Source organism: Dickeya undicola, assembly GCF_000784735.1.
Classification (GTDB): Bacteria; Pseudomonadota; Gammaproteobacteria; order Enterobacterales; family Enterobacteriaceae; genus Dickeya; species Dickeya undicola.
Genome location: NZ_JSYG01000019.1, coordinates 115,344 through 173,014, shown reverse-complemented (window position 1 = coordinate 173,014; position 57,671 = coordinate 115,344). Strand labels below are relative to the sequence as shown.

The window sequence follows — 57,671 nt, the reverse complement described above, 5'->3', positions numbered from 1 at the left end:
CCGCAAGCCATCCCGACCGATGTCGCGGAACTCATCCCCTGAAGTTATTCTTTGAACTCATCCTCTGAACATTGCAGGAACAACAGATGCAAAACGTGGTTTTAGCCACCGGCAACGCCGGTAAAGTGCGTGAACTCGCCGGTCTGCTGGCGGATTTCGGCCTCGATGTGGTAGCGCAAACCACGCTGGGCGTCGAATCCGCCGAGGAAACCGGTTTAACCTTTATCGAAAACGCCATTCTGAAAGCGCGCCACGCCGCGCGTGAAACCGGTCTGCCTGCTATCGCCGACGATTCAGGACTGGCGGTGGATGCGCTGGGCGGCGCGCCGGGGATTTACTCCGCCCGCTACGCCGGGGAAGACGCCAGCGATCGGCAGAATCTCGACAAACTGCTGGTAGCGCTGGACAACGTGCCGGACGAACAGCGTCAGGCCAGTTTCCACTGCGTGCTGGTGTATCTGCGTCACGCCGACGACCCGACGCCGCTGGTGTGTCACGGCAGTTGGCAGGGTGTGATTACCCGCGCGCCGGTCGGCGAAGGCGGCTTCGGCTACGACCCGGTGTTTTTTGTGCCGTCAGTCGGCAAAACCGCTGCCGAACTGAGCCGCGAAGAGAAAAATGCCCTCTCTCACCGTGGTCAGGCGCTGCGTCAGTTGCTGGATGCCCTGCGACATGCTTAATCTGCCGCCGCTCAGCCTGTACATCCACATTCCCTGGTGCGTGCAGAAGTGCCCCTACTGCGACTTCAACTCCCACGCGCTGAAAGGCGAGGTGCCGCACGACGATTACGTGGCGCACCTGCTGGCGGATCTGGATGCCGACCTGCCGCTAGCTGGCGGACGCCCCCTGCACAGCATTTTTATTGGCGGCGGCACGCCGAGCCTGCTCAGCGCCGAGGCAATGCAACAGTTGCTGGATGGCGTGCGGGATCGGTTGTCGTTACCGGCCGAGGCAGAGATCACCATGGAAGCCAACCCTGGCACGGTGGAAGCCGACCGTTTCAGCGGCTACCAGCGCGCAGGCGTTAACCGGATTTCCATCGGCGTACAGAGTTTCAGCCCGGATAAACTGACACGGCTGGGACGTATCCACGGTCCAGAAGAGGCCAGGCGCGCCGCCCGGCTGGCTGCCGGTCTGGGGTTACGCAGTTTCAACCTCGACCTGATGCACGGGCTGCCGGACCAGTCGCTGGATGAAGCGCTGGACGACCTGCGCCAGGCCATTGCGCTCAACCCGCCACACTTGTCCTGGTATCAGTTAACCATCGAACCGAATACGTTGTTCGGCTCGCGCCCACCGACGCTGCCGGATGACGACGCACTGTGGGACATTTTCGAACAGGGCCACCGTTTGCTGAGCGACGCCGGTTATCAGCAGTATGAAACCTCGGCCTACGCCAAACCGGGTTACCAGTGCCAACACAACCTCAATTACTGGCGCTTCGGTGATTATCTGGGCATCGGCTGCGGGGCACACGGCAAAGTTACCTTCGCCGATGGCCGTATTGTACGCACGGTAAAAACCCGCCACCCACGCGGTTACATGCAGGGGAATTACCTGCATCAGCGCGATGAAGTGGCGATGGCCGACCGTCCGTTCGAGTTCTTCATGAACCGTTTCCGGCTGCTGGAACCGGCACCGCGAGCTGATTTCACCGCTTACACCGGGCTACCGGAAAGCACCATCAGGGCGCAGATAGATGAGGCGCTGGCGCAAGGTTACCTGACCGAAACCGCGCAACACTGGCAGGTGACCGAGCACGGCAAGCTGTTTCTCAACTCGTTGCTGGAGCTGTTTCTGGCGGAAGAATGAGCAGTAGAAGGATAAGAGAGCAGCACAAAAAGCTAGCTTAACAGATTGAGGATACGTTGAATTCCGATGTGGGATTATGACAAAGTGAAGGCGGGATTTGCCCCGCTCTAAAAGGTAAACCACCATGAAAACCCTAATCTTACTGGCCGCAACCCTATTCATGGCGAGCGCATTAAGCGGCTGTAATACCGCGCGCGGATTTGGTCAGGACGTTCAGAAACTCGGCAGCACCATTTCCCACTCCGCCAGTTGACCGGTGTCCCGCCTGCTGTACTGGCAGGCGGATCATCTTTCCAGAGCCACGATTACCCCGCCGTTCGCATCGGCACGTGGGGAATCCCATCCTCGTCGTAACCCTCGCCACACACCGCAAAACCAAATTGCTGGTAGAAATGCTGTAAATGCGCCTGTGCAGACAGATACTGCGCCCGTCCCGGCCAGTGTCGGACGCAGGCGGCCTGTGAATGCATCAACAATTGATGGCCTAACTGCTGACCGCGCGCATCAGGGGCAACCACCACCCGGCCGATGGTTACCGCGTCCTGCCCGTCATGGGGTGCCAGCAAGCGCGCGCAGGCGATCAGGCGGCCGTTTTGCCAGGCCGTGACATGGCGATTGCCGTCCACCAGATCCAAACCGTCCAGATCCTGATAGGCGCATTGCTGCTCTACCACAAACACCTGGCTGCGTAGGCGCAAAATGTCGTACAGCGCATACGGATTCAGGTCTTTCACACCCCAGTCATGCCAAATCAGACTCATCGCCGTTCCTTATTCATCATCGGCCGAATCGGTCGTTGCCGTCGGCTCAGGCCGACGCCGCCATTGGGTGAGCTGCACCCAGCCCCACAAACCAGTAATGCCCAGCGTAAACAGCACACCGAAGCCAACGCCGATCGCCAGTACCGGTACGCCGACCTTCACCGCCAGCGAATAGAGCGCCAGCATCAACAACATGGCACCGTTTTCACCCAGGTTCTGTACCGCAATGGCGTTGCCCGCCCCCACGCTCTCCCGGCCGCGTTCCTGCAACAAGGCATTAAGCGGTACGATGAAGAAGCCGCCCAGCGCCCCCAGTACCAGCAGGCAGGCGTAAGCGCTAATCAGGCTGTGTTGCAGGGTGAACACCACCACCATCACGCCGATCAATACCCCGGCAGGCAGGCAGCGGCGCACGGTTTTCAGCGTCACCAGTTTACCGGCCGCCGCCGCGCCGACCACAATCCCTACCGCCACCATGGCGTTGAGCAGCGTCGGCGTCGAGTTGTCGTTGATGCCCAGCGCCAGCGGCACCCACAGCACCAGCAGGAAACGCAGCGTCACGCCCGCGCCCCAGAACATGCCAGTGCCGACCAGCGAAAAGCGGGTTTCACCGTTACGCCACAGTACGCGGCAGGCGTCAAAGAACGAGCGGGTCATACGCGCCGGACGCCAGGACGCGCCGGGGCGCGCCGCCGCCAGTTTCGGAATCAGCAGGTTGGCGGCCAGCGCGATGCCATAAGCCAGCGCACACACCGCCAGCGCGCCGTAGATATGCCAGTCGGCCAGCACGCCACCCACCACCGACCCGGTGAGAATGGCGGCGATGGTGGAGGCCTCCATCAGACCGTTGGCTTTCACCAGCTGATCGCCGTGGGTGATTTCGCCCAGAATGCCGTACTTGGCCGGAGAATAAGCGGCCGCACCCAACCCTACCAGCGTGTAACCCAGGAACGGATTCCCCCCCAGACAGATCAACAACGCCCCCGCGAGCTTCAGGGCGTTGGCGAACATCATCACCCGCCCTTTGGCGAAACTGTCGGCGAACTGGCCGACAAAGGGTGCCAGCACGATATAAGCGGCGACAAACCCCATCTGCAGGAAAGGCTGACTCCAGTCGGGATACGCCAGCGACTTCACCAGCGCCAGCGTAGCGAACAGCAGCGCGTTATCGCCGAAGGCAGAGAAAAACTGCGCCACCATCACCGCATTCATGCCACGGGAAAACAGCGATGACGAGGGAGAAATCTGATTACTCATGCATCATGCTCCGGTTGTTCCCCGGCGTCCGCTGCGACGTCACCAGCAGGCTGTTCCGCCAGTTGGCGCAGCGTGACGAAATCCGGTTTGCCGCTGCCCAATAACGGTAATTCCTTCAGGTAACGGATGTCGCGTGGCACCGCCAGTTCTGGCGTACCGTTCGAACGGGCCTGTGCCAGCAAGCTGTCGCGAGCCAGGTTAGCATCGGTGGTAAACAGCACCAGCGCTTCTCCTTTACTGCTGTCGCTGCGGGCGCTGGCGGCGTGCTGCGCCTGCGGCGATACCTGATTCGCCAGTTGCTCCACGCTTTCCAGCGACACCATTTCCCCGGCCAGCTTGGCAAAGCGCTTAACACGACCAACGATGGTGCAGAAGCCTTGTTCATCCACATCGACGATGTCGCCGGTGTCGTACCAGTTCGCTTCACGCTGCCCCAGCTCATTTTCCGCTGCGGGCAACTCCAGCTCACCGGGGTTCTCCACCCGTAAATAACCTTTCATTACGTTCGGCCCGCGCAGTTGCAGACGGCCGCCGTGATGGATACCCGGCACCGGAATCAACCGCGACTCAATGCCCGGCAACAACCGGCCGACGGAATGCAGTTTGCACGCCATCGGTACGTTGATCGCTACCACCGGCGCGCATTCGGTCACGCCATAGCCTTCCAGAATGCGGATACCGAATTTATCCTGCCACGCGGCCCGCACCTGCTCGGACAGTTTTTCCGCCCCGGCCACCACGTAACGCAGGCGAGCAAAATCATACGGATGGGCGAAGCGTGCATAGTGCCCAAGAAAGGTGGAGGTGCCGAACAGCACCGTGCAGTTACGGTCATACACCAGTTCCGGCACAATGCGATAATGCAACGGACTCGGGTAGAGGAACACCCGTGCACCGGTCATTAGCGGTGTCAGCAGCCCCACCGTCAGCCCGAAGGCGTGGAACAGTGGCAGCGCCGACATAAAACGGTCACGCGGCGTGAAATCGGCCACGGTGCGGATCTGCTCCACGTTGGCCGTCAGGCTGTTGTGGCTATGCACCACGCCTTTCGGGTTGCCCTCCGAGCCGGAGGTAAACAGGATTACCGCCGCGTCGTCCGGCTGTTGCGGGCGCATGGCGCGTGTCGGGAACAGCAGATGGAACAGGATCCACAGTTTGTCCGACAGCGTAACGGTATCCTTCAAATCTTCCAGATAGACCCAGTTCGCCTCTTTCACCTGCTGCGGCAGGTGGGTCAACTTGCCTTTTTCCAGAAACTGCCGCGAGGTGACGATGGTTTTGATCCGCGCCGCGGTCATCGCGCTCTGAATCCCTTTCGCCCCAGCGGTGTAGTTGAGCATGGCAGGCACCCGGCTGCCGAGTGACGCCCCGAGGATTGCAGCGGCGGTGACGGTGGTGTTGGGCAGCAGCAGCCCGACATGTTCGCGCTCACCGGTAAAGCGTTGCAGAATGCGCGATACCCCGAGCGATTTTTTCAGCAGACCGTGGTAGCTGTCTTCCTTCAGGTTGATGTCTTCAATACAAGGCGAGTGGTAACCGTAACGCGCGCAGGCGGCCAGAAAGGCTTCATATAACGTATGCCGCGGGCGCACCGCCATGCGGGCGTCCATCATGATGCGATGCAACGCTTCTCCCGCCAGCTCGCGGCGTTCGCGCGCCGACGAGGCCACCGGCATCGGCAGTTGAGCCGGTGGTAAAAAATGCAGTGAAATCTGCGGAAACAGACGGCGACGCAACACACTGCCCAGACGGCCGAAATGGGTGAACTCCGGTCCTTCGATGCGCACAGGCACCACCGCCGCACCTGCGCGGGCAGCCACAAATGCCGCGCCGCTGTAAATTTTCATCAGTGAACCGGTAACGGTGATACGCCCTTCAGGGAACACCACCACCGGTCGGCCTTGCTCCACCAACCGGATCAACTGTTTAATCGCCAGCGGTTTGGTCGGGTCCAGCGGCAGAAAATCGATATAGGGTTTCAGCCAGCGCATGAACCACTGGTTGGTGATATTGGAATAGACGGCGAACACCGGTTTGCTTTGTACCGGCAGAAACAGCGCCATCAACACGCCATCAAGGAATGAAACGTGGTTTGGGGTAATCAATATCTTTGACTGCCGGAAACTGCTTTCGTCACCCGTTACCTGAATGCGGTACAGATGCTGCAGTACCCAGCGTAAAAAGGTATAAATCATCCCACCTCCCTATGTATAAACAGTAACCTTGTCCGGTTTGGACCTAGATGTCGCCGATTGTTCACGGCAGCTCGCTCCCATCGATTGTTCACTTTCGCCACCGATACAAGCACCACGCCAGGATAACGCGCGCATTGCAGCGCCGCTCCCCGTCAACGGGTTCACCATACCATAAACCTTACCAACATTAGCGATGAAAACACCGCCGAAATCAGCCGTGAAGGGGCGTCAAAAAACAGTAGAAAATCATCAAACTGCGGCGAAGAAAGATCGGGCGGGTGGCGGCCCGCCCAGCGGAAGGGTTACAGCTGTTCGCCGTTACTGGCGACCACCTGCTTGTACCAGTCAAAGCTTTTTTTCTTACAGCGCGCCAGTGTGCCGTGGCCGTCATTATCTTTATCCACGTAGATAAAGCCGTAGCGTTTTTTCATCTCGCCGGTGCCAGCGCTAACGATGTCTATCGGCCCCCACCAGGTGTACCCCATGATATCGCAACCGTCAGCAATGGCTTCCGCCATCTCCTGCAAGTGCTGACGACCATAGCTGATGCGCTCGTCGTCGTTGATGGCACCGCTCGCGTCTGGCGTATCCACCGCGCCAAAACCGTTCTCAACGATAAACAACGGTTTTTCATAGCGGTCCGCCAGTTCGTTACAAACCTGTCGCAGCCCTTTCGGGTCAATGGTCCACCCCCAGGCGCTGCTTTTCAGGTAGGGGTTATCCAACCCCACCACGCCACCAGTGTCCGCCAGCACCGGCATATCGGCCTGATAGGTGGCGCTGCGGTAGTAACTGAAACCGAGATAGTCTGATGGGTGCGCCGCCAGCAACGCCAAATCGCCCGCTTCCATCGCCAGTTCAATGCCATGTTCACGCCATATCCGCTGGCTATACGCCGGGTAGTGACCACGCATCATCACATCCGAGTAAAACAGCGATCGGCGGCGGATCTGCATGGTGGCGAACACATCGTCCGGATGACAGGTGTGAGGATATAACGTGCTGAGCGACAGCATACAGCCGATTTTGGCCTGCGGAATAATCCGGTGGCATAACTGGTTTGCCAGCGCGTTAGCGACAAACATGTGATGGCTGGCCTGATAAATCGCCTGTAACCGCTGCTCCGGCTCAGGCTGTATCGCGCCGGTGGCAAACGGAATACGGTGCATATTGTTGAGTTCATTGAACGTCATCCAATATTTCACCTTATCCCGATAGCGATAAAATACCGTCTCGCAGTAGCGGATGAAAAAATCGACCAGCCGACGATCCTGCCAACCGCCATAACGCTGATACAACGCCAGCGGCGTTTCATAATGCGACAGGGTAATCACCGGCTGGATGCCGTACTTCAATAGTTCGTCAAACAACTGGTCGTAGAAACGCAGCCCCGCTTCGTTGGGCTGCGCCTCATCCCCCTGCGGGAAAATGCGCGACCAGGCGATCGAGGTACGAAAGCATTTGAACCCCATTTCAGCGAACAGGGCGATGTCGTCCCGGTAACGGTGATAGAAATCGATCGCTTCGTGGCTGGGGTAGTAACTTGCGGGGTCGACCGCCGCATCCGGTTTGCCTGCCACGATGCCGCCGCGTACCACATCGGCAATCGACGGCCCTTTGCCGTCCTCATTCCAGGCACCTTCCGCCTGATTGGCGGCAATCGCGCCGCCCCATAAAAACCCTTGCGGGAAACGAGCCATGATCACTCCTTACTATCCGGTAAAGCCGACAGCTCACGCTATCGGCGTTTGAATCAGTCGAGGTCTGCGCCGTTGGAGGCGATAAGCTTGCGATACCAGTAGAAGCTTTTTTTACGCGAGCGCTGCTGGGTGCCGTGTCCGTCGTCGTCCTGATCGACATAGATAAAGCCGTAGCGCTTGGAGATTTGCGCAGTGCCAGCACTGACTACGTCGATCGGCCCCCACCAGGTGTAGCCGAACAGTTTGACGCCGTCCGCCAGCGCTTCCTTCATTTGCTCCACATGCTGGCGCAGGTAGTCGATGCGATAGTCATCGTCAATTGAACCGTCCGGGTTGACGCTATCCACCGCGCCCAACCCGTTTTCGGCGATGAACAGCGGTTTCTGATAGCGGTCATACAGTTGGTTGAGCGCCAGCCGCAACCCTTTCGGGTCAATCTGCCAGCCCCACTCGCTGGTGGGCAGATAGGGATTGCGGATACCGCCGGTGATCAGATTGCCGGTCACGCCTTCCAGCTTTTCCGGGTGGGCGCTGACGGTGCTGGACATGTAGTAGCTGAACGACACGTAATCCACCGGGTACTGGCGCAGGATCTCGTCGTCCCCTGGTTCCTTGTTCAGCACCACGCCTTTTTCCGCCAGCATACGGTCGGTATAGGCCGGGTAGTAGCCGCGAGCCTGTACGTCACTGAAGAACAGCGACACCCGCTGCGCGTCCTCACAAGCCTGTAGATCGTCCGGGTGACAGGTGTTGGGATAGAGGATCTGGTAGCTGATCATGCAGCCGACCTGTGAACCGGGAATGATCTGGTGGCAGGCCTTGGTCGCCAGCGCGCTGGCGATAAACTGATGGTGCACGCCCTGATACTTGTCCTGCTCCAGATGCGGATTGTCTTCCTCGATCACCCCAACGCTGACGTAGGGGTGATGTTTGACGCAGTTGATCTCGTTGAAGGTCATCCAGTATTTGACCTTGTGTCGATAGCGCTCGAATACCGTGGTGGCGAACCGCACGTAAAAATCGACCAGTTTGCGGTTAGGCCAGCCGCCGTATTCAGTGACCAGACACAGCGGCATCTCGTAGTGGGACAACGACACAATCGGCTGAATGTTGTGCGCCAGCAGGGCATCAAGCACCCGGTCGTAAAACGCCAGCCCCTCTTCATTCGGTTCGGTTTCGTCGCCGCGCGGGAAAATACGCGTCCAGGCGATCGACATACGAAAGCACTTGAACCCCATCTCGGCGAACAGCGCGATATCTTCCTTGTAGTGGTAATAAAAGCCGTTGCCCTTACGTTTTGGATAGTACTTTTTACTGTGAGGGTCCTGCGCGTCCGCCACCTGCTGGTGGGTCATAAACAGCCACTGATCCAGCCAGCGTTCTTTGGGCGTGCGGCTGTCAAAGGTATACACATCCGACACCGACAGCCCTTTACCGCCCACATTCCAGGCACCTTCCAGTTGGTTGGCGGCCGTCGCGCCGCCCCACAGAAAATCCGATGGAAATACGTTTGATACGCTCATGCATTCTCTCCCTTAGGCCGCCGCCGCGGTCAGTTTCATCAACGCGTCGCGCGAGTGAACGTCGCCATTGAGCAACGGGCTCACTTCGCCATAACATTCAGTATTGGTAACAATCATGATCACACTGGGGTCAATCCCTTCCGCCAGCAGTGCCGACAGGTCGAAGCTCACCAACGGCTCGCCGACTTCCACTATCTGCCCCGGTTGGGCGTGACGGATAAAGTGACGGCCGCCAAGCTTGACGGTATCGATGCCGATGTGGATCAGCACCTCAGCGCCGGTATCGCTTTTGAGCGTCAGCGCGTGGTGGGTGTCGAATATCGACTCGATGCGCCCATTGACCGGCGACAACAGCTCGCCGCTTTCCGGATAGATGGCGATCCCTTTGCCAAAAACCTCCCCGGCAAACACCGGATCGCTAAGGCTATCTAGCGCCACCACTCGCCCGGCTACCGGCGCGAACAGCTTTTCGTTGTGGAAAGACGTCTCTTTATTAAACAATTGATTACCAGGCTCACTCAGCACCACCGGCGCGGCAGGCATGACCACCTGCCCTTCTTGCGATGTCGCGACTTTCCCCACGTTCTCCTCAAATCCAAGCACGCAGGTCACCACCGTAGCCGTGACAAAGGAAATCGCCATGCTAGCCAGCGCGTACAGGAAGGTCGGCCCCACCAGCGCGGGTAATCCCGGCAGCCCGCTCAAGGCAAAGGCGTAGGTTTTGACCCCGAAAAACATGGCGAATGCACCACCGCAGGCACCGCCAATCAACGCAGCGGCGAACGGGCGTTTGAAACGGATATTGACGCCGTACATCGCCGGTTCGGTGATGCCCATAGTGGCGGTCAGGCTGGTGGATAACGCCAGCGACTTGGTTTTCTTGTCACGGGCGCGCAGGAACACGCCGAAGGCTGCACCGGCTTGCCCCATGTTGGCGATATAAAAGATTATCTTGAACGGATCGAACCCCATCTTGCTGATGTTATTGATCATGATGGGGATCAACACATAGTGCATACCGGTGATGATGATCATCGACAGCGTGCCGCCCAGAATCAGCCCGGCCAGAATGCCCATGTTATCCACCAGCCAGACAATGCCGGTGGAAAGCTGGTTGCCCACAATAATGCCGATCGGACCGATGACAATCAGCATCACTGGTGCGACGATCAGCAATGTCAGTAGCGGCACGAACATGGTCTTCAGCGCACCGGGCATGAAGCGGTCCACACGGCGCTCCACCCAGGACATCAGCCACACCGCCAGCAGGATCGGGATCACCGACGAAGCGTAAGACACTGGCGATACCGGCAATCCAAGAAAGGTAATCTCACCACCGCCCGCAAACAGCTTGGTCAATGTGGGATGCAACAGCGTGGCCGCCAACGCTACCGCCACATACGGATTACAGCCAAACTTGTGGGCAGCACTGAACGCCAGCACCAGTGGCATAAAGTAGAAAATGCCGTCGCTGATGGCAGACAGAATCAGGTAGGTTTGGTTGGTGTTTGATACCCAGTGCAACGCCACCAGCAGCGACAGGATCCCTTTCAGGATACCGGCACCGGCAATGGCCGGGATAATCGGCGAGAAAATGCTGGAAAAGGCTTCCAACAGTGCCGAGATGGGGTGTCTTGGTCGCCCGGCCTCCGGGGTATCGGCGGCCTGATTCGCCAGCGGAGGAAACTGCCGGATCAACGCCCGGTAAACATCTGCTACTTCGTTGCCGATGATGACCTGAAACTGTTCACCGGCGACGTTAATACCTATTACCCCGTCTAATGCTTCTAGCTGGGCGCGGTCAATACGCTGCGCTTCATGCAAATAAAAACGCAATCGGGTAATACAATGAAAAACCTGTCGGATATTTCCTTCCCCCCCGACAAGCGCCACAATATTCTTTGCTGTCTCCTGATAATTTACTGACATAACAATTCCTCTTTCCAGAAAGAAATCTTACGATTTCTACAACAACCGCACGGTATTTACCGTGGCGCCTTGTTCCTCTGGGGTTTGCCTGAGTCAGCGGATATCGCCGCTGCCAGTAACAAGCCTATTCGGAATGATTTATACCCGTCATACTTCACGTTGCCGGTGTGTGGGTGGCCCTCAACTCGAATTATTGGGGGTAAGACAATGAATCATATTATCGATATGAATGGTTAAGTAGAGTTTCTCCGAATTGGTCATGGTGTGTTGGTAGTTTTTTTTGATAAAGGTATTAATGACTTCTACACAGCCCAGCGTTTTTTGATAACGTTGCTGAACCATGGTAAATAAATCGCCGTCGTCATTATCCAGCGAAGCCCCCTCCACCACGCGCTGAGAAAAAAACTTCAGGTGGGTAATGAAGCGGTAATAATTACTATTATTTTCATCCAGCGGCACCTGAAAATAATATTTGACGATATTCTGCACCTGAGAAATCAGTTGCGTAATCTGCTTCATATTGCCGATATTATCGCCAAGCTCAGCATTGACGATATGCAACGCAATACTGCAAGCTTCATCTTCCGGTAGTGTGACGCCCAACGTTTCCTGTATCAACACCAGCGCCTGCTCCGCCACCGCGTACTCTTGCTTGTAGAAGTGCCGGACTTCCCAGTGCAGCGGGTTCTGAATCAGGGTGCCGTTGCGCTGGCACTGTAAGGCGAATGCCAGGTGATCCGCTAACGTGACATAAATGCCTTCACTCAATTTCTGCTGAAGCTGTTTTTTCACCGTTTCGACAATATCACTGGTGAGCTGCAATATTTCCAACGGGATTTCCTGCGCCAGATCCTTAAAACGCGCGGAAATAGCGTTATCCTGCAAACGGAATATTTTCTCCACCTTCGACATTTCCACATCCTGCCCGGTTCGGGAATGAAAACCCAATCCGCAGCCGGTCAAGATAAGCTCCTGCCCCTGATTGTCGATCACGCTGACTACATTATTATTCAGGACTTGAGTTATCTTCATCGCATTCTCCTGAAAACAGAAACGGGCAAAACCTAAATACAGCCCACAGCGAAGTCAGGCGACTTCATACTGTTGCTGCACTTATGTTTTGCCCGCCGAACGGTAACAAGCCTTATGCAATGAGAAAAAATTATCACCCGTTATTTTTGGCGTCAATCGCGTCACTAACAGGTCGAGGAATTTCTTTTTTATTTGTGACAAGGGTATTATTTTCTCGCCTATCAGAACGCAGGCAAAAAAAAACCTACGCATCCGCGTAGGTTGGTGCAATTTGAATGGTTCAATGTGGAGAACACATCGATTTGTCACCCATCAATACCTCTGGGACTTGTTACTCTAAAGAGAGTCATCCCGAATCACTAGCGCAGAATCGAAAGATAAACGTTCGAAGTGCAACCAACTGTAAAATTCTCGGAGGGGCTGTAATAAAGCCGTGAAAAACCAGGGGCGTCATACAATCCGAGCGATTTTTCCCATTAATATCGGCCTGAATTCAGGTGGCAGACAATCGCTGTTTAAACCGGCCGTGACCGCCAGCCGAATCCTCGCGGCAACAGTACGGCACAACCTCCACCGCCCCAAAAAGCAAACTGGCTTTCCTGTGCTTTTTTGGCGCTTGCCCTGGTTTTCTTACATATCGGCATCGTTAGCAGTGAAAGTTGCGATCCCCACCCCTTGCGGCTACGACCTAATTCCGTGACACTCAGGCAGTCACTTGATTCAGCACACCATTTTCACATCAGGAACAACAGGAAACCTCATGGCCACCATTAAGGACGTCGCCAGGCTGGCGGGCGTATCGGTTGCAACCGTGTCACGCGTCATCAACGATTCGCCGAAAGCCAGCGCACAAGCGCGCAACGCGGTACGACAGGCCATGCAGCAGTTGCAATACCACCCGAACGCCAACGCCCGCGCGCTGGCCCAGCAATCCACCGAAACGCTGGGGCTGGTGGTGTCCGACGTGTCTGATCCCTTTTTCGGCACGATGGTCAAAGCGGTGGAGCAGGAAGCCTATCGCACCGGCAACTTCCTGTTGATCGGCAATGGCTACCATGTGGCGCACAAGGAACGCCAGGCGATCGAACAGTTGATTCGTCACCGCTGCGCGGCACTGGTGGTCCACGCCAAAATGCTGCCGGATGAGGAACTCACGCAACTGATGGAACAGATTCCGGGCATGGTGCTGATCAACCGCATCCTGCCGGGGTATGAAGCACGCTGTGTGGCGCTGGATAACCGCTACGGTGCCTGGCTGGCGACCCGGCACCTGATTCTGCAAGGGCACCGTCAGATTGGTATCCTGTGCTCTAACCACGCCATCTCCGACGCCGACGACCGTCTGGCTGGCTACCGGGACGCGCTGGCTGAGCACGCCATTCCGCTGGATGAGCAGTTGATCGCCTACGGCGAGCCGGACGAAAGCGGCGGCGAAGCCGCGATGATCACGCTACTGGAACGCGGCCGCCCGCTGACTGCGCTGAGCTGCTACAACGACCCAATGGCCGCTGGCGCGCTGGCGGTGCTGAGTGATAACGGTATTGAGGTGCCGCGCGACATGTCGTTGATCGGTTTTGATGATGTGCTGCTGTCGCGCTATTTGCGCCCACGCCTTACCACGATTCGCTACCCAATTACCGCGATGGCGACGCAAGCGGCGCAGATTGCGCTGGCGCTAGCCAACGACACGCCGCTGCCCAACGCCATCAATCTGTTCCACCCGACGCTGATCCGCCGTCATTCCGTCGCCAGTTTGAATAATGGGCACTAGTGGTGCGTCAAGGCTGTTAACAAACAGCCACGTTGTCTCACTAATAATGGATTTATATCTGGTTGGTGAATGGTTTCGTGCGGGATAACCGGTGTCGTTTCCTTGTTGCTTCATCGCACGCACGACAAGGAGAGGTGCAAGCGCCACCTCTCCTTGACCACTGGCTAAGGGCTAAACCGTGCCGCTAACGCGGTGCCTTCGGCATTCGTCTTCGCTGTTCGGACCGCCCGTGACGTGGTTACTCGCCCCATCCCTGGGACTCGCCCTGCGGGCCAGCGTAAACGCTGTTCAAAAACGTTCCCAACGTTTTTGTCCAACACGGCACGGGCTTGCGCGGCTTCCCTGCCGCGCATCCGGCGAAGCCGCCTGCCTCAGCACGGTTTTTGACGCCGGAAAACCCATCATATAAGCCGTCATTGGTTAGACTTGCCAACGAAATAGATTACCTTAACGCGCGGTGATACAACCGCACCCGTTTATCGGGATAATCTGGCGCGTCGCCGAGATAGCGCCAGCCGTGGCGTTCGTAATAGCCGCTGAAATCGGCGTAGAGATAGAGATTGTCAAAGCCGCGCTCGCGGCTGCGCGCCACCACGAAGCGCTGTAGCGCAGCGCCCAGCCCACGGTCGCGGTAGTGCTCGTCCACATACAGCGCCGCCAGCCAGGGGGTTAGATCCTGTCGGCTAATCAGATCACAGCGCCATAACCCGACGGTGCCCACCAGTCGTTCACCGTCCAGCGCCACAAACGTCAGCGGCAGCGCCTGTTTATCCATGCTGTGATGCACCACGCTGGCAAAAAAGTCCCGGCTCAACCCGTCGCCGAACGCCTGCCACAACCAGTCCACTACTTGCGCTTCAAAATGCGGGTAATCCGCCAGATAGCCAATCGTTAGATAATCAATCGTTGGCTGAGATTCCATCGTCGTCATGCGTCAGACCAGTTTTCCCTGAAAAATCGGTACCGAATCGAACAAATAGCCATCGAATTCCGGCGCTTCGGCGTCGGAGATTTCCATCAGCGTGGTTTTGACATTTTCCAGATGTTGCCACATCGCCTGATAAGAGCCGCTGACGTCACGACGGCGCAGCGCCGCCAGGATTGTCTGGTGGTCCGCCAGCCATTTCAGCCGGTAGCCGTGGTTGCCGACGTGGCTGTAAAGCTGCTGCCAGATGGGGCTTTCGTCCCGGCAGGACCAGATATTGCTAACCGTTTCCAGCAACATCTGGTTTTGGGTGGCACCCGCCACCTGCAAATGAAAGATTTTGTCGAAATCACTGCGGTAATCATTAGCGGCGATGGCCGCCTGCTCTTGCTCCAGCGTATGCCGCAGGGTGTCGATATCATTACGGGTCGCCATGCGGGCAGCAAACGCCGCAATATTGCTCTCCAGCAACTGGCGTGCCTGCAACATTTCAAACGCACCGATGCGGTTTTGCGCGTTGGGAGACGACTCTTCCGCCGACGGAATACGCAGCACGTACACCCCCGACCCTTGCCGAATATCCACCGTGCCTTCCAGTTCCAGCATCAGCAGCGCTTCACGCACGATGGTACGACTGACGCCGTAGGTTTCCGCAATATTTCGTTCCGGTGGAAGACGCGCACCCACGGGGTACTCCCCCTGCTGGATTTTTTCCCTCAGGTCACCGCCGATTTCCTGATATTGCTTTCTGTCTTGTAGAACCACAACCTTCGCCACAATGCCACCCTGAACGGCCGAGAATTGAACACCGCTGCCGCCCGGCGCGGAGCCGGATACCAACGCGGACCGGGGTTTGCACCGTCGGTCCGCGTCCTACAGCAATCAGAAGCTCAGTTTACCAAACTCAGCGCCTGATCGAGTACCTTTGCACCATTCAAGGTGCCGTAGGCCACCGGGTCGATCACCGCGATCGGAATCTGGTACTCGTCGGTCAGCTTCTTGTTTTCCGCCAGCTTGAAGCGCACCTGCGGCCCCAGCAGCACCGCAATGATATCGCCGCTGTAGGTTTGCAGTTCATCCCGCAGGTTCTGTTCGGGAATGGCGTAAATCTGGTATTCCATGCCGCGCGCCGTCGCTTCTTTTTCCATCTTGGTCACCACCAGCGACGTGGACATGCCTGCTGAGCAGGCCAATACAATCCGTTTCATCGTTCCCCCTATTTATCTTCATCGTCCAGTTCGAACGCCAGCACCCCGCTGTCCCGCACCTGACGGAACCAGCCTGCCGATTTTTTCGGACGCCGCTGCCGGTCGTGCTCCAGATCGATTTCAATCAAGCCGTAACGGTTCTTGAACGCGTTCATCGGCGACACGTTGTCGGTAAACGCCCACAGCATGTAGCCCAGACAGTTGGCCCCGTCCTCGCGCGCTTTCAGTGTCCAGTAAAGGTGCTCGGCGATGAACGCGATGCGGTAATCATCCTGCACCACACCGTGGCTGTCTTTGAACTGCCCTTCGTTTTCGATCCCCATGCCATTTTCCGACACGAACCAGGGCACGTTGCCGTAGTCGTCTTTCAGGCGCATCGCCATGTCGTAAATAATGCGCGGGTTGATTTCCCAACCGCGGGACTTGTTCATGCGGCGGCCGGGCAGCTCGAAATGCTCGTAGTAACAGGCCGGGTGGAACGGGGTATTGCTGTTCCACGCCCGGCTGGGCGCTTTAACCCGGTGCGGGTAATAAAGGTTGATCCCTACCTCATCCACCGTATTGGCGCGGATGATCGCCAGCTCTTCCTCGGTGTAATCCCATTTGACCTGGTGTTTTTCCAACAGCGCCAGCAGCTCCGCCGGGTATTCGCCTTTCAGCGCCGGATCCAGAAACACCCGGTTGTAGAACAGATCATACAGGCGCGCTGCTTCCACATCGTGCGTGGCGCTGGAGCGCGGGTAGGTCACTTCCGGATTGAGGATCACCCCGATGCTGCCGCCCTGCCGGTGATAGCCTTTGTCACGAAACAGCTGCACCACTTTGGCGGTCGCCAGATTCTTGTGGTGGTTCCACTGCATCCAGACGCCGGTATCCTGTTGATAGGGATAGCGCACCGCATCCAGATAGACGCGGGTCTGAACCACGATAGGCTCGTTGAAGGTGAACCAACGTTTAACCTTACCGGCATAGCGGGCGAACACCGCGTCGGCGTACTGCACGAACCACTCCACCACCTGTTTGGACGACCAGCCCTGATACTTCTCGAACAGTACCGCGGGCAGTTCATAATGTTCCAGACACAGCATCGGTTCGATGCCCTGCCGGTGCATTTCGTCGAGCAGGTTGTCGATGTAGGCGGCATACTCTTCATCCACCACGCCGTTCTCGTAGTCCAGCATAAAGCGCGACCAGTTGATGGAAGTGCGGAAATGGGTCAGCCCGGTTTGCTTCATCAGCGCCACGTCTTCGCGGTAGCGGTTGTAGAAGTCGGTCGCCACCGCCGGGCCGTAGCCGTTGTGCCACACCTGGCGATCGCGCTTGTACCACAAGTCCAGATACGAATCCTGCCCGTCTTTCTTGCCTGACCACCCCTCGGTCTGCCAGGCGGATGAGGCCGCCCCCAAAATGAAGCCCTCGGGAAGGGTCATTGATACCTTGCTCATGCCAGTCTCCCTTTCATTTTTCGATTCGCTTCGTGTTTCGATTCGTTAGTTTTTCGCTGCACTGACCTGCCCTGCTTCCGCTTCACGCTGCGCTTGCTCAGCACGGCGGGACGCCACTTTAACGAACGGCAGGTAAATCAGGGTGGCGACGATAATGCAGACAATCTGCGTCGCCACTGCGCCCATAGAACCGGCGGTGGACAACCAGGCGTTGATGATAGGCGGCGTGGTCCAGGGCACCATCACCACCGCTTTACCGGCAAACCCCATGCTGGTGGCAAAGTAGCCAATGGTGCCGGTTACCAGCGGCGTGATAATGAACGGGATAGCCAGAATCGGGTTGAGCATGATCGGCATACCGAAGATCACCGGTTCATTGATGTTGAACACGCCCGGCCCGAAAGAAATTTTGGCGATCTCTTTCATTTCGCGGCGTTTGGAGGCGATCATCACCGCCAGCAGCAGGCCGATAGTCAGGCCAGACCCCCCGATGCTCATGTACACATCCCAGAACGGCATGGTGATGATGTTCGGCACCTCGTGGCCTTGCTCAAATGCGGTCATGTTCACCGCGATCGCGCCCAATAACAGCGGTTCGCGGATCGGCTTGATCATCTGGTTTCCATGAATACCGATCACCCAGAACAACTGCGCGACGAACATCAGGATCAACAGCCCCGGCAGGCTTTGCACCACCGACTCCAGCGGCTGCTGCACCACCTTATAGATGGCGTCATACAGGTACATACCGGTCACTTTCTGGAAGGTAAACCCAAAGGTCGCCACCAGTGTCACGGTGATGATCGCCGGGATCAACGCCGAAAACGACGCCGACACATTCGGCGGCACGCTATCCGGCATCTTGATGCGCAACCCTTCCACCGACTCCAGCTTCGAATAGATTTCTACTGACAAAATGGCGATAAACATGCCGAGGAACAGGCTCTTGGTGTCGGAAAACTGACGCGCCAGCACGTCTTTCACCGGTAAAGTCTGGCCGTTGATCACCATATCGATGGTGGTGGGGGTGATCGAGATGAAACAAATCACCGCCAGTAAGCCGGGAAACAAGCTGCGGGAACCGTTGATTTTCCCAAGCTCAATACCGATCAGGAACACGGCACCAATGGTCAGAAAGTTTAGCGTGGCATAGTTAATGCCGCTCATGATCGGCTTGAGCGGTGCCAAAAATGCGAACATGGCGAAACTCGCCAGCCCGTTCTTGGGGTCAAGCACCATATTGGAAATCAGCACGGAGAAAGCGCCCACGATGATCACCGGCATCAGCGTGATGAACGAGGCTTTGATCGCCATGATGTATCTCAGGCTGTTGAACTGGTTGGCGAACGATCCCAATGAATCGATGGCCTGATCCTTGAATGACATAACTCCACCTCTTTGATTTACCTGCATTTTCAGGGGTTGTTGTTATCAGAGGCTATCGCCCCCGTAGTGGCCGTTACGCGCGGAAGAATGGACGGCAGGTTCAGCGATCTCGCGTTTGGCATACCAAAAAATAAAACAAACGAATAATTTTTCTGTGACATTGTTCTCACAAGTCAATATTGGAATTCCAATAACATAGAAAACATCAAATTTGGCATACCAAGAGGACAGTGCGATGGAATTCGATATGGAACAGACCGTGATGGAACTACTGATCAACGCGGGTGAAGCCCGCTCCAGCGCCATGATGGCGATTCAGGCCGCCCGCGAGCAGGACTGGGCACAGGCCGATGCGCAGTTGCAAGCCTCGAAAGACGCGGCGAAGGCGGCCCACCTTATCCAGACCCGGCTGATTGGGCTGGACGAAGGCGAAGGCAAAGTACCGGTCAACCTGATCATGGTGCACGCGCAGGATCATCTGATGACCGCCATGTTATGCCACGATCTGGCCGAAGAGCTGGTGCTGCTACGCAAAGCGCTAAGTGACCGCCCATCAGCCTGACGACGCCACGTCGACAGAGAGATATCCAGCACCAGCCCCACTGACATTGCACCAGTGTGCTAGTATGTGACAAAGATCGATAACAACTCTGTGACAGACATCGGTAAAACAGGGAAGGTGCAAACCATGATGACCATGCTTGATGTGGCAAGACATGCGGGCGTATCCAAAGCAACGGTATCACGGGTGCTGAACGGTACAGGTCAGGTGAAGCAAAGCACACGCGATGCCGTATTCAAGGCAATGGAAGAACTGGGCTATCGTCCTAACTTTCTGGCGCGCTCGCTGGCACAGCGTAGTTCCAACAGCCTGGGGCTGGTGGTGTCCAATTTCGACGGCCCGTATTTCGGCCGGTTACTGCGCCGGGCGGCGGAACGTACCGAAGTCAGCGGTAAACACCTGATCGTAACAGACGGTCACGATACGCCGGAAGACGAGCAGCAGGCGGTGCAACTGCTGACCGATCGCCGCTGCGACGCTATCGTGCTTTATACCCGCCACATGTCCGACGCGGCGCTGATGGCGCTGCTGGAGCACTCCACCGTGCCGATCGTGGTGATTAACCGACATCTGCCGATGGCACCTGACCGCTGCGTCTGGTTCGAGCAGCAGCAGGCGGTGTTTCAGTTGATCGATTATCTGGTAGAGCAAGGGCACCGCGACATTGCCTGCATCACCGGGCCAATCAACACCCCGACCGCACGCGCGCGTCTGGCAGGTTACCGACAGGCGCTGGAACATCATCACATTCCCTATGACCCGTTGCGGGTCATCAACGGCGACAATCTGGTGCCCGGCGGTTATCAGGCAGTACGTGAACTGCTGGCGCATGACGCCGGTTTTTCCGCTATTTTCGCCAGCAACGATGATATGTGCATCGGCGCGATGAAAGCACTGCTCGAAGCCGGTAAACGGCTGCCGCAAGACGTATCGCTAGTGGGTTTTGACGATATCCCCAGCGCCCCGTACCTGAACCCGGCGCTATCCACAGTGTATTTGCCGATTGAAGAGATGATCAGCGCCGCGATTTCTCAGGCGCTGAAATTGTGTGAGGGCGAAGCGGTCAAACCGATCGCCCCGTTTACCGGCCAATTGAAACTGCGCGCTTCAGTGGCAAAAGGGCCGCACGCGCGCTGAGTGCGCGCAGCGCGGTTACACCCGCTCCAGTGCCAGCAGTTCATCCAGCGTCTGGCGACGGCGGATCAACCGCGGCTGACCTTGCTCGAACAGCACTTCGGCAATCAACGGGCGGCTGTTGTAGTTGGAAGACATTGATGCGCCGTAAGCCCCGGTGTCATGGAACACCAGATAATCGCCGACCTGCGCCGACGGCAGCGCCAGTGTTTCCACCCCGCCGCCCGCCTGCTGGGTAAACACATCACCTGACTCACACAGCGGACCGGCCACCACGGTGTCGCGCAGCGCAGACTGGCTCAGGTCGCGCCCGTCCCCCGGCAGCAGGGTGATGTGATGATAACTGCCGTACATCGCCGGGCGCATCAGGTCGCTGAACCCGGCATCCACCAGCACAAAGTGACGGCTGCCCATGTCTTTTACCGCGCGCACCTGCGCCACCAACACGCCAGACTCCGCTACCAGAAAACGCCCCGGTTCAATCTCCAGCGTGACCGGATGCCCAAGGTGTTCGGCGATCTGCTGCCGTGCCCGGTTCCACAAGCCATAGTAATGCTGGGTATCAATGCGCTCGCCGCCGTGGTGATAAGGAATCGACAGCCCCCCGCCAGCGGAAATAGCGTCCAGATCCTGCCCAACGGCCAGCACCTGCTGCACCATCGCGTCACACACCTGCTCCAGATGCCCGTAATCAACACCGGAGCCAATATGCATATGAATACCCACCAGCTTCAGCCGATAACGGCTCAACGCTTCCAATGCCTGCGGTAAATCGGCATACCAGATACCGTGTTTACTGTTTTCGCCGCCGGTGTTGGTCTTCTGACTGTGGCCGTGGCCGAATCCCGGATTAATACGCAGCCACACCGGGTGACCCGGCGAGCACTCGCCCAACTGATGCAGCATGTCGATAGAACCGGCGTTCACCGGAATGTTCAGCTCATGCACCCGTTGCAGCGTGGCGTCATCCAGCACATCGGCGGTAAACACGATCTCATGCGCGTCGGTGCCCGGCTCGAACCCGGCCGCCAGCGCACGTTCGATTTCACCCAACGACACGGAATCTACCTTTACGCCTTGCTGGCGCATCAGCGTCAGAATATGCAGGTTGGAGCAGGCTTTCTGCGCGAAACGGATGGTGTCGAACTGTCGCAACTGACCGATGCGCGCAATGATAGTTTCGGCATCGTAGGCCCACAGCGGGCAACCAAAGCGTTCCGGCAACGCGCGTAGGCTCTGGGCGTTCAGCGCATGAGAAAAGTCATTCAGGTCATGTGGCATGGATATCGTACCGTGATGTGATCAGATGCCGAAATTGTGCTGGCCTGCAACCTATAATACCAATATCCTTTTTCGCAGACTCTATTCATTTCTGATATGGGCTAACACACCCGAGGGGTATATGAACGCCATTTCCCTGCGCCACATCGAGATCTTCCACGCGGTCATGACCACCGGCAACCTGACAGAAGCCGCGGCGCTGCTCAATACCTCGCAGCCGACGGTCAGCCGCGAGCTGGCGCGCTTCGAACATCTGGTGCAGATGCCGCTGTTTGAGCGCCTGCGCGGGCGGTTGCACCCTACCGTGCAAGCATTACAACTGTTCGACGAAGTGCAGCACTCCTATTACGGGCTGGATCGCATCATCAGCGCCGCGCAGGATATCCGCCAGTTCCGGCAGGCACCGTTATCGGTGGCTTGTCTGCCGGTGTTCTCCCAGTCGTTGCTGCCCGAGGTCTGTCAGCCGCTGCTGGCGCGCTACCCCGAACTCAACTTGCACGTTATCCCGCAGGAATCACCGTTACTGGAAGAGTGGCTGTCGGCGCAGCGCCACGACCTGGGGCTGACGGAAAACCTGAATACGCCTGCCGGAACGGAACGACAGACGCTGATGGCGCTGAATGAAGTTTGCGTGTTGCCCATCGGCCACCCGCTGGCGCGCAAAGCGGTGCTGACGCCAGAGGATTTCCTCGACCAGCCGTTTATTAGCCTCTCCAGTACCGACAGTTACCGGCAACTGCTGGACCAGCAGTTTGAGCAGGCGAACGTGACGCGGCGGCTGGTGCTGGACACCCACAGCGCCGCTTCGGTGTGCGCGATGGTGCGCGCCGGGGTCGGGTTGTCGATAGTCAATCCGCTGACGGCGGTGGATTACGCCAGCAGCGGCGCGGTGGCAGTACGCCGTTTCAGCATCGAGGTGCCGTTTACCGTCAGCCTGATTCGCCCGCTGCACCGCCCGGCCTCATCGCTGGTGGCGCAATTCACCGAACAGCTGATCGCCTTCGCCGAGCGCTTTCCCTCCCGGTTGCAGCACTGGCTGGCGCACGACCCGGTTTAAAGCAGCCCCCTTACGCCACCTCACGCAGCGCGCTGAGATCGATCTGCACTCCGACCTGACTGCCGGTTGGGTGCAAGTCGGCCACCGAGCGGTTGAGCACATCCACCAACAGCTCCACCTCGCTGATGCGCACCCGGTAGCGCACCACGTTGCCCAACAGGCTGTGACCGACTACCTCTCCGGCCAGCCCTTGCTCCGGTGCGCACAGCAGCACCGACTCTGGGCGTAGCGCCACCTGGCTGGAAAAACGTCCGCCGGTCAGGCGCATCGCCTGTTCAGCGCTCAGCAGGTTGTAGCTGCCGATAAACCCAGCGGCGAACAGGCTGACAGGTTGGGTGTAGAGCGATTCGGCGTCGCCGTTTTGCACGATTTCGCCCTTGTTCATCAGCACGATGCGGTCGGATAACGTCAGCGCCTCTTCCTGATCGTGGGTGACGAAAATGGCGGTCAGGTTCAGCTCCTGCTGGATACGGCGGATCTGCTCGCGCAGGTGGCGACGAATACGCGCATCCAGCGCCGACAGGGGTTCGTCCAACAGTAGCAGACGCGGGCGGGTTACCAGCGAACGAGCCAGCGCCACGCGCTGACACTGCCCGCCGGACAACTGATGCGGATAGCGGCGGGCATAATCGCCCAACTCCACCAGGGCGAGCACGTCCGCCACCCGTGAGCGAATCTCGCTGGCAGGCAGTTTCTGCATTTTCAGGCCAAAGGCCACATTGCCTTCAACGGTCATATTGGGAAACAGCGCGTAATTCTGGAATACCATGCCGATATCGCGCTGTTGCGGCGACAGTGGCACGATGTCGCGGCCTTGTAGCAGAATCTGGCCGCTGTCTACCGACGTCAGCCCAGCCAGACAGCGCAATAGCGTCGACTTGCCGCAGCCGCTCGGCCCCAGCAGGGTGACGAACTCGCCTTCATCGGCCGAAAATTGGATATCCTGAAACACTCTGGTCGGCCCGTAGTGTTTATTCAGATTGATGACGTCAAGGTAGGCCATGTTCAGCGTGTCCCTTTTTACTCATTACTTGATTCATTGATGGCGGTTAAGCGCATTCGCCAGCCAGGTCACCAGCAGCACCACCAGAAAATAGGAGATCACCAGCGCGCTGGTGAAATGCCCGCTATCGTTGCGTTTGTTGTAGAGGTACACCTGCAAGGTTTCGTAGTTGGTGCCCGCCAGCAGATTGGCAAACACAAACTCGCCGATCAGGAACGAAAACGACAGCAGCACGGCGATCATCACCCCTTTACGCAGGTTGGGCAGCACCACCCACAGCGCCGCTTTCCAGGTGCTGGCACCGAGCAGGTGCGCGGCATCCAGCAACTCCTGCAAATTGATGGCCTGCATGTTGTTGGCGATAGCGCGATAAATAAACGGTAGCGCGATAGTGAAATAGCAGCCAATCAAAATCCAGGGGGTGCCGGTCAGCGCCAGCGGCTCGGCGGAGTAAAGCTGTAACAACCCGACCGACGACACCACCGGCGGCACCGCGAATGGCAGCAAAATCAGCACGTTCATCACCCCGTCCAGTTTCGGGAACGCCCAGGCGATCACGAACATGGCTGGTAGCACCAGCAGCAGCGAAAACAGCAAGGCACCGAAACAGATAATCAGCGAGTGGCCTAACGCCACCAGAAAACGGCCGTCGCTCCATAATTCGATAAACCATTTCAGGGTCAACCCCTGTGGCAGAATGGTCGCGCCCCACTCGGTGGCGAGCGCGTAAACCAGCGTAGAGAGCAACGGCAACATCAAAATCAGTAAGATCAGCCACACCACCAGCAGGTGGTAACGGCGTTCAGCGCGGGACATGGCGGCCTCCGGTGGCAGAATTAACGGGCAGCATGGAGGTAACTCCGGCGTAGCAGCCATTGGTGGACGACGGTAATCAGCGCCATCAACAGCACCAGCAACATGGACAGCGCGCTGCCCAGGTTCGGGTCCAGCGAGATATCACCGGAAACCAGCGCCGCAATGCGAACGGGCACCACGTTAAAGTTGCCGGTAGTGAGCGCGTAAATGGTGGCGTATGCCCCCAGCGCATTCGCCAGCAGAATGACGAAGGTGCCGAGCAACGCAGGCGTCAGTACCGGTATGCCGATGTGCAGCCAGTAACGCCAGCGGCTGGCACCCAGTAACGCCGCCGACTCCTGCCATTCGCTGCGCAGCCCGTCGAAAGCCGGATAGAGTAGCAGGATGCCGAGCGGAATCTGGAAATAGGTATAAATCAGGATTAGGCCGTCGCGGGAATAGAGATTAAAGCCGTCGATCAGCCCGTTCTGTTTGAGCAACAAGGTGATAAAACCGTTCAGCCCCAGCATGATCACAAAGGCGAACGCCAGCGGCACCCCGGCAAAGTTGCTGGTCATATTGGCGAACGACATCACCAGACGCCTGACCCGCCCTTCCCCCAGCTGTTGCAGCGAATAGCCGCCGAGCAGCGCGATGAACAGGCCGTACAAGCTCGACCAGAACGAGATATCCAGCGAAAAGCGCATCGCCTGCAAATAAAACGGCGACGTCAGCAGGTCACGGTAGTTCGCCAGCCCCCAGGCGCTTTCCATGTCGCTGTAAAAACTGTTGATCGCCATCCACACCAGCGGGGCTATCTGGAAAGCAATAAACACCACTAAAAACGGCAGCAGAACCAGCGCCGCCAGCCATCGACTCCTCACGCTCGCCCCTCCGCGGTGCCTTTTATCAGTAAATTGCGGCTCACCGGTTTGTCGTGCACCACGCCAAGCAGCTGGCACACCGTGCCGCACAGCTCGGTTTGTTGCGGCGCGGCATCCGGTTGCAGCGAGAAACCGTTGCCGAACACGTACAGCGGCACCTGACGCTCTGGCGGCAAAATCCCGCCGTGACTGCGGTCGTCATTCATGCCGTGATCGGCGGTCACCAGCACCTGATACCCCTCCTCCAGCCAGCGCGGCATCCAGTGCGACAGGTAGCCGTCCGCCATGCGCGCCTGGTTGCGGTACTGCGGGGTCGACAGGCCGTAGCGGTGCCCGGCGTCATCGATGTTCATCGGGTGGATCAGCAAAAAGTCTGGCTGGTAGCGCAGGCGCAGACTTTCCGCGTCTTCAAACAGATGGGAGTCGGGATAGCTGTCGTCATGGTAGAAGTGGCCGTACTGGATCGGCAGCAACGGCTCAACGGTATGACGATCACGCGCCGCGTCAAACGGCGTGCGGTTGTACAGCTCGCTGACCCAGTGATACGCCGCTGCTGCGGTGGTCAGACCGGCGTCGCGGGCGTAATGAAAAATGCTACGCTCGCGGCTCAGCCGATCAACGCCGTTGTGGATAATGCCGCTTCGCACCGGCGTCACGCCGGTGAGAATGCACTCATACAACGGGCGCGACAGCGAGGGCAGCTCGCACTCCAGCTGGTAGAGGCAACCGCGCCCGGCGGCGCACTCCGCCTGCAAATAGCCCATCGCCTCGCGTCCGACCTGAAAGCTCAGCCCGTCCAGTATCACCAGAATCGTTTTCATCCCGAACTCCCGCCTGCGCTGTTACTGCTTCATGTTGATCATGACGTTTTCCTGCCACAGACGCGGCAGTGCTTTCACCGTCTTGTCCCAGGCTTCAGCGTCGGCGATCGGATGCGCGTTTTTATACTGTTCCTGCGGTAGCAACTTGGCTTTCACGTCATCCGGCAGAGTAATGTGCTGGGCGCGGATCGGGCGAGCGTAGCCGCGCGCCAGGTTGATCTGACCGGCGTCGGAGAAGATGTACTCACGCGCCAGTTTGGCGGCGTTCGGGTGTTTGGCGTATTTGTTGATGATGGTGGTGTAGCCGGAGATCACCGAACCGTCAGACGGGATCAAGACCTCGAAGCGATCCTTGTTGATCTTGTCGCGGTAGTTCAGGCCGTTAAAGTCCCATACCACGCCCACCTGCACTTCGCCTTTCTCGATATTGGCGATAGCCGGGTTGGTCAGACCGAGGCGGCCTTCTTTCGCCAGTTTGGCGAAGAAATCCAGCGCCGGTTTCATGTTCTTCTCGTTGCCTCCCAGCGCGAAACTGGCTGCCAGCACACCGCTGGAGGCTTGAGACGCGGTGCCGACATCGCCGATGGTCACCACGTATTTGCCTTTTTGCAGATCCGCCCAGCTATGCGGAATGTCTTTTACCTGCTGTTTATCGACGATAAACGCAATGGTGCCGGTGTAGGCCATCGCCCAGTGGCCGTCTTTGTCTTTCGCCCAGTCCGGCACCTGTTCCCAAGTGGTCGGCTTGTACGGCTGGCTCACGCCTTTCTGCACCGCTACCGGGCCGAAGGCCACGCCTACGTCGCCGATATCCGCGCTGGCGTTCTCTTTCTCAGCGGCGAACTTGGCGATCTCCTGCGCGGAAGACATGTCGGTATCGCTGTGTTTCAGGCCATATTTGGCGCTCAAATCATCCCAGGTATCTTTCCAGTTGGCCCAGCTGTCCGGCATACCGACGCTGTTAACTTCGCCTTCGGCGCGGGCAGCTTTTTCCAGCGCCGCCAGATCCTGCGCCATGACGGCACCCGAAAACAACGCGCTGCTGATTAATACAGAAGACAACAATTTTTTCATCATTATGCTCCATAGGAAGGGGAGTGATACGCTGTTGGTCTGATACTCTGCTGGTCTAGTCCAGCAATAAGTACGCCAATTCAGCACACGGCGATGAAGTTTTCATGTCAACAGTGTGACAAACAGGTTTCAGCACCAGCCTGCAAACGCCCACAAGCGGCATCTGATGCCTGTCGGCTTGGGATTTGCATCACCCCGACAAACATGCAACCTGATAGTCAAAAATCCCTGCTATGGTGCAGGCTGCACAACATCAAGGCTCTCACGATGATGAAAATACAACCGACCGCCGTCGCCCAGATTGCCGATGCGCTGCTCGAACGGATTCGCCGGGGCGAGTTCGCCCACGGGCGGTTGCCGTCCGAACGGGCGCTCAGCGAGCAGTTTTCTACCACCCGCATTACCCTGCGCGAAGCGCTCACCTTGCTGGAATCGCAGGGCATCATCTATCGTGAGCTGCGGCGCGGTTGGTTCATCTCACCGCCGCGGCTTAGCTATAATCCGCTGCACAGAAGTCACTTTCATGAAATGGCAGAAAAACAGGGGCGTAAAGCCACCACCGAAGTGCTGGATGCCGGTGTTATCGCAGCAAATGTGGCGATAGCCCGCCATCTGGAACTGGAGGAAGGTGCCGATATCTACCGTATCCGCCGTTTGCGGCGTCTCGACGGGCGCGCGGTGCTGTACGTGGAACACTACCTGAACCCGGCCTGGTTTCCGAACCTGCTGAAGAGCGACCTGACGCGCTCACTCACCCAGCTTTACCAGTCGCAATACGACATTCGTTACGGCCGGGTGCGTTTCACCATGCTGCCGACGCCACTGCCGCCAGTGGCCGCCCCAGCGTTAAAACTCGCGCCCGGTAGCCCGGCGCTGTTCATCACCCGCATCAACCGCGATCAGCACGACCGCATCATCGACTGCGACTGCGAATACTGGCGCTACGACGCGTTGTATATTGATGTGGAAGCGTGAGCCACAAGCCACGCGGGGAATAGGAAGACTACCGGACTACAACAGGCGGGAATCGAAAGAGAACGGCACCACCTGCAACGTGGATAACACCTGCTGCGCCTTTGGGTGTTCAGGGTTGAATAACGCGTTCCATTCGCCGGTCAGCGTGCTCGGCACCTTCAGCACCAGACTGACGCGCGACGCCAGCCATTCATCGCCGATCTGCCGGGTGGCGTCCGGCGGCGGATCCTGTTGCCAGTCAGCGGGCAAGGCATCCCGGCTTAATTCCATCACCAGCGTATCGGGCACCTCCACCGATAACAGAGAGAACGCAGGCAACATAGCCACGTCCCTCAGATGTACCAGCGTCTCCAGCAGGCACAGCGCGATGGTGCCGCCCAGATAGACGCAGGGAACGCCTTTGCTGTTCCAGCGCCCACCGTACAGTTTCGCGCCCGCGCCATCAAACGCCTGCGCCACAAATGTCTGCTTTACCAGGCGGTAAAACGTCGCCATCAGCTGATGACGCCGTGGCCGATACGGCCAATCAGATCCAGCACCGCTTCGGTGCCAGCTGGGGTTTTCAGCATGGCAGCCGGTGGTTGCCCACCCAGCGCCTTTGCAGGCTGATTCAGCCAGTCAACGGCTTTGACGTAATCATGATCGAACAGCCGGGCAGCGGCATCCAGCACCCGAACGCTGGCGTAAATTCGGGCACCCTGCTCCACCGACCAGGTTTTCTCCGGATGTTTCAACCGACGGTGGTAGGTGCTGCGATCGACGCCGACCAGCCGCAGCAAATACCCTTCATCCAGTTGCGCCTTATTGGCAGCCTCGCGGATGATGCTGACCGGCAAGCCTTCGCTGATCTGCTCATGCGCCCGCACCAGTGAAGAAGAGAGGGACAGAGCGGCTAAGATCCCCTCGTGCTCAAGTACACGGACGGTCGGTGTAAACAGCGCGGTCATAACCCCTCCTGATTCGTTGCAGTTGCAACATCAGTTTATTGCAACCGCACGGGAAACGCAAAATCCGCCGCCGACCTCCCAAAGACCGGCAAATCACGCTACTATAACGCCCCTTTATTTTCAGCCAGACAGTGAGTTCGTATCGTGATAAGTCCAGCCCCAACCGCTTTCGCCACCGGTGTGTCCCAGAAATTCTGGCACGGCCGCTTTAGCGTGGCCCCGATGCTGGACTGGACTGACCGTCATTGCCGCTACTTTCACCGGCTGCTGAGTCACAACGCGCTGTTGTACACCGAGATGGTGACCACCGGGGCGATTTTGCACGGCAAGGGCGACTATCTGGCCTACAGCGAGGAAGAGCATCCGCTGGCGTTGCAGCTCGGCGGCAGCGACCCGGCGGCGCTGGCACAATGCGCGCTGCTGGCACAACAGCGCGGCTATGACGAAATCCACCTCAACGTCGGCTGCCCGTCCGACCGGGTGCAAAATGGCCGTTTCGGTGCCTGCCTGATGGCGGAAGCGCAACTGGTGGCGGATTGCGTGAAAGCGATGCGCGAACGCGTCAGCATTCCAGTGACGGTCAAAACCCGCATCGGCATCGACGATCAGGACAGCTACGAATTTCTGTGCGACTTCATCCGTACCGTTTCCGAGCAGGGCGGCTGCGATACCTTCATCGTCCACGCCCGCAAAGCCTGGCTGTCCGGCCTGAGCCCGAAAGAAAACCGCGAGATCCCGCCGCTGGATTACCCGCGCGTCTACCAGCTCAAACGCGATTTCCCGTCGCTGACACTGGCGATTAACGGCGGCATCAAAACGCTGGCCGAGGCGCAGCAGCACCTGCAACACGTGGATGGCGTGATGGTGGGCCGCGAAGCCTATCAAAACCCCGGTATGCTGACGCAGGTCGACAGTGAACTGTTTGGTGCAGACGCGATTGCGCCGAGTCAGGCCGACGTGGTGCGGGCGATGTACCCGTATATCGAGCGCGAACTCTCCGGCGGTGCATCGTTAGGCCACATGACACGCCATATGCTCGGGCTGTTTCAGGGCGTGCCCGGCGCACGCCAGTGGCGGCGTTACCTGAGTGAGAATGCGCATAAGCCCGGTGCGGATGCCACCGTGGTGGAACGTGCGCTGGCGCTGGTTAATATCGCCTGAAAAAAACCAACTATTGGTATTTTTGACCAACCTTCTATCCCCACTCTTCTGTCTGTCGCTGATAAATCAATCACTTATCAGCGACGCATTCTGGCACGGTTCTTGTAATACTGCTCTTGTCATGAACGACGCTTTCCCCTGCGCAAGACGCGGTTTAACGGCTAAGGAGCACACCATGCTGGAAATTTTCTTCGTTATTGGCTTTTTTATCATGCTGCTGGTCACCGGCGTGTCGCTGCTGGGAGTCATGGCGGCGCTGGTGGTCGCTTCGGTGGCGATGCTGATTGGCGGGCTGTTTGCCGTGGCGATAAAAGTGCTGCCGTGGCTACTGTTGGCGGTCGTCGTAGTCTGGCTGTGGCGGCAGTTTCAGGACCGCCCGGCCTCCAATACGCACCGCTACAGCTACGATAAAAAATCGACCTTTCGTCACCGTCGTGGTGGGTGGTAATGCCTGAAAAGTCACACAACCTGCATGGCAGAGGGAAAGAGGGGCCATACCACGCCTGATGCAAAACTGTGCGCCAGCAGAGATTTTTTCCTTATCGCGGCTGCTAGGATGTCGCTCACTGTTTGGCTCTCCCTTTTCATGAAGACGTGAGCCGACCCTGTCATTTCATCATCGTCAGGAAAATAATAGCCGCCCAGCGGCACCTTCGTGACGATCACCACACTGTACCCTACACACAGTGGATGAAATTGGCGTCATGGCGACAGCCGTCCTGTGGAATAATGCCGACTCGACGAGGGTCGGTATTATTACCCGGTTCTACCGCTCCCTGATGTGATCGCACCGCAAAGAATCCCCTAGGTTATTGTCCTTCCCCCACCGGAGCCATCAAAAACGCCACCTGGATGACCCCATCAAGCCTCACTCGGGTTGAGGTCGTGGATGTAACCTCACGCGAAAACCGGTCGGGGTCATGGTGAAGGCAAAGCTCTCCATCACGTCCGACGCCGGTTGTTGCGCTTCAACACGAAACCGGCTGCACAGCGCATGAAACCCCTGTTTTATTTCCATTAACGCCAGCGACCGCCCTGGGCACATGCGCGGCCCGCCGCCAAATGGCTGAAGATCGGAAAACGACGCCTGTCCGCGCTCAAGCCAGCGCTCAGGCATGAAGTCACCGGGCTGATGGAATAAAGCCTCGTCAAATCCGCTTGCGTTCAGCATCAGTAGAAGGGGCGTTCCCTTTTTGATAAGGAAATCAGCAATAATGGTGTCTTTAACCGGCTCAAGGTAAAGCAGAGGCGCCACCGGTTTAAGCCGCATCGACTCATACATCACGGCGGTGAGCAGCGGCATTCGGGGCAAAGGCCACGGAAGGCCATTCCCCTCAGCCTCAGTCGCCTGCTGGCACTCTCTCACAACCTGCGTTTCCACCGCGGGTGAAGCACAAAGCAGAAAACTCATCCAGGCCAGCGTATTCGCCGTTGTGTCCTCCCCCGCCAGCAGCAGCGTAAACGCATTCGCCAGAATGTCCGCGTCCGCCATCGCCCCGTCTTTCTGCTGTTCTGCGATCATGATTTGCAGCATATTTTCAGGGGCGTCCATAAGCTGGGGAGACTGCTGGAGGCGTTCCCGCTGACGACCAATAAATTCGTTAAGCTGGTCGTGAATCAGGTTCAGGCTGGCATCAAACTGCTTATCCCGCGCCGTCTTGATATAACGCCATAACGGAATGGGAGAACCACAACGCTCATTAATCACCGGGAACAGGCGGCGTAAACTTTCCGATAGCGGATTCTCGCCCTGCTCCAGAATATTGATATCCTCGCCAAAAGCTAACAGCGACGTGATATCTACGGTATAGCGCTTAAATTCATCCACCAGAGAAACCACCTCCCCGGTTTCAGCCAGTTTGGCGAAACGTTCTGACAGGCGAGCGGTGACTTTCCTGAGACTGGGGTAGAAATGTTTCAGATGCGCAGGCTGAAACATCGGCTCGGTCAATTTCCGATGATGCATCCATCGTGTGCCTTCCGCAGAGAACACACCGTTCAACCCGGCCTCCTGAAAAACGGATTCAATACTGCTTATACGGCGAAAATCGTCAGGGCGGGCCTTCATGATGGTACGAATCCATTCTGAATCGGCGATCACCATCGCTGGCGTGAGTCCCAGCCTTAAGCGGTAAAAAAGGCCATAACGTTGTTTCCATCGCAGCATCTGCAAATGGATGTCAGGCCGTTTTAAATACTCAACATGCCCGAGGATACTTCTGGCCGGGGGCGCTGGCAGTTGCCGGATTGATCTCATGCTCGATGTTCTCCCTACTCAGGTGATAAGTGACCTGCGAAACAGCAACGACGGTGATCCCGAAGAGATAAGGAGGGAAGGAATGGCAAATAATGACGGTACGCGGAAAACGACGGTAACCGTTAACCGTGCGTACGCCCGGTTTACCGGGGCATAATTGACGTTATACAACATTCGTACTGGGTCACATCGTACCGATCGGCAGATTAAAAAATAAACATACCCCTGTGACTTTTTTGTTAATAAGTAATACACCGGCACGGGCAGGAAGAAGGGGGCGCGGAGCGCCTTTCCTTGTGTTTTCACACCGGGAAAGGCACCAGTTCAGACAGATATCGGGGAGCTTACCCCTGAGAAACGGAGCCAGGAATCAGCAGGCATGACCCCTGAGTACTGCGGCTTTCTAACGCACGGTGAGCAGACTGGGCATCTTCCAACGCGAACTTCTGGTTGTCCGGCACGTCCACGTTAATGGCACCACTGGCGATCAGTGAGAACAACTCACGGCTGGCCTGCTCCAGCTCCTGACGAGTGGTGATGTAGCTGAACAACGATGGTCGGGTAACGTACAGCGACCCTTTCTGATTAAGAATGCCGAGATTCACCCCGGTGACCGGGCCAGACGCATTACCGAAACTGACCATCAACCCGCGACGCTTCAGGCAGTTAAGCGAAGCTTCCCAGGTATCTTTACCCACCGAGTCATACACAACCGCGACTTTTTCTTCATGGGTCAGTTCCAGCACCCGCTGAACGATATCTTCCTTGCGGTAGTTAATGGTGGCCCAGGCACCCGCCTGTTTCGCCAGTTCCGCCTTGTGGTCAGAACCGACGGTGCCGATGAGCTTCGCCCCCAGCGCTTTCGCCCACTGGCAGGCAATTAACCCGACGCCACCCGCCGCCGCATGAAACAGAAACACCTCGCCCGGTTTCACGTCATAGGTCTGGCGCAGCAGGTAGTACACCGTCAGCCCTTTCAGGAATGAGGCCGCTGCCTGCTCAAAGCTGATGTCATCCGGTAGCAGCGCGACTTTGTCCGCCGGAACATTGTGCCGTTCGCTGTAAGCGCCGAGCGCCGACTGGGCGTACACCACGCGGTCACCCACCTTGAGATGTTTTACGTTGGCCCCGGCTTTCACCACCACACCCGCAGCTTCGGTGCCCAAACCGGAGGGAAACGACGGCGGTGAATACAGCCCGGAGCGAAAATAGGTATCGATAAAGTTAATGCCGATGGCGCGGTTTTCCACCTGAACGTCGTTAAGACCCGGCTCGCGCGGCGTGTAATCCACATACTCCAGCACCCCCGGCCCGCCGTGGTCGCTGAACTGAATACGTTTTGCCATGATGATCTCCTCGCTCTATCGTGTGTGCCCGGTGATGTCATCGGACAATATGTCATTCCTGAGTTTAGGATATACAATGCTCCCACCCCTAAAGGTAAATCAACCAGTAAAGAACGCGTTTCATGGCAGAAAAAAAACCAACTAAACCGGCAGAATCCCGCGACCGTCAGGTAGAAGGGCTAAAACTCCCGCCCCATTCCATCGAAGCGGAACAGTCGGTGCTAGGGGGGTTGATGCTCGACAACGAGCGTTGGGACAACGTCGCCGAGCGCGTTGTCGCCGCAGATTTCTTCAACCGCGCCCACCGGCTGATCTTTAACGAGATGCAGCGCCTGCTGGAAATGAGCAAACCCATTGACCTGATCACCCTGTCAGAGTCGCTGGAACAAAAAGGCGAGCTGGAATCCGCCGGTGGTTTCGCCTACCTGGCGGAACTGGCGAAAAACACCCCCAGTGCCGCCAATATCGGCGCGTATGCCGACATCGTGCGCGAACGTGCGGTAGTGCGTGAAATGATCGCCGTCGCCAACGAGATAGCCGACGCCGGTTACGACCCGCAAGGCCGCAGCAGTGAAGACCTGCTGGATCTGGCCGAATCCCGCGTGTTTCAGATAGCGGAAAACCGTGCCAGCAAGGATGAAGGGCCGAAAAGCATCGACCGCATTCTGGAAGACACCGTTTCGCGCATCGAACAGCTTTACCAACGCCCGCACGACGGCGTGACCGGCGTGTCCAGCGGCTATCAGGATCTGGACAAGAAAACCGCCGGGTTGCAGAAATCGGATTTGATCATTGTGGCGGCGCGTCCCTCCATGGGGAAAACCACCTTCGCCATGAACCTGTGCGAAAACGCCGCCATGACGCAGGAAAAGCCGGTGCTGATCTTCAGTCTGGAAATGCCCGGCGAGCAGATCATGATGCGTATGCTGGCGTCGCTGTCGCGCGTGGACCAAACCCGCATTCGTACCGGTCAGCTCGACGACGAAGACTGGGCGCGCATCTCCAGCACCATGGGGCTGCTGCTGGAAAAGCGCAACATGTACATCGACGACTCCTCCGGCCTGACACCGACCGAAGTACGTTCCCGCGCCCGCCGGGTATTCCGCGAGCACGACGGCCTGAGCCTGATCATGATCGACTACCTACAGTTGATGCGGGTGCCGTCGTTGTCCGATAACCGAACGCTGGAAATCGCCGAAATTTCCCGTTCACTCAAAGCGTTGGCAAAAGAATTGCAAGTGCCGGTCATCGCGCTGTCGCAGCTCAACCGTAGTCTGGAACAGCGCGCCGATAAACGTCCGGTCAACTCCGACCTGCGTGAATCCGGCTCCATCGAGCAGGACGCCGACTTGATCATGTTTATCTACCGTGACGAGGTGTATCACGAAAACAGCGATCTGAAAGGCATCGCTGAAATCATTTTAGGGAAGCAGCGTAACGGGCCGATCGGCACCGTTCGCCTGACCTTTAACGGGCAGTGGTCGCGTTTCGATAATTACGCCGGACCACAATATGATGATGAATAACCGCATGACGATGAATAACCGTCGATAATGAATAACCGTCAATGACGAATAAACGCACTAAGGACTCAGAATGAAAACGGCAACCGCCGTCATTGATCGTCAGGCTTTGCGCCATAATCTGCACCAGATCCGGCAGATGGCCCCGCAAAGTCGGCTGATCGCCATAGTCAAAGCCAACGCTTACGGACACGGTGCCGTAGAAGCTGCCTGCGCCTTTTCCGACGCCGACGGTTACGGCGTTTCCCGCCTTAGCGAAGCGCTGGCACTGCGCGCCGCCGGTATCACCAAACCCATCCTGCTGCTGGAGGGTTTTTTTGCCGCTGACGAGTTGCCATTGCTGGCCGAACACCAGTTGGAAACCGCCGTGCACTGCGAAGAACAACTGGTAGCACTGGAACAGGCGCGCCTGCCGCACCCACTGACGGTATGGATGAAGCTCGACACCGGTATGCACCGTCTCGGTGTGCTGCCGGAACAAGCCGAAGCTTTTTACGCCCGGTTGTGCGCCTGCGCCAGTGTGGTGCAACCGGTGAACATCATGAGTCACTTTTGCCGCGCCGATGAACCGCAAGCGGGCACGACTCAGCGTCAGCTCGACTGCTTCGACGCCTTTGTGCAAGACAAGCCGGGCCGCCAGTCCATCGCCGCCTCCGGCGGTATTCTGTTATGGCCGCAGGCTCACCGCGACCAGATTCGACCCGGTATTATCCAATACGGTGTCTCACCGTTGGCGCAGGGCGACGCCAGCCAATGGCAGCTCAAACCGGCGATGACGCTAACGTCACACCTGATTGCGGTGCGCGAGCATCGTGCCGGTGAAGCGGTCGGCTACGGCAGCACCTGGACCAGCCCACGCAACACCCGGCTGGGCGTGGTGGCGATAGGCTATGGCGATGGTTATCCGCGTGACGCCAAAAGCGGCACCCCGGTGTGGATTAACGGCCGTGAAGTGCCGCTGTCCGGCCGGGTTTCCATGGATATGATTACCGTTGATCTGGGGCCAGACGCACAAGACAAGGTTGGCGATGAGGTAATTTTGTGGGGCGGTCCGCTACCGGTGGAAAGCATTGCCGCCCACACCGGCATCAGCGCTTATGAACTGATTACCCGCCTGACCAGCCGCACCCGGCTGGAGTACATCGGCTAGCCCCAACGTTCGTTGTTCAATACCGAGCCTTTCATACGCAAAAAGCCCGAACCTCGGATCATCCGGGGCTCGGGCTTTCTTACTTACCGTCAGGAAAATCGGTGACGAATAAATCAGCGATTAAAGCCGTCGGCAATCAGCAATTAATTGTACAGTTCGGCCACACCGTGCAGCTGTTCATCACCCGTTGCAGTGATGATACGGAAAGATTTAGCACCAGCGGCATCAGCTTTGGCAGACAACTGAGCCTGCAAGTCATCCAGCGTATATCCGGTGGCGGAAACGCTGCCCACCCCGCTGTTCTGTGCGGTCTGCACTTCAGTGGCAGCCATAGAGCCGAAAGAAAGCGTAGCCAGAGCGACAGCAGCAACAACAGTTTTGATAGATTTCATGGTAAGCCTCTTCACATTAATCAGGTTGGGAAGGCTTGACTGCCTTCGATGTGAAGCAGAATAGCGCTGTTAGCAGGCTGTTAAAATCGGGTTAATTTGCTGTCATCTCTCAAAAAAATTGAATAAAAAAAGCACCAAAAGATAAGCAAAAACTATCCAATGGTGCGTAATGGCGAGATATTCTCCCGCCATATACACTTCACTATATTGACTTACATTGGTTTACACAACAATAGCAAACTTTTATTCCGCCTTACCCAACCATTCAGAAATTATTCTCTGGTATTCCCCAGTTGCTTTGGTCAGGTGCAACCACTGATCCACGTACAGCTTCCAGCTCATGTCGTCACGCGGCAACATATAGGCTTTTTCACCGTACTGCATCGGCGAGGACGGATTGACCGCGCACAGTTGCGGATAGCGTTTCTGCTGGTACAACGCTTCCGAAGCATCGGTAATCATGACGTCCGCCTGCTTGTCCACCAGTTGCTGAAAGATGGTCACGTTGTCATGCAGCATCAGGTTAGCCTGTGGCAAATGGGCATGAACAAACGCCTCGTTGGTGCCACCAGCCGGTTCGATTACCCGCACCGACGGCTGATTAATCTGCGTTATCGTCTGATACTTGCGCTTGTCGTCACAACGCACCAGCGGGATCTTGCCGTCCACGTCCAGCATATTGGAGAAAAACGCCTTTTTCTGACGCTCCAGCGTCACGGAAATGCCCCCCATGGCGATATCGCACTTGCCGGACTGAAAATCCGGCATCAGGGTTTTCCAGCTGGTTTTTACCCACTCCACCTTCACGCCCAGGCTTTTAGCCAACGACTGCGCCATCGCAATATCGATCCCTTCGTAGTCGCCAGTGGCACTCAGCGAGGTATATGGCCTATAGTCACCAGTGGTACACACCTTCAGCCCCCCTTGCTCCTGCACCTGATCGAGATGAGATGCAGCGCTGGCAGTACCGGCCAACCCCAGTAACAGAATGAGTGAAAAACGCTTTTTCATGATATTTCCTTGCAAGTCACGCCTGTCAGGCAAAAACGCTACTGTAGCACGCCGCTATGCTGGCGATACGCCTCCGCGGATGCCGTTACCCCAGCATCCGCGGATTCAGGCTTATTCCGCTGCCAATGCGCGAACCGCCCCTCTTCTCTTTTTGATGGCATAACCCGCCCCCAGCGCCAGCAGCCAGAACGGAATCAGCCACACGGAGATCTGGATACCCGGCGTCATCGCCATGATCACCAGAATCCCGGCCAGAAACAGCAGACACAGGATGTTGGTGAGCGGGTAGCCCAGACTTTTGAAGCGGGTTTGCTGTTGCGCGCGCTGTTTGGCCTGACGGAATTTCAGGTGAGTAATGCTGATCATCGCCCAGTTGATCACCAACGCCGACACCACCAGCGCCATCAGCAGTTCAAACGCCTTGCCCGGCATCAGGTAGTTGAGCAGTACGCACAGCGCCGTCGCCAACGCCGAGACACCGAGCGACACCAGCGGAATACCACGGCGATTGACCGTCAGCAGCGCGCGCGGCGCGTTCCCCTGCTGCGCCAGCCCGAACAGCATCCGGCTGTTGCAGTACACACAACTGTTGTAAACCGACAGGGCGGCGGACAGCACCACCAGATTCAGCACGTTCGCCACCAGGTTGCTGTCCAGCGCGTGGAAAATCAGCACGAACGGGCTGCCGCCTTCCACCACTTTTTGCCACGGATACAGCGACAACAGCACCGCCAGCGCGCCTACATAAAACAGCAGGATGCGGTAAATCACCTGATTGGTGGCGCGCGGAATGCTCCTTTGCGGGTCATCCGCTTCGGCCGCCGTAATCCCCACCAGCTCCAGCCCGCCAAAGGAAAACATGATCACCGCCATCGCCATCACCATGCCGCTGACGCCGTTCGGGAAGAAACCGCCGTGCTGCCACAGGTTGGCGACGTTGGCTTCCGGCCCGCCGTGACCACTAAACAGCAGATAACCACCAAACACGATCATGCCGATAATTGCCGCCACCTTAATGATGGCAAACCAGAATTCCAGCTCACCGTAGACTTTGACGTTGCTCAGATTGATGGCATTGATGGCGACAAAGAACACCGCCGCCGATACCCAGGTGGGCACCGTAGGCCACCAGTACTGGATGTAGATGCCCACCGCGCTCAGTTCCGCCATGCTCACCAGCACGTACAGCACCCAGTAATTCCAGCCGGACATAAACCCGGCAAAATTACCCCAATATTGGTTGGCAAAATGGCTGAATGAACCGGCCACCGGCTCCTCCACCACCATCTCACCCAGTTGGCGCATAATGAAAAAAGCGATCACACCCGCGATGGCGTAACCAAGCAGTACCGATGGCCCGGCCATGCGAATCGTCTGTGCGATGCCAAGAAACAAACCGGTGCCGACCGCCCCGCCCAGCGCGATGAGCTGGATATGCCGGTTCTTCAGCCCCCGTTTCAATTGATTATCTTGCTGTGTGTCCATCACCCATCCCCCAGGAAGTGGTTTAATTCATTTGAAGTAATCACACCGTCACAGCAATTATCAGGCCAACCACGTCATCACCGGCCACGGCAGTCTGTTTAAAGCACTTAACAAATTGAATTAATTTAGAAAAAGTCTCACATTCACGATTTTTGCACAAAAATAGGCATCACATTGATTTGGTGCGAAAAATCCTCTTTTTTTGCATGAAATCACCCACAAAGCCAGTTGGCATACACTAAAATGAACCAGGGTGGTGCAGCCAGTCAGACGGAAAAACGTGCTGGCGGCATAAGATGGCAAACAACAAACTTCCGGAAGCAAAAAAAGCTGATAGTCTGTATTTTTGTGCTTCTGGCAAGGCAGGGCTATGTACAACATTGATGATTTTGATCTGAAGATCCTCACACTGCTGCAGGCGAACGGACGCCTTACCAATCAGGAACTTAGCTCTCTGGTTGGGTTGTCTGCCTCACAGTGTTCTCGTCGTCGTATTGCCCTCGAACAGGCGCAACTGATTCTCGGGTATCACGCCCGGCTGGCACCGGATGCGGTTGGGCTGGAAGTGATGGGCCTGATTGAAGTGCGATTAATCAACCACACTCAGGAATGCGTGGACAGCTTTCACCAGATGCTGGGCGAAGTCGACGCCATTATCGACGCCTACAAAACCACCGGTGACGCGGATTACATGCTGAAAGTGGCGGTGGCGGATTTGCACGGCCTGAGCGCGTTAATCAGCCAGATTCTGGCACGCAACAAAAGCGTCGCCCACCTGAAAACCTCAGTGGTGCTCAACCGCCTGAAAGAGAACGGCCTGATGGCACCGACTACCGTGTTGCCCTAAATCGGTGCGGCCGCTGCTTCCACACGGTGCACGAGCGCATGACTCTTGCACCAAAAACAAAACAAGCACACATCTCAACCCATAAAAACCAAAATAACGCACATATCACGCATAATAAATTCATCCCATGCATTCAATGCGTTATCTATTCCCCCGTACAGAAAATCTGCAAACGATACCTGCCGCCATCACGGCTGGTGCGCTTTTTGCTTGAAAAGACAGGTATTCTTTTTTATCGGGTGCTTTTCTATGGATAACGTCATTTCCCCTCAACCGGTTTCACATACGCTGCTGGAAGACGTTCTGGCGCTGCTTATCGGCACCCTGATGGTGTCTTTCGGGGTTATTATGCTGCGTCAGGCAGGAGCGCTGACCGGCGGCACCGCCGGAATGGCGTTTCTGTTGCACTACGCCACCCATATCTCGTTTGGCACCGCATTCTTTCTGCTTAATTTGCCGTTTTATTACCTCGCCATTCGGCGAATGGGTTGGCAATTCACGATCAAAACCTTCTGCGCGGTAGCGATGGTGTCGCTGTTTTCCGACCTGCACCCGTTATTCATCCACTTTGATCACCTGCAACCGATTTACGCCACACTATTTGGCAACCTGATTATGGGGCTGGGGTTCATTGTGCTGTTCCGTCATCGCGCCAGTCTGGGCGGGGTGAATATTCTGGCGCTCTATTTACAGGACAAAAGTGGAATCCGCGCCGGAAAATTCCAAATGGCGGTGGATGTAACCATTGTGCTGACTTCCCTGTTCGTGGTAAGCATACCGATGCTGATCGCATCTGTGCTGGGGGCGGCGGCGCTGAATCTTATCATCGCCATGAATCACCGACCTGGCCGTTATACCGCCTAGCGAACAGCTTGACCCTTTATATCTCAGGAGAGTTACCGACCGTGTTCCAAAATGTTGACGCCTACGCTGGCGACCCTATCCTGTCCCTGATGGAAAAATTCAAGCAAGACCCGCGTACTGACAAAGTAAACCTCAGCATCGGGCTGTATTACGACGGGCAGGGCGTCATTCCTCAGTTACAGGCGGTCAGCGCCGCGGAAACACAGATGCAGGCCGAGCCGCAGCAGGCGTCAGTCTACCTGCCGATGGAAGGGTTAGCCGCCTACCGCAGTGCGGTGCAAACGTTATTATTCGGTGAGCACCACCCGGCACTCACCGCACAACGTATCGCCACCATCCAGACGTTGGGCGGTTCTGGCGCGTTAAAAGTCGGTGCCGATTTCCTTAAACGCTATTTTCCGGATTCCGAAGTCTGGGTCAGCGACCCGACCTGGGAAAACCACATCGCCATCTTCTCCGGCGCGGGCTTTACGGTGCACACCTACCCGTACTTTGACGCCGACACGCTGGGCGTCAACGTGGAAAAGATGATCGATGCCCTGAAACAGTTGCCGCCGCGCAGCATCGTGCTGCTGCATCCGTGCTGCCACAACCCAACCGGCTCAGACCTGACCCACGCCGAGTGGGACCGCGTCATCGAAGTGCTGATCAAAGGCGAACTGGTGCCGTTCCTTGATATCGCCTATCAGGGTTTTGGCGGCGGCATGGACGACGATGCTTATGCTATCCGCGCTATCGCCAGCGCCGGGCTGCCCGCACTGGTCAGCAACTCGTTTTCCAAAATCTTCTCGCTGTATGGCGAGCGCGTCGGCGGGTTGTCGGTGGTGTGTGAAGACCAGGACGCCGCGGCTCGCGTGCTGGGCCAGTTGAAAGCCACCGTGCGCCGCAACTACTCCAGCCCGCCGAACTTTGGTGCGCAGGTGGTATCGCGCGTACTGAATGACAAGGCACTCAACGCCAGTTGGCACGCAGAAGTAGAAGCCATGCGCCTGCGTATTTTGGCAATGCGCCAGACGCTGGTAGACGAACTGAAAAAAGCGCTGCCGGATCGCAACTTCGACTACCTGCTGACCCAGCGCGGTATGTTCAGCTACACCGGTTTCAGCGCCGCACAGGTAGACCGCCTGCGTGAAGAGTTCGGTGTCTACCTTATCGCCAGCGGCCGCGTATGCATCGCGGGCCTGAACCACCACAACGTACAGCGCGTCGCTGCTGCCTTCGCCGCCGTACAGTAAGTTATTCCTTTCACTTTTTTTACGCCCTTTCCCCCAGCCGGTAACGGTTGGGGGATTTTTTTCCTTGCAGGAAACGGCTATGCCCGCCGGGGATGGGCTGTTGACACACAGCCGGGGTGCTGCTGGCGAATGTGTTTGTCGAATGTATGTGGGGGCGGTGGGTGGTTTCGTGCGGGATAAACCGTGTCACTTCTTTGCCACATCATCGCACGCACGACAAGGAGAGGTGCAAGCGCCACCTCTCCTTGACCTCTGGCTTGATGGCTAAACTACGCCGCTAACGCGGTGCCTTCGGCGTTCGCCTTCGCTGTTCGGACCGCCCATTACGCGTTCCTTACGCGGAATGGGCTTGCACGGCATCCATGCCGTGCATCCGGCGAAGTCGCCCACCTCAGCGTAGTTTTTAACGCCAGTAAACCCGTCAACCTCTGCCTGTACGGCAGTGAACCCGGCGGTGCTACGACCAGCTCTCCGCGTAATTTCTAAGCTGCCTATGCGGCAGTGAACATCTCGTTCCTGACTCGAATGGCTGAAATGGTTTTCTAAGCTGCCTATGCGGCAGTGAACGGGCGTAGCACCGTAGCGGCGTTGATTGTCCGTTTCTAAGCTGCCTATGCGGCAGTGAACAGCTTGCCGGTGCGCAGCGTTTCGCTGGTGTTTTTCTAAGCTGCCTATGCGGCAGTGAACGCTTACGTTAGCGCACACGACTGCGCAACGATTTTCTAAGCTGCCTATGCGGCAGTGAACGTCTAGAAGTTGAACGAGATTACATCAAAAAATTTCTAAGCTGCCTATGCGGCAGTGAACTGCTCTAGCAATGTCAGACACTCAAATATAGCTTTCTAAGCTGCCTATGCGGCAGTGAACATCGCGCCGTAAATGCCTGCACTGTCGTGAATTTTCTAAGCTGCCTATGCGGCAGTGAACACACACGAATTTACGTGGACCGATTAACCATCTTTCTAAGCTGCCTATGCGGCAGTGAACAGATGGAATTGATGTAATTAATGACCAAAGATTTTCTAAGCTGCCTATGCGGCAGTGAACGGTGTGTCATTCCACGGCACCGGGTAACGCCCTTTCTAAGCTGCCTATACGGCAGTGAACAATCACAAGCAAACCTCACGATTTTCTCTTTTTTTCTAAGCTGCCTATGCGGCAGTGAACCAGATTCATCTGCACTTGTATGTGCTGGAGGTTTTCTAAGCTGCCTATGCGGCAGTGAACTAGAAGGGCAGGCGGTTTGCCACCGTGCCGATTTTCTAAGCTGCCTATGCGGCAGTGAACGTGGTCTGACGTTTTCTATGTGTCAAACTGGATTTCTAAGCTGCCTATGCGGCAGTGAACGTATACCGGTTAAAAAGGTCCGTGTAACGGGCTTTCTAAGCTGCCTATGCGGCAGTGAACTTAGTGATAGAGCAGGATTCGTGTGATGGCATTTTCTAAGCTGCCTATGCGGCAGTGAACGGACACTCCAATAAGTAAAGTGGATTTGTCTTTTTCTAAGCTGCCTATGCGGCAGTGAACTGTAGCGAATTATCGCTTATCACCTGATTGTTAAAGAAAAACCGCCATTTTGACGAAAAAACCCTTTTTTCTGGCGGCCAGATTACGGTATTTAAAATCAATACGTTAGAACTGGCCGCAAAAAAAGGGTCAAAACCACGGGATGGTGGTGGCGGCGCTTAACCCGTAGCTGGAGAACACTCCGGCGACCGGTTGGTCCTGCAACGGGCCGTGCTCGACAAACAGTAAAAACGTTTGTCCGCTGGAAAGACTGCGCAGCGGCAGGTACGGCAGCGAGGTGCGTTTTTCTACCGCATAGGGAATGCGGGCGATGGCTTCATCCTCCGTCATCCGGCCTTTACTCACCGCGCGACGGCGCAACCGTTCGGCGCTGCTTTTTACCTGCACCCGGCGCACGGTGCGGTGCTTCGCCCCCGCGGGCACCGGTAGCGGTTCGGTGATGGCGGTATAATCGCGCAGCCCTTTCAGCCAGCCGGTTTGCTCCAGCGCCGCCAGCGCCTGCACACTGCCGTGCAGCCGCAACCGTTCCCCCAACGTTTTGCCCACGTCAGGGAAGCTCACACCGATAGCGCCCGTCGCTTGCTGCCCCAGCGCCCGGTGCAGCTTGGCGAACAGCGCGCTCAGCAACTGCACCGCGCTGAACTCCGGGTCGGGCAACACCCGAATTTCGATATAATGGTCCATAGCGCGTTACTCGCCTTTCTCGCCGAACACCCCGCCGCGAATCAGCGTGGCGATCACGTAGTGCTGCTGCGCCACGTCTGGCACCTTGCCCTTGATTACCCAGTTATCCAGCAGGGTGTAAAAATCCATCGTGTCTTTCGGCTGACGGTAGGCGCGACCACGACTGGTCACCGAGCCATAGGGTTCGACCGCGATCGGCCCGGTTTCTGCTGCTTCCGGGTGCCAGTCATCCACTGTGCGCAGCGCGTTGCCGATTTTCTGTGAATGGATCGCCGCCACACCGTTAACCTGATACAGAATCTTGCTTTTGCCACTGCGGGCCCGCTCATCCAGCACCAGTTCCTGCGATGGGAACACTTCCTGTCCGTTGCCCAGCTTCACCTGCGCTTCCACGCGGAAGAACGCTGAATCGTTCCCCGCCAGCGCCTGCTCAATGGCGTGTGCAAACTTATCTAAATCATCAGGTTGATTACTATTATTGTTAGGGTTAAAGGTGTAATCCATCGGCTTTGGCTGCCTGAACTGGCGCAGCGAGTAATCTTCGCCGTTGAATACCCAACGCTTATCGTTATGTGTCACCGCCACCTGCACCGCTTCCGCGCCGATGCGGTTGCGCCACAAAAAACGGCCGCTAGCGATGTTCTCGGCGTAACGCGCCGCCAGTACGCCAAAGCCCGGCTCACGGGCGTAGCCGTTAATCAATTCGGTCAGCGCCTGCTGGTAATCCTGATCGTTACACACCGACGGCAACGCCAGGTTACCCAGCACCCGCAGTGTGAAGGCCACTTTCAGCGTGTCGGCGTCAAACGGCAGCGCCGCCACGTCCACCGTTTGCAGGTTGGGTTTTTGGATTTCGGCATCCAGTTTGGCCGGGTCGCTGCTGATAGCGTTTTTTAACCGGTTGGAGATGGTGCCGCGTACCGATTTTTCCTGAATCACTACCGGCGTCCACTGATCCTGCTGCCAGTTGCCCGCTAACATCTGTGCATCGGAATTCGCCAGTTTGCGCTCAAACGCCAGTACCGATGCGGTTTTCAAGGTGGTTGCTGCTTTTGCCATGGTCTTCATCCTTATTAAAAGTCGTTCAGTTCTTCGTCATCATCTGTTGTGCTGTCTGGACCGTCGGCGGCTTGCAGGCAGCGGTAGGTGCCGTTTTGATGGCGGTAACGCCAGAAGATGCGGTTGATATCGTCAATACGGTGTGCACCGCGCCATTCGCCAACACCGTAAATGGCCTCGGCAAAACAGAACCGGGTGGACGGGTCACGGGTTTTCTCCACCTCGCCGGGGGCATACAACGGCGAAATGGCGCGGTAGCCGGTCATCAGCGGCACCAGATAGCCGCCATCAGGCTTGGGCAGTGGCGGCCAGTTCACCTCATCACCAGAAGCGCGCACCGCGTGATGTTTCAGGGCGGCGAAATCGAGCCAGGCATCCAGCATCTCCGCCTGCGGGTCACTCTGCTGTAAAGTCTGATGATGCGACTGCAACAGCGCCGTGCGGTCCAGCAAGACAAAGCCCGGCAGCAAACGACGCATCAGGCCACGGGTCGTGCTCTCGTCGGCAGGCATGTCATGAACGTTTACCTGCTCGATATCCACAATCAGCCCGCCCGCCAGCCGCTGGCGCAGCGCCAGTTGCTGCAACCGCAGTTTCAACGCCTCAAGCCCATCTTCACCGGGCAACATGCCGTGGCACTCCATCAGCAGCGACACGCTGAGGTGCATCCGCCCCTCTTCATTAAAGGCGGCGGTTTTTTCTTCTTTGGTCAGCGGGTTGCGTGTCAGCGCAAAGCTGCGGTTCCAGCCGCTGCCGTAAGCGTGCAACTGGTGCTGATGGCACACCACGCCGCAGCCTTCCAGCGTCAAACCGTGAGATGCCTGCAACTGGCGCGACAACGCGTGGGTAAAGCCGAGAAAATGGCTGATGGCCGGAAAGCCGTAGGTGTGCCCGGCAATGGCATTGGCGTTTTCCACCTGAATACGCCGCAGAATAATCAGGCTGCTCATGCCAATTCCTCCTTCAGCCATCGCTCGCTTTCCCGCAGCCGCTGTTTGAACAACGCGGCGGTTGACCACTCGCGGCGCTCCACCTCACCGAAAATCAGTTTATCGTGGTGCAATCGCGCATTCAGCCACTGACCAAATTCATGGGCGACCTGTTCTTTCCAGTCCCCGCCGTCGCGTGCATAGCGAAAAGCGTCATCATGCCGACAGCGCCTTGGGTCAAGCCACAGTTGCAGAGGGAAATTCAGTTGGGAATAGCTGCTCCAGCCCGCTTTGCCCAGGTTTTGCACCGTGGCGACATAGTCGAATAGGGTGTTGATCAACCGGTCGAGGTAACGCCTGCGCTGGTTGCGAATCTCGCGGTTGTTTTCCACCTCTTTGACGCTGAGCAGGAACTGCTGCATCTCCCGGCGCGCAATGTAGGTCAGCGCATCCACCTCACCCCTAACACGGAAGATGGTGTCATGATCACGCGGCAGTTTGATTTGGCTGAGCCATTGCGGCGGCGCGCTGCTGAGCAAATAGGAGCGGCCGCTGCGGGCGGAATTGAGCGCAGAGATATTTTGCGGCTTGGTGCCGCCCATGTTCTGCACCGCAATACCGGGGTAGCTGACATCAACCTCATCGTGCCAGCGCTTCTGCCGCCGGGCCTCACGGATGGCTTTAGCTTGCTCACCAAAGCGCACCGCGTTCAGGCGTTGATCCAGCGCCTGCGACAGCGAAGAGGAGTAAAGCGGGCTTAACAGGTGGTATTCCCCGTCCCCGACCGGGAAGTAGATCTGTTTCGCCAGCTTGTGGGAACTGGGCTGTTTATCGGTCAGCACCTGCCCGAACCCGGCCAGCCACTGGGTGAGTTGCTGCGGGCTTTCCGCCAGCGCCTCCAGCGCGCGGTGGTCGCCGCGTTGCAGCGCCGCCAACAGTGAATCGCCCTGATGCTCGGTTTGCAGCAATTTGGCCACATCCAGCGCCGCCGCGTTGCCCACCGCGTCAATCGCCGGTTGTGCCAGCGACGCGGTAGACAACACCGCACTGTCGGTAACCGGTTCGCTGCTGAACACACTGCTGCCTTTGGCGTCGCTGTGGGTGAATTTCAGCGCGTGGGTCACCAGGCTAATCTGCCCGGCACGGCTGGCGGCATCCGTCAGCCAGGTGCGCACCTGGTAAGTCTGTTCTATTTCACGCCGCTGCTGCAAAAGCGTCAGTTCCGCTGCGGCCAGCGCCTCACCGCTTAACGCGGCCCGCTGCTTATCGGCAGTTTTATCGAAGGCATCCAGCTTGGTCTGCTTTCGATTTTCGATATACGACAGGATAAATGCTTGCAAACCCTCACTACTCATAGTCGATTCCTTGAGCGTGTATAACCCACTGATTTATTAAGGCCATTGACAAATAGCCCTGTTGTTTTATTACAGGCTAATTCATGCCAGCACTGTGAAAGGTTTCGTGCGTAATGGCCTACGTTATCGCTTTGCAACGCCATCGCTCGCACGACAAGGAGAGGCTCAAACGCCGCCTCTCCTTGACCTCGGGCTAGAGGCTAAACTGCGCCGCTACGCGGTGCCTTCAGCTTACGCCTTCGCTGTTCGGGCCGCCTGTGACGCGTTCCAGACGCGGCACAGGCTTTCGCCGCATCCATGCGGCTCACCCGGCGAAGTCGTTCGCTTCAGCGCAGTTTTTAACGCCGGGAAAACACCACTACCGTGTACCTGACAGCCTCACCTGTAATTCCATCAGTTACGGTTAATATTTATAGAAAAAATCGAGAACCACTGGGCCTTTACTGATGTGTCCGGTGGATTACTTACAGTCATGGATGCTGGCTTCATCGGCAATCCAGCAGCCATACAAAGTACCGCGATACAGAACAATCTCGACTGTTGAGGCTTCATTTCATTATCTCCGCTTATCATTCCTGACGTGATGAAATGAATAGTAGTCCGATCACCTCAAACGATCAACCTAGACAGAGTTACTTTTTTAATAAAACCTAGCCTTTGCTTTTTAAGATCTCTAAAATCAACTTCACTACCGTTCAGGTAGCTTAGAAATAGACTGAGTTGCTACTAACTGCCGCATAGGCAGCGGCGCACTCATTTGAGTGCGCCAAACACCCCTAACAGCGGGTGCCAGCACCATTGGTTATCTTGTTTTCTCAGGCTGATTTCACCGAAGCGGGCGCTGATCCACGCCAGTTCCCGTTGTTTCTCCTCGGCCAGTTGCAGATAAAGCGCGGTGTAATCCATATCTACCCACTGGCTGACGCCATCGGCCATTTCCTGTTGTACCAGGCGAATCTCATCGATTTTTTTCCAGCCGCTCGGGCCATCGTCCTGCAACATAAAACACGTTTTTTCGCCTTCGTCTTCCAGCCACAGCCAGTAGCGCTGCTGTGGCTCTGAACGGCGAAACATCGTGTGCCGTTGCAGTTCGCCGTTCCAGTGCAGCGGTTTGCGCCACCACCACACCGCTGCGGGCTTATCCGCGGGTTTTGGTTTTGTCCTCCCCAACAACGCCAGCTTTAATGCCGCGTGCTCAAGGCTTATCAGCGTCAGGTTTTTGAGGTCTATCGGTGGCTGCTGAATACGCGGTGCGGCGCTAATACTCTGATAATCCTCCGGTTTGAGATTCTCCCGCAGGTCGTGGCTGGCGAGGGTAAAACCGTCTTTCGATTCAAAACCGGGGCGGCAAAACGCTACGGGTTCCCCTTTCAACGCCCGCACGTTATGGCTTAACAAATAAAAATTGGGCGAGGACGGCACAAACTCGTCACGCTGGCGGTGGCGCAGAATACGCCCGGCTAACTGGATAAATGAACGCATCGAGCTGGGTTCAGCGATGGCCCAGTCATAATCGTGATCACGGCCCACTTCCGCCACCGAGGTGGCCAGCACCACAAACACATGATGCTGTTGCGGCTGCTGTTCGATGGCATGACGAATTTCCGCCACCTGCCACAGTGCCTCTGGGTCTTTACGCATCAGCGCCGCATCCAGCCGCGCTTCGATGTGGGAACGCATCGCCAGCGGGTGCTGGCTGTGATAGATGCAGTAATGCACGCAGCAGTCTGATGGCGAAGGCATCGCCATCAGTGCACGCGCTACCGCCACCAGCGGGTTGATGTTCGCCATGCGAATCAACCCCAGTGACACGGTTTTGCCGCCAGGATGCGTCTGATGGTGTTGCTGGTGCAGCGCGAGCAGCCGTGGGTGCAGGGTTTGTGCTACCGCCCGGCACACCGCACTCACCTCCCGCTCAGTGCTGGCTACCGGTTCAATTTCTGCCCAGCGCAGCCGCTGCTCCTGCTGTTGCAGCTTGTCGATGCGCCCGGCAACAAACGCCTTATGCTGAGCGGCAAAAGCGTCGGTATCGGCTATCGTCTGGCACTGGCTGTCGAATTCATCAAACCAACCGCAGCAGACGGTCAGCGGCGTACCCGGTTCGCCATACGCCTGCTGCCAGGCGGCGCGACCGTTCAGATAAGCCTCGAACAGTGCCCGAATCAGTGCAGGCGGCAGCGTGGCGGATGACAGCAGCACCCGTGAGCCAAGCATCCCCGCCCAATTCACTAGCCGACACAACGCGGGCAGGTCTTCCAGCCCGAAATCGTCCGGTTCATCCAGTACCAGATCAGAGGTCAGCAAGCGCAGCATCGGTGCAATCTGGTGGCCACCGCGCAGGCTTTCAGTAGCGGGCATCAGATGATCAATCGTCGTCACCAGCACCGGCGCGCTCAGCAATTGATGCAGCGTCGGCGATTTTTCCAGCCAGGTTTTCAGCCGACCATCATCCAGCGAGCCTTGGTAGCTGACATATTGATGTTCACTAAACAGCGACTCGGCAGATTCACTGCCAGTCCGCGCTGCCTGAGCTTCCTGCTGGCGCAGTTCATGCAGTTCCTGCACCACCTGGGAGCCAATCAACACCGCCAGGTCGTCTTCATCCAGCGTCAGCCGCTGGCGCAGTGCATCGCCGGTTTGCAACGTCAGGGTGCGCAAGCCGAGCGCCACCGAAAAGCGACACCCGACGGATTCGTCTGCCAGCGCGTACATGATGCGGGCATTGCCCAGCGTTTTACCGCGCCCGGTAGACGCCATGTTGACGCCAAAGAAACCGTGGCGGGCGGCCTGCTCACGGATAGCGCAAACCTTATCAAACGCTTTGTCCTGCCAGCGAAAACGCGCATCGGTGCTGCGCTGGCGAAAGCCTTTGTGCCGGGTGATGGCGGGCAGCGTGTCACGCAGGTGCGGCAGGCTGCGCCCCAGCAGCAGCGCATTTTGCCCAACGCCAACACAGTGCTCGTCCAGTTGCTGCTTGAGTTTGCCGGTCTTCCTGTCCGTGTTGGCCCATACCCGATAGCGAGGGTCCTGCCAGCCGGTCGTGGCGGCAGCCGAAGAGTAATGATGGTCCGCCAGCATCAATACCAGTCGCGCCAGATGCACTGTCAACCGTTGATCCAACTGACCGAAGGTCATCAACGAGGGTAACTTCAGCGAACGGGTGGCGAACTTGCGCGCCTTTTCGCACCACACGCGGCTTTGCAGCGGCGTGCCGTGCGGAAACTGCCACACCTGTTGCCAGTCCTGTGCACTGATATCCGGGCGCAGGTGGTTAACGGCATTCCAGCGCGGCGAGAGAAGTTCATTGAGCCAGCGGTCGAGATATTCCAGTTGCGGCGCTCCGCCCGATTCGCCGTCCGTCAGGGTATGAAACATCGGTAAACGGTGATGCGACATAATCAGCCAGCCCACCACCTGCGCCAGCGGCGGCAGGCTGTTAAACGGCGACGACTTGGGGGTTTTCGCGTCCTGCTGCAACCGTGCCAGCAGCGCCGCCTCCTCCTCCGGGCTGATGGCGGCCAGCGCCGTCAGCCAGCCGGTGTCATCCCGATCGCCGACAAACGCCTGAAACAGCCGCAATGACACCCATTCATGGCGATAAGGCTGGCTGCGCGGCCCGTTACCCTGCAACCCGGCCTGAAACAGCGCATTGGCCTTGCCGATATCGTGAAACAGCCCGGCAATCGCCGCCAGCAGGCTAAAAGCTTCGGCGTTGTGCCACGGGTTTTCATCGTTGCTGCGCAGAATATCGCGCTCGGTACGGTTGGTCGGCACGCTGCCTTGTAGGTTGAAGCGCCGCAGATTGCCAACAACCCACAGCAATTCGGTGTGATTGGCGCTGCGAATCCAGTGGCAGGCGACGGCGGTGTTGCGCCGCGCGGTTTTGCGCAGCAACTGGCGCAGCGTTTTCAGCCCCTCTTCGGTGATGGCGGTTTGCCAGGTGCGTTCCCCCTTACGTTCGGCGAACTGATCCAGCACCCGGCGGGTTTCCACCAGCGCCCGCTTGTTGCATTCGGAAATCAGCAGGATGTTCATTGCGCCCCCTGACTCCCCGCTTTCGCTACCTGGCTACACTGCTGTGCCACCTGTTGCAGGCTGTCGATCATCACATCCAGCGCCTCGGCCTGGCGAAACGCCGTCAGGCAGCGCTGGCGGAAATCCTGCTCGTCTTCACCTTCCATCGCGGCGATAAACGCCTGCGGCAAAATCAACGCGTCTTTGATCAGATCGGCCACGTCGAACACCAGCCCACCGCGCCGGGTTTTGCCGTGCAGCACCGCCAGCCCGTGCGGCAGGCCCAGCACCCACAGCGCTACGGCCGCCAGCCCATAGGCCAGGTAGTTACCGTGGTCGAGAAAACGGTTTGCCAGATCGGTGCCGCCGCCGCGTTTGGCACGGGTAAAGTCACCGTAGCTCACCGCGTTGGCCGCCAGCCGGTACAGCGCTTTGGTCATCATCGCTTCCTGCACCAGCACATCGTTACTGGTGCGGCAGTCAACCAGCCCTTGCTGATAGCGGTTAAGCAACGCCTCCACGTGTTCGGGTTTGATGGCGAAACGAGATTCACGCGACAGTCGCCCGCCCAGCCAGTGCTGGCGAATCTGCCCGATGCGCACTTGCTGAAAGGCAATAGCCGCTGCCAGCCGCTGCTGTTCGTCAAACCAGAAGCTGACCCAATCCTGCAAATATTCCGTCGGGCGATATTCGCTCTGCGGCGACAACCACGACACCGCCACTTCGGCCTCATTGGCGGCGAACAACGGTGTACCGCCACCGCCGCAAAACCCGACCATCACGCCAGCACGGGCAAATTCCCGCATCGCCGCCTGCGTCACCGAGGTGCCGGTGCCGAGCATCACCACACTGGTATTGGCGATAGGGATATTCCAGTACAGCGACTGATTCCCTTCTTCGGTGACATATTCCACCCGTCCGCCATTCACCAAAATACGGCAATGCTGGAGGTAATAAATATTGGCGCGCTTGGAATGCAGAATGGTTTTTAAATCCGACGGGCTAAATACGTTATCCATAAAACCGTTTCTCTGTGGTGGTGATAAAACAACCCCATCCGCGTAATAAAACGCAGACTAATAATTCATTGAAAAACACGTAATACACTGGAAATTAACGAGAATCAGCCTAGCACAACCCAAACGGTAAAATGAATGACACCAGAAACACTTTTCCCGCTTCGATACCCTTTTTTTCAGCCACCTTTTTCAGCATTGAAAAATCAATAAGTTACCGACAGCCGAAAAAAAAGGGTCTGACGGCGAAAATCGCCAATTGCAGGCTGAAATACAACGGGTTAGAGTCAATAAGTTACGGTTCACTGCCGAGTAGGCAGCTTAGAAATCTTCCGCGATGAAACCATGCGCACAGCCTGCGTTCACTGCCGAGTAGGCAGCTTAGAAATACATGGCGCAGGTGCAGTACAGCATGTGGGTGTTCACTGCCGAGTAGGCAGCTTAGAAAGCGTTAAATCCACAGTACGGTTTGCTGTCCGTGTTCACTGCCGAGTAGGCAGCTTAGAAATACGGCGATTTCGCCCGCCGCCAGCTTTCTGCGTTCACTGCCGAGTAGGCAGCTTAGAAATGCGCATGATCGCATACATCGCAGGTGTAACCGTTCACTGCCGAGTAGGCAGCTTAGAAAAAAAACGACCTGCAAAAAGTTTCGGTCCGTTGGTTCACTGCCGAGTAGGCAGCTTAGAAAAAATGAAAACGATTCCAGCGACGATACAGACTGTTCACTGCCGAGTAGGCAGCTTAGAAAGTGCAGGTGTATATGAATTTCCCCATTGAACCGTTCACTGCCGAGTAGGCAGCTTAGAAATTCAAACGCGGATTGCGCGCGCGAGCGCAGATGTTCACTGCCGAGTAGGCAGCTTAGAAAATCAACACCTGACCTGACTGGCGTGAAAACAGGTTCACTGCCGAGTAGGCAGCTTAGAAATGTCCTGCAAAAATACTCGACAGCGACAGGGAGTTCACTGCCGAGTAGGCAGCTTAGAAATTGTCCGCGCCTGGCTCGCCGCCGTCTTCGCGGTTCACTGCCGAGTAGGTAGCTTAGAAATGCAAATAACCCGGATGTGCGTGGCACGACGCGTTCACTGCCGAGTAGGCAGCTTAGAAAGTTGCTGCGCGTCAGCGTATGGCGCACTGCATGTTCACTGCCGAGTAGGCAGCTTAAAAAGCCGCGTCTGCGTCTTGCGTCCATCGAGAATGGTTCACTGCCGAGTAGGCAGCTTAGAAAATAGTGTCCTCTTGGGTTAATGATGTGGCAGCGTTCACTGCCGAGTAGGCAGAGGTTGACGGGGTTGCTGGCGTTAAAAACTACGCTGAGGTGGGCGACTTCGCCGGATGCGCGGCAGGGACGCCGCGCAAGCCTGTGCCGTGTTGGGAACACGTCACAGGCGGTCCGAACAGCGAAGGCGAACGCCGAAGGCACCGCGCAGCGGCGTAGTTTAGCCACTCAGCCAGAGGTCAAGGAGAGGTGGCGCTTGCACCTCTCCTTGTCGTGCGTGCGATGATGTGGCAAAGAAGCGACGCGGTTTATCCCGCACGAAACCCTTCACAGCACCGACATGTTCTCTCTATCCTCATCCGGCAGTATTCCCTCCCCCACTCGGGGAGGGAAATATCACTCAGAACGACGTCCAGTCGTCATTGCTGCCGACGGTGGTGGCGGCACGTTTTTCAGTCGCAACCGGGCGAGCGGAAGCGGCAGACGGCAGCGCGTGAGATAGCACCGCCGACCGGCGGACCGGCGACGGCGCGCCGCTGTTGCCCTGCGGCGTCAGGCGGAATGCGCTGACCGCTTCGGCCAGCAGCGACGCCTGCGACTGCAACGACAGCGCGGCAGAGGCCGATTCTTCCACCAGTGCAGCGTTTTGCTGGGTGGTGGTGTCAATCTGCCCGACCGCAATGTTGATTTGGCTCATGCCGTCGCTCTGCTCGTGGCTGGCCTGCGCGATTTCGTTAATGATGCCGTGAACGTCATTCACATGGGTAGTGAGGTTATCCATCGTCGATTCGGCATTGTCCACCAGTTGCATCCCTTCCTGAATCTTGTCCACCGAATCGTCAATCAGTTCCTTGATTTCCTTGGCCGCCGTAGCACTACGCTGCGCCAGCGAACGCACCTCGCCTGCCACTACCGCGAAACCACGCCCCTGCTCACCGGCACGTGCGGCTTCTACTGCGGCGTTCAACGCCAGGATATTGGTCTGGAAGGCGATGCCATCAATCACACCGATGATTTCAGCCATCCGCATGGAGGCTTCACGAATACCCCGCATCTTACTGATGACTGACAACATCACTTCGCCGCTACGGTGCGCGGCCGACGACGCCTGATTCGCAATTGTCGTCGCCTGATGGGTATTGTCCGCGGTGTTTTTGATGGTCGATACCAGCTCTTCCATTGATGCTGCCGTCTGTTCCAGCGAACTGGCTTGCTCTTCGGTTCGGGACGAGAGGTCCTGATTACCCGCAGCGATTTGCGCAGCAGCGGTGGAAATGGCCTGCGCACCGTCACGCACCTGGCCGACAATCTGACGCAGGCTGGCGTTCATGTTGTCCAGCGCCTGCAAGAGCAATCCGGCTTCATCCTTGCGGCTGGTGGAAATCTGTAAGGTGAGGTCGCCTTGCGATACGCGGTCCGCCATCACCAGCGCCTGCTGAATCGGCTGTGTGACGCTACGGGTGATCGCCACCGCAATCCACGCACTGAGCACTACACCCAGCCCCAGAATCGCCAGCAGCACCAGACGGATGTCATGATAGGTCGCCGACATGCTATCGACAGTACTCATCATCATATCATTCTGATAATCCACCAATTGGCTTACCGCCTTGCGGTAGGCTTGTTGTAACGGATTAAGGTGAACATTAAATTCGTTTATCGCCGCATCCCGATCATTGGCTTTTACCAGTGCAATCACTTTTTGGCCGGAACTCAAAAACTCCGCACGAATAGTGCGAATATCACTAATGACCTGCTGAATTTTTGCATTATTGGATTCATTAGCGTATTTCTCCAGCTTACCCATCAGCCGGGTAATTTCCTGGGAAATCGGAGGGATTTGATCGGTGACGGATTTAATTTTGTCATCACCCGACACCAATAATAATTGCTGAAATACTCTGACACCTTCACTCACATTTTCTATCAAATTATTGGCATCAACAGTTTGGGGATATATCTCTTGTACGATATTGCGTGCATTGTTATGAAAACTCGACAACTTCACTATTGATAGTATTCCCACGATCAACAGCATGGCGGCCAGGGCGGCAAACCCAGCCCCCAGACGATAACCAATTCGCCAGTCAGATAAACGCATTCTCAGCTCCTCACTCCTTTACTAATAACAAAATGTCACAAATATGACGTCCTCAGGGGCAAAACACAGAGCCGCGTTAAAACTGGCATCGCATCCGTTACTGTCAGTAATCGTGATAAAGAGCAAAGCAACAACCTGGCTGATACATCAAACAGCCATCACGATGAAATACTTTTCATCCCCTTTTTCGGCGACAAAAATCATTTCTTTTCCACAGTGTGCAGAACAAAAACATCATAAAAAAATAAGTCAAAAAGAGTAAGACTAAGACCGGATGCGAAATCATACTTATCAGCCGTTATTACATGCACTCTGGGCAGCGCCCTGGCCTACTGTCGGCCCAACCATTCTAACAACCTTTATGATTCGATCGATATAAACATTCAAATAATAATCAGAAATAGGTTTTAACTATTAATTTGAGGATATCGATCGGAACTACCACAAAAAAAATACATATTATTATCAAGGATAATGCACATCAACCGTGAAATGTTAACAAAGCACAGCGGTAACCCTCGCCAGAAAAAGGACGTGATAAAAGAGACAGCCCGACTATTTTTCATCAGTAGAAATAATCAGTTGCCAAAAGAGGATCGCGAACCGTGACCATAAAAAGTGGCACTGCGGGGTTAGACAAGCCGACTCAGGGCGGTTCTTCTTCGTTTATGTTCTTTGTTCAAACCAGGCAAGATAAAACCAAAATGAAATTAATATCATGCTAATTAAATTTAGCCAAATATGATAACCATTCTTATATCCGACATTCATACTCACACTGTTAATTTTATTAAAACGCAGTTTCTTTTCTTATTACGGCTCATGATGAAATTTTCACGCTGCGTATGTTGACACTATTTTAACCATTGACTAATACTTGATCATAAAGGCTCGTATTCTGTCTTAGATGTACCATCATTATATTGCACGTTTTGTGCATTAAAAATGGGTAAAACCCGGTAAGTATATAAATGAAAACAAAAAAGTCATTACAATTAAATCTGCTACATTTAATACTT

Annotated in this window: 50 protein-coding genes and 2 CRISPR repeat arrays (2 of these 52 cut by a window edge); of the genes, 17 read left to right on the top strand and 33 right to left on the bottom strand. The window is 56.7% G+C overall.

Annotation, left to right across the window (positions count from 1 at the left end; genetic code table 11):
* The 4 genes from yggU to OB87_RS09445 form a co-directional block, all read left to right on the top strand.
* Positions 1 to 42 carry the end of a DUF167 family protein YggU gene (gene yggU / locus OB87_RS09460; protein ID WP_033569195.1) on the top strand. 249 nt of this gene lie to the left of the window's left edge, so 42 of the gene's 291 nt are visible here — the last part of the coding sequence; the start codon falls outside the window, past its left edge; its stop codon occupies positions 40 to 42.
* Between the two features lie 44 nt (positions 43 to 86).
* Positions 87 to 680 (top strand): XTP/dITP diphosphatase, encoded by a 594-nt coding sequence (locus OB87_RS09455; RefSeq protein WP_033569194.1) that lies wholly within the window; start codon positions 87 to 89, stop codon positions 678 to 680.
* Positions 673 to 1,812: a radical SAM family heme chaperone HemW gene (hemW, locus tag OB87_RS09450; RefSeq protein WP_033569193.1), complete on the top strand. Its 1,140-nt coding sequence runs from the start codon at positions 673 to 675 to the stop codon at positions 1,810 to 1,812. Before OB87_RS09455 ends, hemW begins: the two co-directional genes overlap by 8 nt.
* Before the next feature lie 124 nt (positions 1,813 to 1,936).
* The gene (locus OB87_RS09445) at positions 1,937 to 2,065 is read left to right on the top strand and encodes an entericidin A/B family lipoprotein (RefSeq protein WP_033569192.1); all 129 of its coding nucleotides are present in this window, start codon (positions 1,937 to 1,939) and stop codon (positions 2,063 to 2,065) included.
* A 52-nt stretch (positions 2,066 to 2,117) separates the two neighbouring features.
* Here OB87_RS09445 and OB87_RS09440 read toward each other — a convergent pair whose 3' ends face one another.
* The 7 genes from OB87_RS09440 to licT form a co-directional block, all read right to left on the bottom strand.
* The gene (locus OB87_RS09440) at positions 2,118 to 2,573 is read right to left on the bottom strand and encodes a GNAT family N-acetyltransferase (protein WP_033569191.1); all 456 of its coding nucleotides are present in this window, start codon (positions 2,571 to 2,573) and stop codon (positions 2,118 to 2,120) included.
* 9 nt (positions 2,574 to 2,582) lie between these two features.
* Positions 2,583 to 3,830, bottom strand: coding sequence for a lysophospholipid transporter LplT (lplT, locus tag OB87_RS09435; RefSeq protein ID WP_033569190.1), 1,248 nt, complete (start codon positions 3,828 to 3,830; stop codon positions 2,583 to 2,585).
* Positions 3,827 to 6,025: a bifunctional acyl-ACP--phospholipid O-acyltransferase/long-chain-fatty-acid--ACP ligase gene (gene aas, locus OB87_RS09430; RefSeq protein WP_033569189.1), complete on the bottom strand. Its 2,199-nt coding sequence runs from the start codon at positions 6,023 to 6,025 to the stop codon at positions 3,827 to 3,829. The genes lplT and aas overlap by 4 nt, the downstream gene beginning before the upstream one ends.
* 302 nt (positions 6,026 to 6,327) lie before the next feature.
* The gene (locus tag OB87_RS09425; protein WP_033569188.1) at positions 6,328 to 7,725 is read right to left on the bottom strand and encodes a glycoside hydrolase family 1 protein; all 1,398 of its coding nucleotides are present in this window, start codon (positions 7,723 to 7,725) and stop codon (positions 6,328 to 6,330) included.
* 53 nt (positions 7,726 to 7,778) lie between these two features.
* Positions 7,779 to 9,248, bottom strand: coding sequence for a glycoside hydrolase family 1 protein (locus OB87_RS09420; RefSeq protein WP_033569187.1), 1,470 nt, complete (start codon positions 9,246 to 9,248; stop codon positions 7,779 to 7,781).
* Between the two features lie 12 nt (positions 9,249 to 9,260).
* Entirely contained in the window at positions 9,261 to 11,177 is a 1,917-nt protein-coding gene (locus tag OB87_RS09415; protein WP_033569186.1) for a beta-glucoside-specific PTS transporter subunit IIABC, read from the bottom strand.
* A gap of 180 nt (positions 11,178 to 11,357) precedes the next feature.
* Entirely contained in the window at positions 11,358 to 12,209 is an 852-nt protein-coding gene (licT, locus tag OB87_RS09410; RefSeq protein WP_033569185.1) for a BglG family transcription antiterminator LicT, read from the bottom strand.
* Positions 12,210 to 12,969: 760 nt separating this feature from the next.
* Here licT and galR point away from each other — a divergent pair.
* Positions 12,970 to 13,980, top strand: a complete 1,011-nt coding sequence (gene galR, locus OB87_RS09405; RefSeq protein WP_033569184.1) for an HTH-type transcriptional regulator GalR — start codon at positions 12,970 to 12,972, stop codon at positions 13,978 to 13,980.
* Between the two features lie 442 nt (positions 13,981 to 14,422).
* Here the strand turns inward: galR and OB87_RS09400 are convergent, their stop codons facing one another.
* The 5 genes from OB87_RS09400 to OB87_RS09380 form a co-directional block, all read right to left on the bottom strand.
* The gene (locus tag OB87_RS09400) at positions 14,423 to 14,911 is read right to left on the bottom strand and encodes a GNAT family N-acetyltransferase (protein WP_050515683.1); all 489 of its coding nucleotides are present in this window, start codon (positions 14,909 to 14,911) and stop codon (positions 14,423 to 14,425) included.
* Between the two features lie 3 nt (positions 14,912 to 14,914).
* Positions 14,915 to 15,682: an FCD domain-containing protein gene (locus OB87_RS09395; protein WP_033569287.1), complete on the bottom strand. Its 768-nt coding sequence runs from the start codon at positions 15,680 to 15,682 to the stop codon at positions 14,915 to 14,917.
* A 113-nt stretch (positions 15,683 to 15,795) separates the two neighbouring features.
* Positions 15,796 to 16,113, bottom strand: coding sequence for a PTS sugar transporter subunit IIB (locus tag OB87_RS09390; protein WP_033569182.1), 318 nt, complete (start codon positions 16,111 to 16,113; stop codon positions 15,796 to 15,798).
* A gap of 8 nt (positions 16,114 to 16,121) precedes the next feature.
* Positions 16,122 to 17,558, bottom strand: a complete 1,437-nt coding sequence (locus OB87_RS09385; protein WP_033569181.1) for a glycoside hydrolase family 1 protein — start codon at positions 17,556 to 17,558, stop codon at positions 16,122 to 16,124.
* Between the two features lie 45 nt (positions 17,559 to 17,603).
* Positions 17,604 to 18,944, bottom strand: a complete 1,341-nt coding sequence (locus OB87_RS09380) for a PTS sugar transporter subunit IIC (RefSeq protein ID WP_033569180.1) — start codon at positions 18,942 to 18,944, stop codon at positions 17,604 to 17,606.
* A gap of 235 nt (positions 18,945 to 19,179) precedes the next feature.
* On the opposite strand from OB87_RS09380, the gene OB87_RS09375 reads away from it, so the two are divergent.
* Together OB87_RS09375 and OB87_RS09370 are read left to right on the top strand one after the other, a co-directional pair.
* Positions 19,180 to 19,506, top strand: a complete 327-nt coding sequence (locus tag OB87_RS09375; RefSeq protein WP_033569179.1) for a PTS lactose/cellobiose transporter subunit IIA — start codon at positions 19,180 to 19,182, stop codon at positions 19,504 to 19,506.
* 126 nt (positions 19,507 to 19,632) lie between these two features.
* On the top strand, positions 19,633 to 20,643 hold the full coding sequence (locus OB87_RS09370) for a LacI family DNA-binding transcriptional regulator (RefSeq protein ID WP_033569178.1): 1,011 nt from the start codon (positions 19,633 to 19,635) through the stop codon (positions 20,641 to 20,643).
* Positions 20,644 to 20,658: 15 nt separating this feature from the next.
* On the opposite strand, the gene lysA is transcribed toward OB87_RS09370, so the two are convergent.
* Positions 20,659 to 21,921 (bottom strand): diaminopimelate decarboxylase, encoded by a 1,263-nt coding sequence (lysA, locus tag OB87_RS09365; RefSeq protein WP_033569177.1) that lies wholly within the window; start codon positions 21,919 to 21,921, stop codon positions 20,659 to 20,661.
* Positions 21,922 to 22,042: 121 nt separating this feature from the next.
* On the opposite strand from lysA, the gene OB87_RS09360 reads away from it, so the two are divergent.
* Entirely contained in the window at positions 22,043 to 22,978 is a 936-nt protein-coding gene (locus OB87_RS09360) for a LysR family transcriptional regulator (RefSeq protein ID WP_033569176.1), read from the top strand.
* A 10-nt stretch (positions 22,979 to 22,988) separates the two neighbouring features.
* Here the strand turns inward: OB87_RS09360 and OB87_RS09355 are convergent, their stop codons facing one another.
* Genes OB87_RS09355 through OB87_RS09335 form a run of 5 tightly spaced genes read right to left on the bottom strand, consistent with a single transcriptional unit; the run spans position 22,989 to position 27,555 of the window.
* Positions 22,989 to 23,981 carry an ABC transporter ATP-binding protein gene (locus OB87_RS09355; protein WP_033569175.1) on the bottom strand — a complete coding sequence of 331 codons (993 nt, stop codon included), beginning with the start codon at positions 23,979 to 23,981 and terminating at the stop codon, positions 22,989 to 22,991.
* Positions 23,982 to 24,014: 33 nt separating this feature from the next.
* Positions 24,015 to 24,797, bottom strand: a complete 783-nt coding sequence (locus OB87_RS09350) for an ABC transporter permease (protein ID WP_033569174.1) — start codon at positions 24,795 to 24,797, stop codon at positions 24,015 to 24,017.
* Positions 24,798 to 24,817: 20 nt separating this feature from the next.
* Positions 24,818 to 25,660 (bottom strand): ABC transporter permease, encoded by an 843-nt coding sequence (locus tag OB87_RS09345; RefSeq protein ID WP_033569173.1) that lies wholly within the window; start codon positions 25,658 to 25,660, stop codon positions 24,818 to 24,820.
* Positions 25,657 to 26,481: an alkaline phosphatase family protein gene (locus tag OB87_RS09340; protein ID WP_033569172.1), complete on the bottom strand. Its 825-nt coding sequence runs from the start codon at positions 26,479 to 26,481 to the stop codon at positions 25,657 to 25,659. The genes OB87_RS09345 and OB87_RS09340 overlap by 4 nt, the downstream gene beginning before the upstream one ends.
* Positions 26,482 to 26,502: 21 nt before the next feature.
* Positions 26,503 to 27,555 (bottom strand): ABC transporter substrate-binding protein, encoded by a 1,053-nt coding sequence (locus tag OB87_RS09335; RefSeq protein ID WP_033569171.1) that lies wholly within the window; start codon positions 27,553 to 27,555, stop codon positions 26,503 to 26,505.
* Between the two features lie 267 nt (positions 27,556 to 27,822).
* Here OB87_RS09335 and OB87_RS09330 point away from each other — a divergent pair, with 267 nt between their 5' ends.
* Positions 27,823 to 28,530 (top strand): UTRA domain-containing protein, encoded by a 708-nt coding sequence (locus OB87_RS09330; protein ID WP_033569170.1) that lies wholly within the window; start codon positions 27,823 to 27,825, stop codon positions 28,528 to 28,530.
* Between the two features lie 36 nt (positions 28,531 to 28,566).
* Here the strand turns inward: OB87_RS09330 and OB87_RS09325 are convergent, their stop codons facing one another.
* Entirely contained in the window at positions 28,567 to 29,025 is a 459-nt protein-coding gene (locus OB87_RS09325; RefSeq protein ID WP_033569169.1) for an RES family NAD+ phosphorylase, read from the bottom strand.
* Positions 29,025 to 29,477: a type II RES/Xre toxin-antitoxin system antitoxin gene (gene parS, locus OB87_RS09320; protein WP_033569168.1), complete on the bottom strand. Its 453-nt coding sequence runs from the start codon at positions 29,475 to 29,477 to the stop codon at positions 29,025 to 29,027. The genes OB87_RS09325 and parS overlap by 1 nt, the downstream gene beginning before the upstream one ends.
* A 144-nt stretch (positions 29,478 to 29,621) precedes the next feature.
* Between parS and dusA the strand changes: the two genes are divergently transcribed.
* Positions 29,622 to 30,638, top strand: coding sequence for a tRNA dihydrouridine(20/20a) synthase DusA (dusA, locus tag OB87_RS09315; protein ID WP_081977375.1), 1,017 nt, complete (start codon positions 29,622 to 29,624; stop codon positions 30,636 to 30,638).
* Between the two features lie 175 nt (positions 30,639 to 30,813).
* Complete coding sequence (gene pspG / locus OB87_RS09310; protein WP_033569166.1) at positions 30,814 to 31,086, top strand: envelope stress response protein PspG; 273 nt, start codon at positions 30,814 to 30,816, stop codon at positions 31,084 to 31,086.
* A gap of 11 nt (positions 31,087 to 31,097) precedes the next feature.
* Here the strand turns inward: pspG and OB87_RS09305 are convergent, their stop codons facing one another.
* The 3 genes from OB87_RS09305 to OB87_RS09295 form a co-directional block, all read right to left on the bottom strand.
* Positions 31,098 to 31,307, bottom strand: coding sequence for a hypothetical protein (locus OB87_RS09305; RefSeq protein ID WP_033569165.1), 210 nt, complete (start codon positions 31,305 to 31,307; stop codon positions 31,098 to 31,100).
* Between the two features lie 199 nt (positions 31,308 to 31,506).
* On the bottom strand, positions 31,507 to 32,895 hold the full coding sequence (locus OB87_RS09300) for a cytochrome P450 (protein ID WP_033569164.1): 1,389 nt from the start codon (positions 32,893 to 32,895) through the stop codon (positions 31,507 to 31,509).
* 344 nt (positions 32,896 to 33,239) lie between these two features.
* Positions 33,240 to 34,241 (bottom strand): quinone oxidoreductase, encoded by a 1,002-nt coding sequence (locus OB87_RS09295; RefSeq protein WP_033569163.1) that lies wholly within the window; start codon positions 34,239 to 34,241, stop codon positions 33,240 to 33,242.
* A 122-nt stretch (positions 34,242 to 34,363) separates the two neighbouring features.
* Between OB87_RS09295 and dnaB the strand changes: the two genes are divergently transcribed.
* Together dnaB and alr are read left to right on the top strand one after the other, a co-directional pair.
* A complete protein-coding gene (gene dnaB / locus OB87_RS09290; protein ID WP_033569162.1) occupies positions 34,364 to 35,767 on the top strand; it encodes a replicative DNA helicase in 1,404 nt (467 codons plus the stop codon).
* Between the two features lie 70 nt (positions 35,768 to 35,837).
* The gene (alr, locus tag OB87_RS09285; protein WP_033569161.1) at positions 35,838 to 36,914 is read left to right on the top strand and encodes an alanine racemase; all 1,077 of its coding nucleotides are present in this window, start codon (positions 35,838 to 35,840) and stop codon (positions 36,912 to 36,914) included.
* Positions 36,915 to 37,057: 143 nt separating this feature from the next.
* On the opposite strand, the gene bhsA is transcribed toward alr, so the two are convergent.
* From bhsA to OB87_RS09270, 3 genes are all read right to left on the bottom strand, one after another.
* The gene (gene bhsA, locus OB87_RS09280) at positions 37,058 to 37,306 is read right to left on the bottom strand and encodes a multiple stress resistance protein BhsA (protein ID WP_033569160.1); all 249 of its coding nucleotides are present in this window, start codon (positions 37,304 to 37,306) and stop codon (positions 37,058 to 37,060) included.
* 243 nt (positions 37,307 to 37,549) lie between these two features.
* The gene (locus tag OB87_RS09275; protein ID WP_033569159.1) at positions 37,550 to 38,317 is read right to left on the bottom strand and encodes a transporter substrate-binding domain-containing protein; all 768 of its coding nucleotides are present in this window, start codon (positions 38,315 to 38,317) and stop codon (positions 37,550 to 37,552) included.
* A 111-nt stretch (positions 38,318 to 38,428) separates the two neighbouring features.
* Positions 38,429 to 39,802, bottom strand: coding sequence for an amino acid permease (locus OB87_RS09270; protein ID WP_033569158.1), 1,374 nt, complete (start codon positions 39,800 to 39,802; stop codon positions 38,429 to 38,431).
* A 370-nt stretch (positions 39,803 to 40,172) separates the two neighbouring features.
* Here OB87_RS09270 and OB87_RS09265 point away from each other — a divergent pair, with 370 nt between their 5' ends.
* From OB87_RS09265 to OB87_RS09255, 3 genes are all read left to right on the top strand, one after another.
* The gene (locus tag OB87_RS09265; RefSeq protein WP_033569157.1) at positions 40,173 to 40,649 is read left to right on the top strand and encodes an Lrp/AsnC family transcriptional regulator; all 477 of its coding nucleotides are present in this window, start codon (positions 40,173 to 40,175) and stop codon (positions 40,647 to 40,649) included.
* Positions 40,650 to 40,898: 249 nt separating this feature from the next.
* On the top strand, positions 40,899 to 41,513 hold the full coding sequence (locus OB87_RS09260) for a YitT family protein (RefSeq protein WP_033569156.1): 615 nt from the start codon (positions 40,899 to 40,901) through the stop codon (positions 41,511 to 41,513).
* 41 nt (positions 41,514 to 41,554) lie between these two features.
* On the top strand, positions 41,555 to 42,748 hold the full coding sequence (locus tag OB87_RS09255) for an amino acid aminotransferase (RefSeq protein WP_033569155.1): 1,194 nt from the start codon (positions 41,555 to 41,557) through the stop codon (positions 42,746 to 42,748).
* A gap of 479 nt (positions 42,749 to 43,227) precedes the next feature.
* Positions 43,228 to 44,275: direct repeats of the CRISPR family, unit length 28 nt; unit sequence TTTCTAAGCTGCCTATGCGGCAGTGAAC.
* Between the two features lie 129 nt (positions 44,276 to 44,404).
* On the opposite strand, the gene cas6f is transcribed toward OB87_RS09255, so the two are convergent.
* The 7 genes from cas6f to OB87_RS09220 form a co-directional block, all read right to left on the bottom strand.
* Positions 44,405 to 44,959, bottom strand: coding sequence for a type I-F CRISPR-associated endoribonuclease Cas6/Csy4 (gene cas6f, locus OB87_RS09250; protein ID WP_033569154.1), 555 nt, complete (start codon positions 44,957 to 44,959; stop codon positions 44,405 to 44,407).
* 6 nt (positions 44,960 to 44,965) lie between these two features.
* A complete protein-coding gene (gene csy3, locus OB87_RS09245; RefSeq protein WP_033569153.1) occupies positions 44,966 to 46,018 on the bottom strand; it encodes a type I-F CRISPR-associated protein Csy3 in 1,053 nt (350 codons plus the stop codon).
* Positions 46,019 to 46,032: 14 nt separating this feature from the next.
* Positions 46,033 to 46,968 (bottom strand): type I-F CRISPR-associated protein Csy2, encoded by a 936-nt coding sequence (gene csy2 / locus OB87_RS09240; protein WP_033569152.1) that lies wholly within the window; start codon positions 46,966 to 46,968, stop codon positions 46,033 to 46,035.
* A complete protein-coding gene (csy1, locus tag OB87_RS09235; RefSeq protein ID WP_033569151.1) occupies positions 46,965 to 48,302 on the bottom strand; it encodes a type I-F CRISPR-associated protein Csy1 in 1,338 nt (445 codons plus the stop codon). Before csy1 ends, csy2 begins: the two co-directional genes overlap by 4 nt.
* Positions 48,303 to 49,055: 753 nt before the next feature.
* On the bottom strand, positions 49,056 to 52,337 hold the full coding sequence (gene cas3f, locus OB87_RS09230; RefSeq protein WP_033569150.1) for a type I-F CRISPR-associated helicase Cas3f: 3,282 nt from the start codon (positions 52,335 to 52,337) through the stop codon (positions 49,056 to 49,058).
* Positions 52,334 to 53,335 carry a type I-F CRISPR-associated endonuclease Cas1f gene (cas1f, locus tag OB87_RS09225; RefSeq protein ID WP_033569149.1) on the bottom strand — a complete coding sequence of 334 codons (1,002 nt, stop codon included), beginning with the start codon at positions 53,333 to 53,335 and terminating at the stop codon, positions 52,334 to 52,336. Before cas1f ends, cas3f begins: the two co-directional genes overlap by 4 nt.
* A 297-nt stretch (positions 53,336 to 53,632) precedes the next feature.
* Positions 53,633 to 54,560: direct repeats of the CRISPR family, unit length 28 nt; unit sequence GTTCACTGCCGAGTAGGCAGCTTAGAAA.
* A 391-nt stretch (positions 54,561 to 54,951) separates the two neighbouring features.
* Entirely contained in the window at positions 54,952 to 56,652 is a 1,701-nt protein-coding gene (locus OB87_RS09220; RefSeq protein WP_033569148.1) for a methyl-accepting chemotaxis protein, read from the bottom strand.
* A 971-nt stretch (positions 56,653 to 57,623) separates the two neighbouring features.
* On the opposite strand from OB87_RS09220, the gene OB87_RS09215 reads away from it, so the two are divergent.
* A protein-coding gene (locus OB87_RS09215) for a sensor domain-containing diguanylate cyclase (protein ID WP_033569147.1) crosses the window boundary here: on the top strand, positions 57,624 to 57,671 show its 5' portion. It continues 1,563 nt past the right edge of the window; the window shows 48 of its 1,611 coding nt (coding positions 1–48); its start codon is at positions 57,624 to 57,626; its stop codon lies off the right edge, out of view.

Bases quoted from the DNA above. Each gene is read 5' to 3' on its own strand.
- csy1 (WP_033569151.1), bottom strand. From the start codon at position 48,302: ATGAGTAGTGAGGGTTTGCAAGCATTTATCCTGTCGTATATCGAAAAT.
- OB87_RS09445 (WP_033569192.1), top strand. From the start codon at position 1,937: ATGAAAACCCTAATCTTACTGGCCGCAACCCTATTCATGGCGAGCGCA.
- dnaB (WP_033569162.1), top strand. From the start codon at position 34,364: ATGGCAGAAAAAAAACCAACTAAACCGGCAGAATCCCGCGACCGTCAG.
- OB87_RS09455 (WP_033569194.1), top strand. From the start codon at position 87: ATGCAAAACGTGGTTTTAGCCACCGGCAACGCCGGTAAAGTGCGTGAA.
- OB87_RS09330 (WP_033569170.1), top strand. From the start codon at position 27,823: ATGATGAAAATACAACCGACCGCCGTCGCCCAGATTGCCGATGCGCTG.
- OB87_RS09440 (WP_033569191.1), bottom strand. From the start codon at position 2,573: ATGAGTCTGATTTGGCATGACTGGGGTGTGAAAGACCTGAATCCGTAT.
- lysA (WP_033569177.1), bottom strand. From the start codon at position 21,921: ATGCCACATGACCTGAATGACTTTTCTCATGCGCTGAACGCCCAGAGC.
- OB87_RS09425 (WP_033569188.1), bottom strand. From the start codon at position 7,725: ATGGCTCGTTTCCCGCAAGGGTTTTTATGGGGCGGCGCGATTGCCGCC.
- OB87_RS09360 (WP_033569176.1), top strand. From the start codon at position 22,043: ATGAACGCCATTTCCCTGCGCCACATCGAGATCTTCCACGCGGTCATG.
- aas (WP_033569189.1), bottom strand. From the start codon at position 6,025: ATGATTTATACCTTTTTACGCTGGGTACTGCAGCATCTGTACCGCATT.
- OB87_RS09335 (WP_033569171.1), bottom strand. From the start codon at position 27,555: ATGAAAAAATTGTTGTCTTCTGTATTAATCAGCAGCGCGTTGTTTTCG.
- OB87_RS09380 (WP_033569180.1), bottom strand. From the start codon at position 18,944: ATGTCATTCAAGGATCAGGCCATCGATTCATTGGGATCGTTCGCCAAC.
- cas1f (WP_033569149.1), bottom strand. From the start codon at position 53,335: ATGGATAACGTATTTAGCCCGTCGGATTTAAAAACCATTCTGCATTCC.
- OB87_RS09300 (WP_033569164.1), bottom strand. From the start codon at position 32,895: ATGAGATCAATCCGGCAACTGCCAGCGCCCCCGGCCAGAAGTATCCTC.
- cas3f (WP_033569150.1), bottom strand. From the start codon at position 52,337: ATGAACATCCTGCTGATTTCCGAATGCAACAAGCGGGCGCTGGTGGAA.
- hemW (WP_033569193.1), top strand. From the start codon at position 673: ATGCTTAATCTGCCGCCGCTCAGCCTGTACATCCACATTCCCTGGTGC.
- bhsA (WP_033569160.1), bottom strand. From the start codon at position 37,306: ATGAAATCTATCAAAACTGTTGTTGCTGCTGTCGCTCTGGCTACGCTT.
- OB87_RS09370 (WP_033569178.1), top strand. From the start codon at position 19,633: ATGATGACCATGCTTGATGTGGCAAGACATGCGGGCGTATCCAAAGCA.
- OB87_RS09275 (WP_033569159.1), bottom strand. From the start codon at position 38,317: ATGAAAAAGCGTTTTTCACTCATTCTGTTACTGGGGTTGGCCGGTACT.
- licT (WP_033569185.1), bottom strand. From the start codon at position 12,209: ATGAAGATAACTCAAGTCCTGAATAATAATGTAGTCAGCGTGATCGAC.
- alr (WP_033569161.1), top strand. From the start codon at position 35,838: ATGAAAACGGCAACCGCCGTCATTGATCGTCAGGCTTTGCGCCATAAT.
- OB87_RS09355 (WP_033569175.1), bottom strand. From the start codon at position 23,981: ATGGCCTACCTTGACGTCATCAATCTGAATAAACACTACGGGCCGACC.
- OB87_RS09390 (WP_033569182.1), bottom strand. From the start codon at position 16,113: ATGAAACGGATTGTATTGGCCTGCTCAGCAGGCATGTCCACGTCGCTG.
- csy2 (WP_033569152.1), bottom strand. From the start codon at position 46,968: ATGAGCAGCCTGATTATTCTGCGGCGTATTCAGGTGGAAAACGCCAAT.
- OB87_RS09400 (WP_050515683.1), bottom strand. From the start codon at position 14,911: ATGACGACGATGGAATCTCAGCCAACGATTGATTATCTAACGATTGGC.
- csy3 (WP_033569153.1), bottom strand. From the start codon at position 46,018: ATGGCAAAAGCAGCAACCACCTTGAAAACCGCATCGGTACTGGCGTTT.
- OB87_RS09340 (WP_033569172.1), bottom strand. From the start codon at position 26,481: ATGAAAACGATTCTGGTGATACTGGACGGGCTGAGCTTTCAGGTCGGA.
- OB87_RS09385 (WP_033569181.1), bottom strand. From the start codon at position 17,558: ATGAGCAAGGTATCAATGACCCTTCCCGAGGGCTTCATTTTGGGGGCG.
- OB87_RS09415 (WP_033569186.1), bottom strand. From the start codon at position 11,177: ATGTCAGTAAATTATCAGGAGACAGCAAAGAATATTGTGGCGCTTGTC.
- OB87_RS09220 (WP_033569148.1), bottom strand. From the start codon at position 56,652: ATGCGTTTATCTGACTGGCGAATTGGTTATCGTCTGGGGGCTGGGTTT.
- galR (WP_033569184.1), top strand. From the start codon at position 12,970: ATGGCCACCATTAAGGACGTCGCCAGGCTGGCGGGCGTATCGGTTGCA.
- OB87_RS09375 (WP_033569179.1), top strand. From the start codon at position 19,180: ATGGAATTCGATATGGAACAGACCGTGATGGAACTACTGATCAACGCG.
- lplT (WP_033569190.1), bottom strand. From the start codon at position 3,830: ATGAGTAATCAGATTTCTCCCTCGTCATCGCTGTTTTCCCGTGGCATG.
- OB87_RS09265 (WP_033569157.1), top strand. From the start codon at position 40,173: ATGTACAACATTGATGATTTTGATCTGAAGATCCTCACACTGCTGCAG.
- OB87_RS09325 (WP_033569169.1), bottom strand. From the start codon at position 29,025: ATGGCGACGTTTTACCGCCTGGTAAAGCAGACATTTGTGGCGCAGGCG.
- OB87_RS09260 (WP_033569156.1), top strand. From the start codon at position 40,899: ATGGATAACGTCATTTCCCCTCAACCGGTTTCACATACGCTGCTGGAA.
- OB87_RS09420 (WP_033569187.1), bottom strand. From the start codon at position 9,248: ATGAGCGTATCAAACGTATTTCCATCGGATTTTCTGTGGGGCGGCGCG.
- OB87_RS09270 (WP_033569158.1), bottom strand. From the start codon at position 39,802: ATGGACACACAGCAAGATAATCAATTGAAACGGGGGCTGAAGAACCGG.
- OB87_RS09350 (WP_033569174.1), bottom strand. From the start codon at position 24,797: ATGTCCCGCGCTGAACGCCGTTACCACCTGCTGGTGGTGTGGCTGATC.
- cas6f (WP_033569154.1), bottom strand. From the start codon at position 44,959: ATGGACCATTATATCGAAATTCGGGTGTTGCCCGACCCGGAGTTCAGC.
- pspG (WP_033569166.1), top strand. From the start codon at position 30,814: ATGCTGGAAATTTTCTTCGTTATTGGCTTTTTTATCATGCTGCTGGTC.
- OB87_RS09295 (WP_033569163.1), bottom strand. From the start codon at position 34,241: ATGGCAAAACGTATTCAGTTCAGCGACCACGGCGGGCCGGGGGTGCTG.
- parS (WP_033569168.1), bottom strand. From the start codon at position 29,477: ATGACCGCGCTGTTTACACCGACCGTCCGTGTACTTGAGCACGAGGGG.